Genomic DNA, 56665 nt, shown 5'->3' with positions numbered 1-56665 from the left:
TGTTCGGCGCTGAAGCCCGAAAGGATCGAGGCGGGCAGGCCCGACATGGCGATCGAGCTGATGGCGCTCATGTCGGCAGTCGAGAAGGTGCGCAGTTGGTCGGCGGTGAAGGCCGAAAGCTGGCGGGCGGTGAGCGCGCCGACCTGCGCGCTGGTCAGCGCCTCGACCTGATCGTTGCTGAGGGCTGCGATCTGGTCGCTGGCAAGGCCGGAAATGCCGGATGGGCTCATTGCCGCGATCTGGCTCTCGGTCAGAGCATGGAGTGCAGCGGTCGAGAGGCCGGCGACGGCGCGCGAGCTGATCGCGGCCATGTCGTCGTTGGAAAACAGCACAAGGTCATCCGTGCTGAGCGCGCCGATCTGCGTGGAGCTGAGTACGGCGACCTGCGTGCTGGTCAGCGCCTCGGCCTGGTCGGGCGCGAGGGCCGCCACCTGGCTGGTCGAAAGGGCCGCAACACCGGCGGTGCCGAGCGCGGCGATCTGTGCTGGCGAAAGCAGCGCGATATCGTCCGTGCCGAGACCGCCGACCTGGGTGGAGCCGAACGCGGCAAGCTGGGTCGTCGTCAAGGCTTCGAGCTGTATCGAGCTCAAGGCGTTGACCTGCGTGCTCGTCAAGCCGGAACCGTTGATCTGGGCAATCTGCGCCGTCGTCAGGACGGCGATCATCGCCGTCGAGAGGCCGGCCACCGCACTGGAGCTGATCGCGCCGATTTCGCGGGCGGTGAAGGTCTCGATCGTGTCTGTGTGGAAGGCGGCGATCTGCGTCGATTTGAACGCTGCGATCTGCGTGCTGCTCAGCGCCTCCGCCTGTTCGGTGGAGAGCACGGCGATGTGTGCGGTCGTCAGGCCGGCAATGCCGCCCGTGCTGAGCGCTGCGATCTGCGCCGCCGAGAGGGCTGCGATGTCCTCCGTGGCGAGACCCGCGACCTGCTTGGAACCGAAGCCAGCGATCTGCGCCGTGGTCAGTGCCGCAACCTGCGCACTGCTGAGGGCCGCGATCTGCTCGCTCGTCATGCCGGAAAGCCCGGCCGGGCCAAGTGCGGCAATCTGGCTCGTCGTCAGCGAGGCGAGCATGCCGGTCGACAGGCCGGACATCGCGCTGGAGCTGATGGCGGCCATGTCGGCAGTCGAGAAGGTGTCGAGATCGTCCATGCCGAGGGCGGCGATCTGACGCGACGTCAGCGCACTGACCTGCGTGCTGGTCAGGGCTTCGGCCTGCGCCGTCGTCATGGCTGCGATCTGCGCCGTCGACAGGCCGGCGACTGCGGCCGTCGAAAGCGCTGCGATCTGCGCCGTCGAAAGGGCCGCGATATATTCGGTGCCGAGCGAAGCGATCTGGCGGGCACCGAGGGCACGCACCTGCGCGGGCGTCATGGCATCGAGCTGATCGCTGGTGAGCGCTGCGATCTGCCGCGGCAGCAGGCTGCCGATGGCCATGGAGTTGAGCGCGGCGATCTGGCCGGTGGAGAGGCCGGCGATAGCGCTCGTGGAAAGGCCTGTGACGGAATCCGAGCCGATGACAGACATTTCGCGCGTCGAGAAGGTGGCGATCGCATCCGAGGAGAGTGCGGCCAGCTGGGTGGAGGAGAGGGCGGCAATCTGCGTGCTGCTCAGGGCTTCCGCCTGCGCGGTACCAAGGGCGGCCATCTGGCGGGCCGTTAGCCCGCTGATGCTTGCGGTGCCAAGGAAGCCGATCTGCGTGGTCGAAAGGGCTGCGAGCGTTGCCGTCGACATGCCGGCAATGGCATCCGACGTGATGGATGCCAGGTCCTTCGATGAGAAGGTGGCGATGTCATCGGCACCGAAGGCTGCCAGCTGTGTGGAGCCGAGTGCTGCGACCTGCGTGCTCGTCAGGGCTTCAGCCTGCGCGGTCGAAAGAGCCGCGATCTGTGCGGTCGTCATGGCGGCGATGGCCGCCGTGCTGAAGGCTGCAATCTGGGCGGTCGACAGTGAGGCGATCTTCGCCGCCGACAGGCCGCCGATGGCGCCTGCCGTGATCGCGGCGATGTCCTTGGTCGAGAAGGTGGCGATGTCGTCGGAGCCGAGTTCGCTGATCTGCTCGGAGGTGATGACGTGGATCTGCGCTTCGGTTAGTGCCTCTGCCTGGCTGGTGCTGAGCGTGGCGAGCTGCTGCGAGGTCAAGCCCGGAATGCTTGCCGCATTGAGGCCTGCGATCTGGCCGGTGGTGAGGATGGCCACGTTCTGCGTCGTCATCGCGCCGAGCTGGGCGGAAGTCAACGCGCTCATCTGGCGGCTGGAGAGCGCGCCGACCTGGTCGGTGCTGAGAGCTTCGATCTGGTCGCTGGTGAGGCCCGGAATGCCGGTGACGCCAAGAGCAGCGATCTGGGCGGTGCTGAAGGCGGTAACTTCGGCAGGGCTGAAGGCTGCGATCTGGAGGGCGGTTAGCGCGCTGATCTGCGCGGTCGAGAGGGCTGCGATCTGATCTGCGGTCAGGCCATCGACCTGACTGGTGGTCAGACCGGGAATGGCCGTCGAGTTGAGGCTTGCAATCTGCGCGGTGGAGAGCGCGGCCAGGTTTTCGCCGAGTGCTCCGATCTGGGCGGCGGTCATTGCTTTGAGCTGGGTCGTGGAGAGCTGCCCGACCTGGGTCGAGCTCAAGGCATCGATCTGCGCGGTGGTCAGGCCGGAAATCGCGATGCTGCTGATGGCCGCGATCTGAGCGGAGCTGAGGCCGGCAATGGTCCCTGGCGTGAAGCCGGCAAGCGCACGGTTGGCGATCGCTGCGATCTGGGTGGTAGAGAGGGCCTGAATATCCTGTGACTCAAGCGCTGCCACCTGCGTGGAGGTGAGCGCGCCGATCTGCGATGTGGTGAAGGCGGCGATCTGGGCGGTGGTCAAAGCCTCGATCTGTGCGGCCGTCATGGAGGCGAGCGCGTTGCGGCTGAGAGCCGCGGCCTGCGCGGTCGACAGGCCGGTTATCGCCTCCTCGCTCAGCCCGACGGCACCCTTGGTGATGGCGGCGATATCGGCGGTGGAGAAGGTCGCGATCTCCTGCGACGTGAACTCGGCGAGTTGGTCCGAGGTGAGGACGCGCACCTGCGCGGAGGTCAGCGCCTCGGCTTGCGCGGTGTCGAGCTCGGCGATCTGCGCCGTGGTGAGGCTGGCGATGACGGCGGTGCTGAGCGCCGCGATCTGGGCCGTGGTCAGCGATCCCAGGAATTCCGGGGCCACTGCTGCCAATTGCGCGGTTGTAAGGCCGACGATCTGGGCAGTCGTTAGGACGGCAATCTGAGCGGTCGAAAGTGCGGCGAGGGCGCCGGTCGGAAGACCGGGTACGGCCTTGCTGTGGATCGCTGCGAGGTCTTCGGTCGAGAAGGTTGCGATATTGTCGTTGCCGAGCGCGTAAAGCTGGCTCGATGAAAGGGCACGCACCTGCGCCGAGGTGAGGGCTTCGGCCTGAGCCGTGGTCATCACGCCGAGCTGCTTGGCGGTAAGGCTTGCGATGGTGCCGGTGCTGAGGGCCGCGATCTGGTCCGTGGAAAGGTTGGCGATGGCATCGGTGCCGAGCGCGGATATGGCCTTGCTGTTGATCGCAGCAATATGGGCTGACGTGAGGGACTCGAAGCCTTCCGGATCCAGCGCACGAAGCTGCGTCACACCGAGGGCGGCGACCTGCAGCGTCGAAAGTGCGCCGATCTGCTCGGTGCTGAGTGCGCCGACCTGTGCACCCGTCAGGCTGGAGAAGGCGGCGGCGCTGAGAGCGGCGATCTGGTCGGTCGACAGCGCGGCGATCGCGTCGGTGGTGAGCCCGGCAACAGACTTGTTGGCAAGGGCTGCGATGTCGGCTGTCGAGAAGGTCTCGAGTGCTTCCGCGCTGAAACCTGCCAATTGTGTCGCGCTTAGCTGGCGAAGTTGCGCCGGCGTCAGCGCCTCGGCTTGATCGGCATCGAGCGCGCCGAGCTGCCAGGGTTTGAGTGCGGCGATCTGGCTGGGTGCCATCGCGGCGATCTGTGCCGTGCTGAGGGAGGCGAGTGCATCGGTGCCTAGGCCGAGCAGGGCTGCCGGCTGCAGTGCGGCGATCTTCGTGCTGGTGAAGGCCTCGAACGTGTAGGAGTCGATCGCGCCGAGCTGGGTGGCCGTCAGCGCGCGGATCTGCACGACGGTCAGGGCTTCGGCCTGTTCGGCAGAGAGCGTGTTGATCTGGGCCGTCGTCAGGCTCGAAATGGTCTTGGCACTCAGCGCCGCGACCTGGTCGGAGGACAATCCCGATATGGCGGCCGTGTTGAGGCCGACGATCGCCGCAGCCGAAAAGGCGGCGATGTCCATGGCCGAGAAGGCTTCGATCGTATCAGCATCGAGCGCGGAGAGCTGCGTGGACGTGAATGCCTTTGTCTGGACCGGCGTGAAGGCTTCCAGCTGATCCATATCGAGGGCGGTGATCTGTGCCGAGGTCAGGCCGGCGATCCCCGTCGCGCTGATGGCCGTGATCTGGGCCGTGCTGAATTCAGCGATGCCGGCCGTCCCGAGTGCTGCGATCTGCCAGGCGGCCAGCGCGTTGATCTGCGCGGTCGTCAGCGATGCGATCTGATCGTCGGACAGCGCTGAAATGGCGACAGTACCAAGACCCTTCAATGCCTTGGCAGTGATGGCGGAAATGCTCTCTTCCGAAAGTGCCGCAATGTCCTCGGCAGACAGGCCGGCGAGCTGCGCGGAGCTCAGGGCGCGTATCTGCGCCGATGTCAGATTGCCGACCTGGTCGGCGGTCAGAGCGCTGACTTGCGCGACGGTCAGACCGGTGATGATGCTTGCGGTGAGGCCCGCCATCTGTTCGCTGGAAAGGGCGGCGATCGCACCGGTGCTGATGCCGGACAGCGCGCCGACGGAAATTGCTGCAATGTCGGCCGAGGAAAAGGTAAGGATGCCATCGGAGCCTATGGCGGCCAGCTGTGCGGCGGTCAGCATCTTGGTCTGGCGGGGAGTCAATGCCTCGAGCAGGTCGGCGTCGAGTGCGCGAATCTGCGCTGTGCTAAGGCCGGTGATGGCGGTGCTTGTAAGGGCTGGAATCTGCGTCGAGGTGAAGGCGGCGACGGCTGCGGTCGAAAGTGCCGCGATCTGCGCCGGCTTGAGCTGGGCGACCTGCGCGGTGGAGAGGGCGGCGACCTGCTCGGGCGTAAGCGCACTCATCTGGGCGTTCGAGAAACCGGCAAGCGCTTGTGCGTTCAAATTGCCGATCTGTTCGTCCGAAAGCAGCGCAATGGCCGCCGTGCTGAGACCCTGCACGGCCTTATAGTTGATCGCGGCCATGTCCTCGGCGGAGAAGGTGGCGATTTCCTCCGGCGTAAAGACTGAGAGCTGGGCGGCGCTCAGCATCCGCACCTGTGCCGAGGTCAGGGCCTCGGCCTGATCTTCCGTCAAGGCCTTCACCTGCGTGGTGCTCAAGGCGGCGATCTGGTTTGGGGTAAGGCTGCTGATCGCCCGGTCGAGGGCACCGAGCTGTTCCAGCGTCAGGCCGATGATGGCGGTCTGCGAGATGGCGCTCAGTTGGCGCGAGCCGAGAACTTCGATGTCTTCCGCTTCAAGGGCCGCAATCTGTTTGGAGGAGAATGCGTTGAGCTGTGAGGTCGTCAACGAGGCGACGTCCTCGGTCGACCAGCTCTGGATGGCGGCTGTCGAAAGCGCCTTGATCTGGGTGATGCTCAAGGAGGAAACGATCGACGTCATAGGCAAAATCCTGAGAAAATGAGACGAAAGAACAGACGAAATTCACTATCGGTCAGTCTATGCGTTACAGGGGTGAGCTTGCCTGAGCCTGTAGTTGCAGACGCCATCGCCCGACACGCGAGAAGCGGCCGGATTTCCAAGGGTTTCAGCGGATTTTTTCGGGGGTGGAAAAGGGAAGGCGAAGCCGCCTTCCGGGCCGTTTACCGGCCTTCGCGATACCAGGTGGCGGAGAAGGCGAGGAGCAGTAGGCCGACACCGGCAAAACCGGCGAAGAGCGGCAGCGTGTTGATGCCCTTCAGCACGGTTTCGTCCGTCATGCGCAGTGACAGCCTGTTCTCATCCACCGTACGGATCTGGCCGGAAACAGGCAGGAGCGGCGGCAGCGAGACGGCATTGCCGTTTTCGTCGACCAGCCGGCGCACGGTGCCCTTCGTGGCATCGGCGAGCGGCTTCAGGGTCTCGGTCGTCGAAATCGTCGCCTTGAATTCCGGCGCATCGACGGCACCGACATGCACCAGCGCATTGAGATTGTCGTTGGTGATCTCGTAGAGGCCAGTCTCGGTCGTGGGGATTTCCGCGCGGTAGAGACCGGGTTCGGCTTCCGTGAGCTTCACCTGCTCCGTCTTGCCGGAGGGCATCTTCAGCGTGGCCTCGCCCGGCGCATCGCCGATCGTCTGGCGGTTGATCTGCAGGGTGCGGCCGAAGGTGCGGGCCGTCAGCGATTCTTCTTCCAGCGCTGGTTCCTGCATCAGCCAATGGGCCGTGCGCCGGTAGAGCGAGACATGCGGTCCGCCGCCTTCGAAACCGCGCGCCCAGAGCCAGCCCTGGTCGGAAAGCAGCATGGCGACGCGGCCCTTGCCGGCGCGGTTCAGCACCAAGAGCGGCTTGCCGTCATTGGCTTCCATCACGACATTGCCCTGCGGACGCTGCACATCGACGGTGCGGAACCAGCGGCCCCAATGCGGCGGCTCCGAATCGGCCCCTTCGAGGCCGCGCGTGACGGGGTGTTTCTTGCCCTGCTCGGAAAGTCGCGGATAGAAGGGCGCGACATTCATCTCGCCGGTCGGGTTTGCGGGAAGCACGACGGAGAGCGGCGTGCCGGCAATCGAATCATTGCCCGCATGTTCCGGCCCCGCCGCGATCAGCAGCGCGCCGCCGTTTTCGACATATTGCGCGATGTTGTCGTAGTAGAGGATCGGCAGCACGCCGCGGTGCTGGTAGCGGTCGAAGATTATCAGGTCGAATTCGTTGATCTTGTCGACGAAGAGCTCGCGTGTCGGAAACGCGATCAGCGAGAGCTCGTTGATCGGCGTGCCGTCCTGCTTTTCCGGCGGGCGCAGAATGGTGAAATGCACGAGGTCGATGGCGGTGTCCGACTTCAGCAGATTGCGCCAGGCACGTTCGCCGGCATGCGGTTCGCCGGAGACGAGCAGCACGCGCAGGTTCTCGCGGATACCCTCGATGACATGGACGGCGCGGTTGTTGGCCGCCGTGATCTCGCCCTGAACGGGCTCCACCTCGAATTCCAGAATATTATTGCCGCCACGCGGAACGGTGAAGCCGAGCGGCTGTTCGGTGCCGGGTTCGGCGATCTCCGAGGCGATCTCGTTGCCGTTGAGGCGCACGGTCACGCGGGCAGTGCCGCCGGGGCCGGCACCATCGTCCACCACGCGGAATTTCAGCTCCTGCGGCTCGCCGACAATGCCGAAGCGCGGTGCGCTGACCACCTCGATGCGCCTGTCGAATTCATCCGGCCGGCCGGTGACGAGTGCATGGATGGGGGCATCGAAGCCGGAGAAGGCACCGGGCTCGGGAACGTCATGCACCTGACCGTCGGTGATGAAGATCGCGCCGCCGACGCGTGAGCGCGGCACGTCGGCGACGGCTGAATTCAAGGCGTCGAAGAGGCGGGTGGAAGGTGTGTCCGACGTGCCGTCATCGCCGGCCTCCACGATGCGCGGCTCGATGCGCGGATAGCGGGCGAACCGCTCCTTGAGACCGGCGAGGGCCGCGTCCGTCTCGGCGGTGCGCTCGGCGCTGTCCTGGCTCTGGCTGCGGTCGACGATGACCGGCACCACGGTCGACAGCGCCTCGCGATCCTCCTGCATGAGTACGGGATTGGCGACGGCCAGCACGATCAGGGCAAGGGCGAAGGCGCGCACCAGCGCGCCGCGCAGGCCGCGCCAGAGGCCGAGGGCGGAAAGCAGCACGCCGAGAAGGGCGATCAGGGCGATGGCGATCCAGGGCAGGAAAGGGGAGAACTGCATGGTCATGTCACTGTCCCAGCCGCTCGAGGAGGGCGGGCACGTGCACCTGGTCCGCCTTGTAGTTGCCGGTCAGCATGTACATCATGATGTTGACGCCGGAGCGGAAGGCGTGTTCGCGCTGCACCTCGTCCGGCGGCACGGTCGGCAGGAGCGCCATGCCATTGGCGTCGACCGCCCAGGCGCCGGCAAAATCGTTGCCGGTGATCATGATCGGCGAGACGCCGTCGCCGGCGCGGGCCGGGCGTGACGGGTCTTCCTTGCGGTCAAGTTCGGCCTCCACCCAGAGCGGGCTTCCGGCATAGCGGCCGGGGAAATTGGCAAGCAGATAGAACGCCTTGGTCAGGACGTGATCGGCCGGGACGGGCTCCAGCGGCGGAATGTCGAGATTGGCGAGGATCGCCTGCAGGCGCTCGGTGTTCGGGCTCGTCGAATTGCCGTCGAGCGAGACGAACTGGTCGCGCGTGTCGAACAGCACAGTACCGCCGTTGCGCATATAGGCGTCAATGCGGCTGATGGCGGCATTCGACGGCATTTCGGCAGAGGCGCTCACCGGCCAATAAATGATCGGGTAGAGCGACAGCTCGTCCTTGGAAATATCGACGCCGACGGGCTCGCCGGGCTCCAGCGTCGTGCGGTAGGTGAGGAATTCGGTGAGGCCGGCCAGGCCGCGCTCGGAGATGCGGTCGACCTCGCCTTCGCCGGTCACGACATAGGCGAGATGGGTCGTATCGAGCCGCGAGAGGATCGCGTCGTCGCCGGGTTTGGCATCGTCCGCGCGGCTTTCGCCGGGCATTGCGATCAATGCACCCGCCATAATTGCCAAGAGCACGGCGGCGGTAGCGCTGCGGTTCGGCACACGACGGGTGGCTGCGGCGAAGGCGCCGCCCATGAAGAGCACGATGGCGCAGTCGGCGAGCAGGAGCAGGGCGGCGAGTGTGAAGAGATGCGGTTTCAGCGACCAGGTCTCCTTGCCCGCGAGCGGCTCGCGGAGCACGCCGGCACCTTCGGCGACGGCCAGCGGGCGGATTTCGTAGCCGGCGGGGAAGAGGTTGTGCGCGACATAGCCGTCCTCCGTGCCGTAGAGGCCGGGCGGGTTGTCGAAGGTGGCGATGGCCTTGGCGCTCTCGCTGGCGGCGAGCGGCTTGGCCTCGCCGGTGGCGGCGGCCAGCGTGCCGTTGGCGGTCATCAGGCGGTAGGGCGGCAGGCGTTGAGCCTCGCCCCCCTTGGAGGAGACGCCGCCGCCGCGCGACAATTGCACGGTGCGGCGAAGCATCTCGACGAAATCGCCCGACAACGGCAGGTTCGACCAGCCGGTTTCCGCGCTGATGTGGAAGAGCACGATGCGACCAGAACCGAGCGGACCCGTCGTCACCAATGGCGTGCCATCGGCAAGGCTTGCCCAGGTGCGTTCGGCCAGATCCGGCGTCGGTTCGGCCAGAACCTGGCGCTTGATGAGGATGTTATCGGGCGCACGCATGCCGAAGAACGGGCTGTTGGCCGGATAGGCCGACAGCGGCTGCGGCTCGGACCACGACAGCGCGCCGCCAAGCGCCCGCTCGCCCTTGCGCAGCAGCACCGGCACGAGCGGATCGTCGGCGGGGGCGGCGGCGAGGCGCGGGCCGGCAAAGCGGATCAGCATGCCGCCGGCTTCCACCCAGCGTTTAACTTCGGCCTGCACATCCTCCGGCAGTCGGCCGATATCGGCCATGATCATTACGGAAGGGTTCTGTTCAATGAGTTCGGGCACGGCGACCGAGAGATCGGCGACGCTCGGCTCGAGCAGGTCGGCATAGGGGGCCAGTGCCCGGTTGATATAGTGCAGCGGCGAGAGCAGCGGCTGGCTGGCATCCACCACCTCGCCGGAGAGGAAGGCGACGCGGCGGCGGCGGAAACCGTCGTCGAGCAGATAGGTGCCGCCAGCATTGGCGAGGCCGTCGACGGTCAGGCGGGCGAAATCATTGCGCAGCTCGAAGGGTGCGGTGATCGTGCCGGTCGTGGTGGTCGCACCGACGGCGAATTCGGCAACGCCGGTCGCGATCGGCCGGCCACGGGAATCATGCGCGGTCAGCGGCAGGCTGCGCGGCGCGCGGCCATCGAGGCGGGTGAGGGTGACGGAGAGGGCATCGGCGCCGTTGTTTGCGGCGGTGATCGCGACGGCGGACGCGCCGTCGCTCTCGATCAGGCGGAATTCGGCGGGCGACAGCGCCTTGAGGGCTGCGACCGTCTCGTCCGTTTCGCCGCTCGCCATGCCGTCGCTGATGAAGGCCACGGTGCCCGGCGCAGTGCCGTCGAGGGCCGTCCGCAGCGATGCGATCGCGGCGGTGCGATCGGCCGGCAGCGGGCGCGGCTCGGCGGCGGCCAGCCGATTGCGGGCGGTGATGGCATCGACGGGCACGGCGTCGTGCTGGCGGTCGGCGGTGAGCACCAGCGATATCGGCACGTCGCGGCTTTCGGCATCATCGATCAGCGCGGTGGCGGTCTCGACGCGGCGCGGCCAGTCGGTGGCGGACGCCCAGCTGTTATCGACGACAAGGACGAGCGGACCACTGGAGGCCAGCGTGTTGCTGCGCGGGTTGAAGACCGGGTCTGCGATGGCGAAGATCACGGCTGCGGCCATCAGCATGCGCAGCAGCGTCAGCCACCAGGGGCTCTGCGCCGGCGTCTCCTCACGCTTCAGGATGGAGGCGAGGATGGCGAAGGGCGGGAAGACTTCCGTGAGCGGCTTCGGCGGCGTCAGGCGCAGCAGCCACCAGATGACGGGCAGCAGCACCAGCGTCGTCAGCACGGCGGGAAAGGCGAAGGCAAAGGCGCTCATCGGCCGCGGCCCTCCGACTTCATCGCCGGCATGCCGGAGAGATACATGTGCACGGCGACCAGCGCCTCGGAGGCGAGCCGGTCGGTGCGGTGCGGCACGAAGCTCCAGCCGAGATGGCGAAGGTTGTCCGCCAGCGTCTCGCGGCGGGCGATATAGGCGCGGGCATAGTCGTCCTTCAGCGTCTCGGCGCGACCGGCTGTCAGCTTTCGGCCGCTTTCGGGATCGGTGAATTCGGTGCGGCCGGCATAAGGAAAGGTCTCTTCCGCCGGATCGGCGATCTCCACCACATGGCCGCGCAGGCCGCGGCGGGCGAGCGGGCCGAGACGGTTCATGACATCCTCGACGGGATCGAGGAAATCACCGATCAGCACGATATCGCTGTTGCCGCGGATCATGCCGGTTTCCGGCAGGCCGCCGGTCGTGCCGTTGTGCATGAGGGCGGTGGCGAGCCGTTCGGCGGCGTTGCGCGCCGCGATCGGCTCCATGATGCCGGGGCAGCCGATGCGCTCGCCGGAACGGGCAAGGATTTCGGCAAGCGCCAGCATCAGCACCAGCGCGCGGCTTTCCTTCGAGACGCTGCCGAGCGTGGATTTGTACATCATGGACGGCGAGAGGTCGGCCCAGATCCAGACGGTGTGGGCGGCTTCCCATTCACGGTCGCGCACATAGGTATGATCGTCGCGGGCCGAGCGGCGCCAGTCGATGCGCGACAGGCTCTCGCCGTCGACATAGGGGCGGAACTGCCAGAAATTCTCGCCGATGCCGCGCTTGCGGCGGCCGTGCCAGCCGGCAATCACGGTGTTGGCGAGGCGCTGGGCTTCGACCATGCAATCGGGAATGAGGGCCGCACGCGCCTGCGCCCGCGAAAGCACCTCGCGGGTCGGGGTTGGCGCGACGATCTGGCCGACGGATGCCATGCGCTTTCCTTAATCAGCCGCCCGCCTGCCGGACGAGGCCTGCAATGACGTCGCGCACCGACATGCCCTCGGCGCGGGCACCGAAGGTCAATGCCATGCGGTGCTGGAGGATCGGTTCGGCAAGCGCGAGCACGTCGTCGACAGAGGGCGCGAGGCGGCCTTCATAGAGCGCGCGGGCGCGGGCGCAGAGCATCATGGCCTGGCCGGCGCGCGGGCCGGGGCCCCAGGCGACGTGCTTGTCGGTGGAGGCGACTCCATTGCCGGGACGGGCGGAACGCACGAGTGACAGGATCGCGTCGAGCACCTTTTCGCTGACCGGCATCTGGCGGATGAGGGTCTGGATCTCGATGAGGCGCGCCGCGGTGATGGCTGCTTCCGCATGGGCTTCGTGCACGCCGGTGGTTTCGAGCAGGATCTGCCGTTCGGCGGCGAGTTCCGGATAGTGCACGTCGACCTGCAGCAGGAAGCGGTCGAGCTGGGCTTCCGGCAGCGGATAGGTGCCTTCCTGCTCCAGCGGGTTCTGCGTCGCGAGCACGTGGAAGGGTTTGGGAAGGTCATTCGGCCGGCCGGCGACGGTGACGTGATACTCCTGCATGGCCTGGAGCAGGGCGGACTGGGTGCGCGGCGAGGCGCGGTTGATCTCGTCGGCCATCAAAAGCTGCGTAAAGATCGGTCCGGGCACGAAGCGGAAGGAGCGCTTGCCGTTGTCGTCCTGATCCATGACCTCGGAGCCAAGAATATCCGACGGCATCAGGTCCGGCGTGAACTGGATGCGGCTCCCGGCAAGACCGAGTACGGTGCCGAGCGTGGCGACGAGCTTGGTCTTGGCAAGGCCCGGCACGCCGACGAGCAGCGCATGGCCGCCCGAGAGCACAGCGAGCATGGTCTGCTCGACCACGCTTTCCTGGCCGAAGATGACCTTGGCGACTTCCTTGCGGATGACGGCGATGTCGGAGAGCGCCCGTTCGGCCGCGGCGATGACGGCTTTTTCGTCCAGGCCGGACTCGGAGGAATTCTGAACGCCCATCTTTATCTCCAGTACCGGTTCCAAACGCGCAGCGAATCGTGGCCTTGCCGCGTTCGCGTCCTACATAGAAAGCTTATTAGCTCACCTGTGGCTGACAAGCGGCCACGAAATGACTATCTCGTGAAAAAGGATGTATCCACCTTTTCCTCTCGCGGAGATAGGGTTGAACCGGGACGGAACAATGGCAACGGGCGAAATTCAAGGCAGCAGCGACGCGGCGGGACTGGCCGCGCTGATCGCGCGGGCATCCGCGGAAACCGGCGGGCGCGGCTTGCCGCCGGTCGAGCGCTGGAACCCGCCGTTCTGCGGCGATATCGACATGGAAATCCGCGCCGACGGCACCTGGTTCTATCTGGGCACACCGATCGGCCGCGCGCCGCTGGTGCGGCTTTTTTCCACGGTGCTGCGCAAGGACGAGGACGGCAGGACCTATCTGGTGACGCCGGTCGAGAAGGTCGGCATCCGCATCGTCGATGCGCCGTTTCTGGCCGTCGAGATGAATGTGAGCGGGGAGGGGGCGGATCGCAGGCTCACCTTTCGCACGAATGTCGGCGATGTCGTCGAAGCGGGGGCGGAGCATCCGCTGCGCTTCGTGATCTCAGGTGAAAACAACGAGTTGAAGCCCTATCTTCTCGTGCGCGGCCGGCTGGAGGCGCTGGTCTCGCGTGCGGTCATGTACGATCTCGTCGACCTCGGCGAAGTGGTTGAAATCGATGGCGTCGAGATGTTTGCGGTGCGCTCTGGTGGCGTGGTCTTCCCGGTCATGCCGGCGGCCGAACTGGATGCGCTGTCGCGATGAGCTTTGCCCCCTACAGTGCCGCCGAATTCCGCCGTCGCGCGGCGGAGCAGATGCTCACACTCGGCGACGAGAGCTGGCGCGAGCACGGCGACAGCCTGCTCAATCCCGGTGTCATCGAGCATATCGAGGGCATGAAGCTGCGCGATGCCGCGGTGCTGATCCCGGTTGTGGATGACGGCGACGATGCGCGCGTCATCTTCACCCAGCGGACGGCGACGCTCAGAAAACATTCCGGCCAGATCGCCTTTCCGGGCGGCGGCGTCGACGAGGACGACGCGGATGTCGAGACGGCGGCGATGCGCGAGGCGGAGGAGGAGATCAGCCTCGACCGTCGCTTCGTCGAGCCGGTCGGCCGCCTGCCGCAGTACAAGGCGCTGTCGGGGTTTTCGATCACGCCGGTTCTCGCCGTGGTCCAGCCCGGCTTCGAACTGATCCCGAACCCGGCGGAGGTCGAGACGGTCTTCGACGTGCCGCTCTCCTTCCTGATGGATCCGCGCAACCACGAACGGGGCAGCGGCGTCTGGCTGGGCTCCGAGCGGCATTATTATCGCATGCCCTATGAGGGGCATAACATCTGGGGCATCACCGCCGGCATCGTGCGGGTGATCTATGAAAGGCTTTATGCATGACGTCTGTTTCGGGTGAGGCGTGGTTTGCCGATCCGGCGCTCTCTCGCGTTCTGGCGCTGCTCAACAGCGACGGCGGCGAGGGGCGGGTTGCGGGCGGCGCCGTGCGCAACAGCCTGATGGGCCTGCCGGTCGCCGATGTGGATATCGCGACGACGCTCCGGCCCGACGTGGTGGTCGAGCGCGCGAAAGCGGCCGGTATCAAGGCGGTGCCGACCGGTATCGAGCACGGTACGGTGACGCTGGTCATCGAGGGGAAACCCTTCGAGGTGACGACCCTGCGCCGCGACGTCGCCACCGATGGGCGCCATGCGGACGTCGCCTTCGGCACGGACTGGCAGACGGATGCCGAGCGGCGCGACCTCACCATCAACGCGCTCTATGCGACCGCCGACGGTGCGGTCATCGACCTCGTGAACGGCCTGCCGGATATCGAAAGCCGCACGGTGCGTTTCATCGGCGATGCGGCGACGCGCATTGCGGAAGATCACTTGCGCATCCTGCGCTTCTTCCGCTTCTTCGCGCTCTATGGCAGCGGCCGACCGGATGCGGATGGGTTGCGGGCCTGCGCGCGGGCCAAGGGCAGCCTTGGCAAGCTCTCGGCCGAGCGGGTCTGGTCGGAGACGAAGAAGCTGCTTGCCGCGCCCGATCCGGGCCGTGCACTGCTCTGGATGCGCCAGGCCGGCGTGCTCACCGAAATCCTGCCCGAGACGGAAAAGTGGGGCATCGATGCCATTCCCGGCCTGATCGAGGCGGAAAAGGCTTTCGGCTGGGCGCCGGATGCGCTGCTGAGGCTTGCCGCCATGGTTCCGGCGGACCGGGAGCGGTTGAAGGCGATGGCCGAACGGCTGCGGCTTTCCAAGGCGGAGGCCGCGACGATGGATTATTGGGCGTCTGCCCCCGAGATCGCGCCCAAACTTGCCGAAACGGCATTCGACCGGCTGCTCTATCGCCACGGCCAGCAGGGCCTCACCATGCGGGTGAGGCTCGCGCTCGCCTCTGCCCGCGCGCGCGGGCTCGGCGATCCCGAGGCGCTTGCCTTTGCCGGTCTTTGCCAGCGGCTGCTCGCGCGGGCGCAAAAATGGCAGAAGCCGTCCTTCCCGCTCAATGGCGCGGATGTGCTGGCAACAGGCATTCCGGCCGGACCGAAGGTCGGCTTGCTCCTAGGCACGATCGAGGATGAGTGGGTGGCGGGCAATTTCCATGACGGCCGGGCAAAGCTGCTTGCCCGGCTGGAAACCCTTATGAAAGAGGGCTGATTTCGATCAGCGTCAGGCGGCGTCTGCCGCCTTCTCGTCGACAACGCGTTCCTTGATATGGTCGACCATGCTTTCACGGATCATGGTTTCGCCATGGGCGGAGCGCATGTGCTCCACCGCGCGGCGCACGACTTCGGCATCGTCATTGGCCCGCGTATGCCATTCGCATCCGGGGACGAGTGAACCGCATTCAAAAAGTCTCATGACCTATCTCCTGTCGTTTCAACGGGATCAGTTTAGCAGATAAGGCGTGATCGGCCAAACCGCGACATAGCGACAACGAAAATCGGGCCTGTGAGTTCCCTCAAGGCCCGTCGATCGTTTCGCATCGGAACACTACGTCAGGCCGCATCCTCGTCCTTCGCCCAAGCATCGAAGCAGGCGGACGACTGGAACTGTTCCTGCCTGGTGTGGTGATCAGCGAGATGATAAACCGTGCCGCCGGCGAGCTGCCGCCTGGCCTCTTCGACGAAATAGGCATGCGAAAGATCCATGCCGCCCTCGGCGCGCATGGTTTCGGCAAAACGGTCGAGAAAATCGGCGGATTGCGGATTGAGGTCCGCGACCGCCGCATCCAGGGATGTGGGTATCATGACTGCCTCCTCCATGAACTGATATGAGGCGCATTCTACCACCAAGCGCGTAAAGCCGCTATCACAAGAGCGGGATCGCGGGTCCTCGACCGTCAGGGCCAGCGCACCACAGGCGGCAGCGATGACAGTATGGAATCGACATTGCCGCCCGTCTTCAGGCCGAAGATCGTGCCGCGGTCGTAGAGCAGGTTGAACTCGACATAGCGGCCGCGGCGCACGAGCTGTTCGTCGCGGTCCTCTTCCGTCCAGCCATTGTTGAAGTTGTTGCGCACGATGCGCGGATAGACCATGGCGAAGGCGCGGCCGACATCCTGCGTGAAGGCGAAATCCGCCTCCCAGCCGCCGAGCTCCTCCGAGGAATGCAGCCAGTCATAGAAGATGCCGCCTGTTCCGCGCGGTTCGTTGCGGTGCTTGAGGAAGAAGTAGTCGTCGCACCATTCCTTGAATTTACGGTGATCGGCGACCGGATGGCGGTTGCAGGTGATTTCCATCGCCTTGTGGAAGAGCTGCGTATCGGGATCGTCCATCGTGCGGCGGCGGTCGAGCACCGGCGTCAGGTCGGCCCCGCCGCCGAACCAGCGACTGGTGGTGACGACCATGCGGGTGTTCATGTGCACTGCCGGCACATTGGGGTTCACCGGATGGGCGATCAGCGAGATGCCGGAGGCCCAGAAGCGCGGATCTTCGGAGGCACCTGGAATCTGGCCGCGGAACTCCGGCGAGAACTCTCCATGAACGGTGGAGGTGTGCACGCCGACCTTCTCGAAGACGCGGCCTTCCATCATCGACATGCGGCCGCCGCCGCCTTCGCCACCATCGCGCTGCCAGTCCTTGGCGACGAAACGCCCGGCGGGCAGATCGGAAAGCGGACCGGCCAGCTCGTCCTCGAGCGCCTCGAAGCTGGAGCAGATCGCGTCGCGCAGGTGCTCGAACCAGGCGCGGGCGGCGTCCTTCTTGTCCTCGATGTCGTCGGGAAGGCCTTTCGGCAGGTCTGGTCGTTCCATGATATGTCTCGCTGGGGTGTTTCCCACTGGCGGCAGGGCCGCCGAATCGTATTTTGGTCACACTCGTTAACTTTGGGCCATTTGGCAACAAAAACGGATTTTTGGCTGGGGACGGCTAGACTCGCAAAATGCGCGGCGGCAGCCTATGTTTGCCGTGTTGAATGTGCTGCCAGGAGAAAACGATATGGCGCGTGTTCCCGGACCGCCGCCCCTCGATGGGCTCCGCCGCCAGATCGAGCGCCACCGGCGCGAGAAGCCGGCGCGGGAGAGCAACTTCGTGCGCGAGACCTTCTGCATGGAACGGCAGGCGGCGCGCGACAAGGCGCGCGAGTGGTTCGACCATTGGCCGAAAGCTGCCTACTGGACCGAAGTGGAAAGCTGGAGGATGCTGGATGGCGACCGCATCGAGTTCACCATGCGCCGGCTGCCAAGCGCGGATTGATACTTCAAAAGGCTTCCGTACACCCGTCTGACGCGAGTGTAATCTGCAACGTCGATTGACGGCGGGCCGTCGCGCCCTTATCTTGCGGCCATCGTCATCAATAGAAAGGCGCCGTTGCGGTTCTGAAGCACGGCTCACAGTCCTTGTTCGAACTCGCGATTGCCGTCTTCCTGATCCTCCTCAACGGGGTCTTTGCTCTTTCCGAACTTTCCATCGTTTCCGCAAGAAAGCCTCGCCTCAAGACAATGGCGGCCCAAGGGTCTCTCGGTGCCGCATCTGCGCTGAAACTGGCGGAAAATCCCGGTAAATTCCTCTCCACTGTCCAGATCGGCATCACGCTCATCGGCATTCTCGCCGGTGCGTTTTCCGGTGCCGCACTGGGTGGCCGCCTGCGCGACATCCTTTTTGCCGAGGGTGTGCCGGACTGGCTGGCCGATCCGCTCGGCTACGGTATCGTCATTTTCGTCATCACCTTCCTCTCCGTCGTCGTCGGCGAGCTAGTGCCCAAGCAGATCGCGCTGAAGAACCCGGAGCGGTTCGCCACGCTCGTGGCACCGGCCATGTCGTTGCTGTCGAAGATCGGCGCACCGGCGGTCTGGATCCTCGATGCCTCGACGCGATTGATCTTCCGCCTGCTCGGCCAGCATGAGGTTTCCGAAAGCATCGTGACGGATGAAGAGATTAAGACCATTGTAGCCGAGGCGGAAGCCGCCGGCGTCATCGAGGGTGGCGAGAAGCTGATGATCGCCGGCGTGATGCGCTTTTCCGACCGCGAGGCGCGCGGTCTGATGACCCCGCGCAACGATGTCGACTGGATCGATCTTGGCGATACCGTCGAGGAAATCCACCAGCAGCTGATCGAAAGCCAGCATTCCCGCCTGCCGGTTGCCGATGGCGGGCCGGAAACGATCGTCGGCATCGTGCAGAAGCGCGAGCTGCTGTCGGCCATGTTGACGGGCCAGCCGCTCGATATCCGCGCCTTCATCCGCCCCGCGCCGATCGTGCCCGATACGATGGATGCGATGCGCGTGCTGGAATCGCTGCGCAGTTCCGAAGTGCCGATCCTGCTTATCCATGACGAGTACGGCCATTTCGAAGGCGTCATCACGCCCGCCGACGTGCTGGAAGCGATTGCCGGCGTGTTCCGCGCCGATATCGAAGAGGGCGACGACGAGCATGCGGTGCAGCGCGAGGACGGTTCCTGGCTGATTTCCGGCTCGATGCCGATCGACGAGATGGCCGACCGCCTCGGCTTGCAACTGCCCGGCCGCCGCAGCTACCAGACCGCTGCCGGCCTCGTCATAGAATCGCTGCAGAAGCTCCCGAAAACCGGTGAGATCACCGAAACCCAGGGCTGGCGTTTCGAGGTCGTCGACATGGACGGCCGCCGCGTCGATAAGCTTCTGGCGACGCGTCTGGATCCTTAAACTGTTTCCGATGGATCGGGCTCGAGCAATCTCGGGCCCGGGCCTTCCGCGCCAAGCGTATCGAGCGGATTGCGCAACGGGCATTCCTGCATGGAAAGACAGCCGCAGCCGATGCAGCCGTCGATCTGGTTGCGCAGTTTGGTAAGCCGCGCGATGCGGTCGTCCAGTTGGCGGCGCCAGGTTTTTGAGAGCGTCCGCCAATCCTCCGCCGTCACCGGCCGGTCATGCGGCAGCACGGACAACGCGTCCGCGATCTCCGACAATGGAATGCCCGTGCGCTGCGCGACCTTGATGACTGCGACACGGCGCAGAATGCTGCGCGGATAGCGCCGCTGATTGCCGCGGTTGCGATGGCTGCGGATCAACCCCTTCGTCTCATAGAAATGCAGGGTGGATACCGCCACGCCGCTGCGCTCTGCCACCTCGCCGACGCCGAGTTCCCGCGGCATTTTGCTGTTCGGACAATTTTCCGTCATGGCTGTTGACCTCAACTTCGCTTGAGGTTTTATACCATGGGCTCCCTGATTTCAAATGGAGCCCAGACGCATGACAGACAGACTGACCATCGCCCTCATTTATGGCAGCGGCCGCGAGGGACGTTTTGCCGATACGATCGCGGGATGGCTGGAGCCGGAGCTCGCGGGTTTCCATCAATACGATATCATCCGCATCGATCCAGCCGAACTGACCTTCACGCCCGGCGGTCTCGATGCGCCCTCGACGGAGAGAGTCGAGAGCCGGATTTCGCAGGCCGATGCCTTTCTCATCGTCACGCCGGAATATAACCACGCCTATCCGGCCGCTTTGAAAGCCATCATCGACAGCTGCTTCCGCCCCTGGCATGCCAAGCCCATCGCCTTCATCGCCTATGGCGGCGTGTCGGGTGGTCTGCGCGCCGTAGAGCAGCTGCGGCTGGTCTTCGCCGAGCTGCATGCTGTCGCCATCCGCGAGACCGTGAGCCTTGCCCATGCCTGGACGCAGTTCGATCCTGCCGGAAATCCTTTCCGCCCCGGCCATCTCAACGGTCAGCTCGCCGTGCTGATGAAGCGCCTGACCTGGTGGGCGAATGCGCTGAAGGCGGCGCGCATCGCGACACGTTACGACGAGGCGGCAGCATGAAGCCGGAGCACTATGCCATGGCGGAGATCGCCCGCTCGCCGCAGGAGCGCTGGCGCAATGCGACGCTGCTCTTCGTCAGCACGCTGACCATCATGTCTGGGGCGACGATTTCCGCCTCCCTGCCGGGCATAGCCGACCGGTTTGCCGACGTGGAGAATGTCGCGCTGCTCAGCCGGTTGGTCTTGACGCTGCCGGCCGTGTTCATCGCGCTGTTTTCACCTGTCGCGGGGCTTCTCGTCGATCGCTTCGGACGCAAGCCCCTGCTGATCGCCTCGCTCGCCCTCTTCGCCGTTGCGGGTGCATCCGGTCTGGTTCTGGATACGCTGAACGGCCTGCTCGTCGGCCGCGCCGTGCTCGGTCTTGCCGTCGGCGGCATCATGACGGCGACGACGGCGCTGGTCGGTGATTTCTTCCAAGGGCCTGCGCGTGATCGGTACATGGGTTTGCAGCAGGCCTTTGTCGGTATCGGCGGCACACTCTTCCTGACGGGCGGCGGCTTCCTTGCCGAAATCCATTGGCGCGGACCGTTCTTTATCTACGCCGTGGCGATCCTGCTTCTGCCGGCCGCCATCGCCTTCCTGCCAGAGCCACAAAGGGCTCGCCCCGCCGCTGCGGCAACAGGCGAGGGCGGGCTCGACGGGCGCAGGACGGTGCTGCTCGGTGTGCTGTTCATCGCGGCCGCGGTCAACATGATCGCTTTCTACATGATCCCGACACAGTTGCCATTCTATCTTGAGCATCTTGGCTTTGCTGCACCCAGCCTTGCGGGGGCCGCGATTGGAGCAGGGCAGCTCGTCGGTGTCGTCAGCTCGCTGGTCTTCGCACCGGTCCGGCGGCGGATCGGCCTGATGGGTGTGTTCGCCCTCGGCTTTGTCTCTTCGGGGCTATCCTTTCTGCTGCTGTCGGGCGCGGAAAGCTATGGTGGCGTCCTGGCCGCCATGGCCGTCTCGGGCATCTGCATGGGAACGATCATGCCGAATTTCGCGGCCAGCGCCATGCTGCTCGCGCCGCCCGCTTCGCGCGGCCGGATTTCAGGGCTTCTGGTCTCCAGCATCTTCGCCGGTCAGTTTCTGTCCCCGATCGTCTCGCAGCCGCTGATCGGCGCATCCGACTATGGCACGGCCTATGCCATGGTCGGTGCGGTCGTGCTGGTGCTCGGCCTCGTGGCCGTGGCCGTCCGTCTCTTCCGGTGGGGCGATGGCTAGATCAGGCAAACCCGGTCTGGCGCAGCGCCTCGCCGCAGATCATCGCGGCGGAGAGCGCAACGTTGATCGAGCGCTGCCCCTCGACCATGGGGATGAGCACGCGGCCGTCGGCGATATCGTGCACCCGGTCCGGCACGCCGGCGCTTTCGCGGCCGAAGAGCAGGATGTCATCCGGCCGGTAGGCGAAATCGGTATAGAGGCCGGCGGCCTTGGTGGAGGCGAGCACCAGGCGGCGGCCGGTCGTCTGCCGCCAGTCCTCGAACCGGTCCCAGCTGACATGTCGCGTCAGCGTCACGGCCGCGAGATAGTCCATGCCGGCGCGCTTCAGGTTGCGGTCGGACAGGTCGAAGCCGGCCGGCTCGATGATATCGACGGCGAGCCCCAGGCAGGCGGCGAAACGCAGGATCGTGCCGGTATTGCCGGCAATGTCGGGCTGGTAGAGGGCGATGCGGAGTTCGGACATGGCTCGGGGGTAGCCGGGATGTGGCTGGAAGGCAACAGAATTGGCCGCAGATGCGAATTTGCGACGAAGGCGCTGGCAAATTGCGTCGTTTCGGGTTACCCAAGCTGCATCTTCAACGCGAGAAAAGGGAGGACCATGATGGTTATCACACGTCGACTGCGCCTCCCGGCTGGAATCACGCCACTTCTCGCGTAGGCACTTCGCCGCCAAAACTCCCTTCGCCTACCCATTTCAATTCGCTGTGTGACGCCTTCTGTCGTCATCGGCACATCTCTCGGAATCTCGGTCCCGGCTGCGCCCGTTTTGCGCCGTCTGCCTGGTTCCGTCATTTGATATTACGGAGATAGCCATGTTCGGCTGGTTCGAAAGACGTTTGAATCCCTATCCTTCCGAGGCCCCTTCGCTTCCGCCGAAGGGCCTGTTCGCCTTCCTGTGGCATTATACCAAGCCGGCGGCCCCCTGGCTCTTCGTGCTTGGTTTCTGCTCGATGGCGCTCGGCATTGCGGAAGTGCTGCTGTTCCAGTTCCTCGGCAATATCGTCGACTGGCTTTCGGCCGGCGATCCCCACACGTTCCTCGCCCGCGAGGGCGGAACGCTGGTGTGGATGGCCGTGCTGCTGCTCGTCCTCATTCCGGGGTTCGGCGCGCTGCACACCATGACCATGCACCAGGCGCTTGCGGGCAATTTCCCGATGATCGCCCGCTGGCAGATGCACCGCTACCTCATCCGCCAGAGCATGACCTTCTTCTCCAACGAGTTCGCCGGCCGCGTCTCGACGAAGGTGATGCAGACGGCGCTCGCCGTGCGCGAAACCGTGATGAAGATCATCGACGTCTTCATCTATGTGGTGAGCTACTTCATCTCGATGATCGCGATCATCGCCGCGGCGGACCTGCGTCTCGTCGTGCCGCTGCTCGTGTGGTTCGTCGTGTATGTATCGATCCTGCGCTATTTCGTGCCCAAGCTCATGCGGATTTCGCGCGAGCAGGCGGATGCGCGCTCGATGATGACGGGCCGGATCGTCGACAGCTATACCAACATCGCGACCGTCAAGCTGTTCTCACATGCCGGCCGGGAGGAAACCTATGCCCGTGCCGGCATGGACGAGTTCCTTCAGACCGTGCATGCGCAGATGCGCAAGATCACGCTGTTCAACATCGCAATCGATATCAACAACGTATTGACGATGTTCTTCACGGCCGCGATCGGCATCTATTTCTGGATGAACGGAGATGTCTCGGTCGGTGCGGTGGCGGTGGCCATGGGTCTCGTCATGCGCATCAACGGCATGTCGCAGTGGGTGATGTGGGAAGTGACCGCGCTGTTCGAAAATATCGGCACGGTCTATGACGGCATGGGCATGATGACCAAGCCGCACGACATCCAGGACAACCCCGAAGCACCGGCTTTGCCGGACGCCAAGGGCGCGATCGCCTTCGACCACGTCCGCTTCCACTACGGCAAGAACAAGGGCGTGATCGAGGACCTGTCGCTCACCATTGGCGCGGGCGAGAAAGTCGGCCTTGTTGGCCGCTCCGGCGCGGGCAAGACGACGTTGATGAACGTGCTTTTGCGCTTCTACGATCTGGAGTCCGGCAAGATCACCATCGACGGCAAGGATATCGCGACGGTGACGCAGGACAGCCTGCGCTCGCAGATCGGCGTTGTGACGCAGGACACGTCGCTCTTGCACCGCTCGATCCGCGACAACATCGCTTATGGCAAGCCGGAAGCGACGGATGCGGAGATCATCGAGGCGGCCAAGCGCGCCAACGCCTGGGACTTCATCGAAAGCCTCACCGACCAGCAGGGCCGCACGGGCCTCGATGCCCAGGTCGGCGAGCGTGGCGTGAAGCTCTCGGGCGGCCAGCGTCAGCGCATCGCGATTGCCCGCGTCTTCCTGAAGGACGCGCCGATCTTGGTGCTGGACGAGGCGACCTCGGCACTCGATTCGGAAGTCGAGGCGGCGATCCAGGACAACCTCTTCGCCCTCATGCAGGGCAAGACGGTGATCGCGATCGCCCACCGCCTGTCGACGCTGACGGAGATGGACCGCATCGTCGTGCTCGACAAGGGCCGCCTCGCCGAGACCGGCACCCACGCCGAGCTCGTAGCGACCGGCGGCATCTACGCCGACCTCTGGACCCGCCAGTCGGGCGGGTTCATCGCCGATGACGCGACCGAGGCGGAAGTGGCGGCGGAATAGCAAAAACAAAGGCCGGTCCCGATGCGGGATCGGCCTTTTTCTTTCCGATCTTTAATTTGCCCGCCACCCAAAACGGCCTATATCCAAGGCATGATCTTCCGCCCGCTTTTCTCTTTTTTCGAGACATGGATCCAACCCTTCGCACGGCGCGATGATCTGCGGCCGCCTCAGGGATTGATGGCGTTCGTCTGGTTCTATGTACGTCAGGCGAAGGCGCCATTTCTGGCGTTGCTGGTGCTCGGCGGCATCACGGCGGGTATCGAGGCGGCGACGTTCTGGTTCGTCGGGCGGCTGGTCGACATGCTGGCGACGGTGACGCCGGGCGAGGGGTGGAGCGGGCTCCTCTCGGCGCATGGGCCGGAGCTGCTTGTCATGCTCGGGCTGATCGGCGTCGTGCGCTTCATCGTTGCCTTCCTGACGGCGTTGATCGACCAGCAGGTCATCACGCCGGGCTTCTACAATCTGGTGCGCTGGCAATCTTATGTGCATGTCGCGCGCCAGTCGCTGTCCTTCTTCCAGAACGATTTCTCCGGGCGGATCGTCACAAAGGTCTGGTCGGCGGGGCAGGCGACGGGTGACGTCATCACCTCCTTCATGGAGAGTATCTGGTTTGTCTCGATCTATACGGTCTCGACGCTGGTTCTGCTCGGCCAGCTCGATTGGCGGCTGGCGGTGGTGCTGCTCGTCTGGCTGTCGATCTTTGCGGTGCTCGCGCGCTATTTCGTACCGCGCATCCGCGAGCATGCGCGCCAATCGGCGGAAGCCGGGTCGATGATCAGTGGCCGAATGGTCGATGCCTATTCGAATATCCAGACGCTGAAGCTGTTCGGCCGCGACGATGCGAACGATCGTTACATGCGCGACGGTTTCGACATCTTCCAGACGACGATCCTGAATTTCACGCGCCTGCTGACGTCGCTGCGCGCCTCGCTTGCCTTTCTTTCCGGCCTGATGATCGCGGTCATGGCGGTGCTGTGCATACATCTCTGGCTGACCGGCATCATCAGCTCGGGCGCCGTGGCGTTCACCTTGGCGCTGGTGCTGCGTCTAAACTTCCTTCTGAACCGGCTGATGACGCAGCTCAACGGCATCATGCGCAATATCGGCACGATCCAGAATTCCGCAGACCTGATCTCCCAGCCGATCGGCCTCACCGACCGGGCGGACGCCAAGGTCATGACGGTGGCGCATCCCGAAATCCGGTTTGAGCACGTGCGCTTCCACTACGGCCGCGCCTCGGGCGTCATCGATGACCTGACGCTTGTCGTGCGCCCCGGCGAAAAGGTTGGCATCGTCGGGCGCTCGGGTGCCGGCAAGTCGACGCTCGTCAACCTGCTTCTGCGCTTCTACGACCTGGAAGGCGGCCGCATTCTGGTTGGCGGCGAGGATATCGCTGCGGTCACGCAGGAAAGCCTGCGCGCCAATATCGGCATGGTCAGCCAGGATACGGCGCTGCTGCATCGCTCGATCCGCGACAACATCCTCTTCGGCAATCCCGATGCCAGCGAAGCGCAGATGATCGAGGCGGCGAAAAAGGCCGAGGCGCATGATTTCATCCTCTCGCTTGAGGACCAGCGCGGCCGTACCGGATACGACGCTCATGTCGGCGAGCGCGGGGTGAAGCTCTCCGGCGGCCAGCGCCAGCGTATCGCGATTGCCCGCGTCATGCTGAAGGATGCGCCGATCCTCGTGCTCGACGAGGCGACCTCGGCGCTCGACAGCGAAGTCGAGGCGGCGATCCAGTCGAACCTCGAACGTCTCATGCGTGGCAAGACCGTGCTTGCCATCGCCCATCGGCTCTCCACCATTGCCGCGCTTGACCGTCTGATCGTCATGGATCGCGGCGAGATCGTGGAGGAGGGGAGCCACGCCGCACTCGTCGCCAAGGGCGGGCTTTATGCCGATCTCTGGTCGCGCCAGTCGGGCGGGTTCCTCGGCCGCGAGGAAGCGGCGCAATAGGGCTGTAAAGCGTCGTTTCGCGACTGTCTTTTCAGCCGGGAAGCGCTTGAGGTTCAAGGCGATGGCTGTGCCTTGTCAAGATGCTCCGTTTTTCCCGCGACAATGTGCCCACCACCCCTTGCCAAGGCTGGACATAATTTGCGATCAAGCATAGAACGCGCCGGATTGACGGGGAATCTATGGCCGTATTGTGTCCGGAATTGCCGGTTTCCAAAGGGGCGTTGCGGTTTTCCGCAGACTTTGCGTGAGAGGATGGTTTAGCCGTGAGCGAACACGAGACAACAAGCGAATCCCTGGGCGAGCCCACTCGCCGTGATTTTCTTTACCTGACCACGGGTATGGCGGGCGTCGTGGGCGGCGTTGCGGTTGCATGGCCGTTCATCGACCAGATGCGTCCGGATGCGTCCACGCTGGCGCTCGCCTCCATCGAGGTCGATGTCTCCAGCCTGACGCCCGGCATGTCGCTGACGGCCAAATGGCGCGGCAAGCCGGTGTTCATCCGCAACCGTACCGACAAGGAAGTGGAAGAAGCCAAGGCCGTCGCCCTTTCGGATCTGAAGGATCCGGTCGCGCGCAATGCCAACATCGCTGCCGACGCCGAAGCGACGGACCTCGACCGCTCCGCCGGCGAGGGCAAGGAAAACTGGATCATCATGATCGGCTCCTGTACCCATCTGGGCTGCGTTCCGCTCGGCCAGGCCGGCGATTTCGGCGGATGGTTCTGTCCCTGCCACGGTTCGCACTACGACACTGCTGGACGTATCCGTAAGGGTCCGGCCCCGCAGAACCTTGCTGTGCCGACCTTCTCGTTCGTATCCGACACAGTCATCAAGATCGGTTGAGGGGACACCTGATAATGAGTGCTGAACATTCCACCTACCAGCCGACGACTGGCATCGAGAAGTGGGTCGACTCGCGCCTGCCTCTGCCGCGCATGATCCATGACAGCTTCGTCTCCTACCCGGTCCCGCGCAACCTGAACTATGCCTACACCTTCGGCGCCATGCTGTCGGTGATGCTGATCGTGCAGATCCTGACCGGCGTCGTTCTGGCTATGCACTATGCGGCCGAAACGACCGTCGCGTTCAACTCGGTCGAAAAGATCATGCGTGACGTGAACCACGGATGGCTGCTGCGTTACATGCACGCCAACGGCGCGTCCTTCTTCTTCATCGCGGTCTACCTCCACATTGCCCGCGGCCTCTACTACGGCTCCTACAAGGCGCCGCGCGAAATCCTCTGGATCCTTGGCGTGGTCATCTTCCTTCTGATGATGGCGACCGGCTTCATGGGCTACGTTCTGCCCTGGGGTCAGATGTCCTTCTGGGGTGCGACCGTTATCACAGGCTTCTTCTCGGCCTTCCCGTGGGTCGGCGAGTGGATCCAGCAGTTCCTGCTCGGCGGCTTCGCTGTCGACAATCCGACGCTGAACCGCTTCTTCTCGATGCATTACCTGCTGCCCTTCATGATCGCCGGCGTCGTCGTCCTGCACATCTGGGCGCTGCACGTGACCGGCCAGACCAACCCGACCGGCGTCGAAGTGAAGTCCAAGACCGACACGGTTCCCTTCACGCCCTATGCGACGCTGAAGGATGCGCTCGGCGTATCGGTCTTCCTGATCGTCTTCGCCTGGTTCGTCTTCTACATGCCGAACTATCTCGGCCACCCGGACAACTACATCCCGGCTGACCCGCTGAAGACCCCGGCCCACATCGTTCCGGAATGGTACTACCTGCCGTTCTACGCGATGCTGCGCGCCATCACCTTCAACGTCGGCCCGATCGACTCCAAGCTTGGCGGCGTCCTCGTGATGTTCGGCGCGATCATCGTGCTGTTCTTCCTGCCCTGGCTCGACACGTCGAAGGTTCGCTCGGCCGTCTATCGCCCTTGGTACAAGCTGTTCTTCTGGCTGTTCGTGGCCAATGCCATCATGCTCGGCTGGCTCGGCGCCATGCCCGCAGAAGGCATCTACGTCGTCCTTTCGCAGCTCGGCACGCTCTATTATTTCGGCTTCTTCCTCGCCATCATGCCGGTCCTCGGCCTGATCGAGACCCCGAAGCGCATTCCGAATTCGATCACGGAAGCGGTTCTGGAAAAGAAGAACGCCAAGCTGGCCAAGGCCTGAGAGCGAGCGAAAGGAACCATGACAATGAAAAAGCTTGTTGCAGGCATTCTGTCGCTCGCACTCGTCGCCGGTCTCGGCGTCTCCTTCGCCACGGCGGAAGAAGCGGCGCCTGCCGCGGGTGCGGAGGCCGAACACGCCACCCCGCATTACCCGATCCATCATCCGAAGCAGGAGAAGTGGACCTTCGCCGGTCCCTTCGGCAAGTATGACAAGGGCCAGCTTCAGCGCGGCCTGAAGGTCTACACCGAAGTCTGTTCGGCCTGCCATTCGATGAACCTCGTTTCCTTCCGCACGCTGGAAGATCTTGGTTACTCGGAAGGCCAGGTTAAGGCTTTCGCGGCGAACTATGAGGTGCAGGACGGCCCGAACAGCGATGGTGAGATGTTCACCCGCAAGGCCGTTCCGTCCGACCACTTCCCGTCGCCCTTCGCCAACCATGAAGCGGCTGCTGCCGCCAACAATGGAGCGGCTCCGCCGGACTTCTCGCTGATCGCCAAGGCACGCGGCATTACCCGCGGCTTCCCGCAGTTCGTTTTCGACATCTTCACCCAGTATCAGGAAGGTGGGCCGGACTATATCTATTCCCTGCTTACCGGTTACGATGAAGAGAAGCCGGCGCATCTCGAAGTCGCCGAAGGCACGCACTACAATCCGTACTTCGCAAACGCTGCGGCGCTCGCCATGGCCAAGCCGATCTCCGACGGTCAGGTCACCTATGACGACGGCGCGCCGCAGACGGTCGACCAGTACGCTCGCGACGTCGCGTCCTTCCTGATGTGGGCCGCCGAGCCGCATCTCGAAGAGCGCAAGCGCACCGGCTTCATGGTCATGGTTTTCCTGGTGATTTTCACCGGCCTGATCTACCTGACGAAGAAGTCGGTCTACGCGAACAAGGAACACTGAGCGAATTTATCGCCCGGTTCAAAAGGCGGCCTTCGGGCCGCCTTTTTTGTTGTGGGGCGGTGACGCACCTGCGATAACCGAAAAATCCTTCCGCAGTCGGGAAATTCCATGCCTACCGTTGAACAAGAGCTCGTCGCCGCGATCCGCAGCATCCCGGACTATCCCAAGCCCGGCATCATCTTCCGCGACATCACCACCATGCTTGGCAATCCGCGCGCCTTCCGTCGCGCGGTGGATGAACTGGTGCATCCCTATGCGGGCGTCGGCATCGCAAAGGTCGCCGGCATCGAGGCGCGCGGCTTCATTCTCGGCGGCGCCATGGCGCACCAGCTATCGACCGGCTTCGTGCCGATCCGCAAGAAGGGCAAGCTGCCGCACGAGACCGTGCGCATCGCCTACAGCCTGGAATACGGCGTGGACGAGATGGAAATGCACAAGGACGCCATCAAGCCGGGCGAGAAGGTGATCCTCGTCGACGACCTCATCGCCACCGGCGGTACGGCGGAAGCGGCTGTCAAGCTGCTGCGCCAGATCGGCGCCGATATCGTCGCCGCCTGCTTCGTCATCGACCTGCCGGAAATCGGCGGCCGCAAGAAGCTGGAAGCGCTTGGCGTAGAGGTGCGCACCCTGGTGGCCTTCGACGGGCATTGAGCCCGTCGTCGCCTTCTCAGACGAATTCCAGAACCGTGCTCTCGAACCGGATGACCGGTTCGCCGTTCTGGTTGCGGCCGGCACAGAGGATTGAATTGATCAGTCGGTCCTTGCGCGTTGCCAGCTCGCGCGAGGCGATGAGCGTCACCGAATAGGTGATGGTATCGCCGGCAAAGACCGGCTTCAGCCAGGCGAGCTTGGTGAAGCCCGGCGAGGGGCCGAGATTCGGCGCCACGATGCCCTCGGCGGCAAGGCGCTTGCATTCCCTGAGCCAGAACGGCACGAAGCACTTCATCCAGCCGGCGCTGGTATGCCAGCCCGAGGCGCAGAGGCCGCCGAACAGGGCATGTTTGGCCAGCTCCTCATCGAGATGGAAGGGTTGCGGGTCGAAACTTCCGGCGAAGCGGATGATGTCTTCGGCGGTAAACGTGTTGGATCCGATTTCGACGGCCTCGCCGAAGGGATAAAGCTCAGCCATTCGCATGGTCGGCATCCTTTTCGGCAACGCGCATCATGTTGATATATTCGGAGACCGCAACCAGCTCGCCACGCTGGTTGGTCACTTCGGCGCGCATGCGCACGATGCCGATCTCCGGCCGCGAGCGCGAGACTCGGGCATCCAGCACCTCGCAATGGCCGCCGAGCGTATCGCCCGCCAGCACCGGGCGCTTCCATTCCATGAGGTCGACACCGGGTGAGCCCTCCGAGGTGGAGCCGTCGATATAGGCCTCGAACAGCATGCGCATCATCACAGCGCTCGTGTGCCAGCCGGAGGCCGCAAGCCCGCCGAGAATGCTGGCGCGGCCGGCGGCCTCGTCCATATGCATCGGCTGCGGATCGAATTCCCGCGCGAAGGCGATGATCTCGTCCGCCGTCATCGTACGCTTCGAAAAGTCGAAGCGCCGGCCCGGCGTAAAGTCTTCAAATGTGTAGTTGGGCACGGTCTCGTCCATCCTGTTTCGGGCCGACAATGGCGAGCGGGGCGGCGTTTTGCAAGCTCTTGCCAGCGGGCTTCGGACAGGTAAGGTGCCTCGACGCCGCACGAGGAGACGACGACAGATGCAGACGCTGAAATCCGTGCTCGACGGTGCGGCAGGCGAGGGGATCCTCTCCGCCGAACAGGCAAGCACGCTGCTGCCTTATATGGAAGCGCGCGGCGTCGTCCTTGCCGCACCTCCCGAAGCACGCGTGCTGGATATCGCCGGCCCTGCCGAAGACCGCGCCATCGCACCCGTCGAGGACACGGAAGCGCCACGCTTCATCCGCGGCTTCCATGATGTGCTGATCACTATCGGCGTCGCGATCGTCATGGCGGGCGTCTGGGGTATCGGCGCCTTCCTCGCCGCGCTGCCGGCCATCATCGTCCTCGCGGAAATCCTCGTGAAACGGCAGCGCCTCGCTCTGCCCGCCGTGCTGCTGACGCTTCTCTATGCCCACTGGATCGGCATCACGACGATGCTGCTGCTGGACGATGTCCTGGGCGCTGAGAAAAGCCCCTATCTCGACTTCCTGCTGACCATGCTGCCCTTCGCACTGCTTTTGCCGCCCTTCTACTGGCGCTATCGCATTCCGCTGTCGCTCAGCCTGTGGTTCTTGTCGCTGGCGGCCATGGCGCTCGGCCTCGTCTTCCTGGCGCTGGCGCGGCTGACGGGCAGCGCCGATATGATCACCGATCACCCGATGCTCTCCGCCGGCATCTTCCTTGCTGCCGCTCTGGTGCTGTTCGGCGTGGCGATGGCTTATGATCTCGAGGACCGGTTTCGCGTCTCACGCCGCTCCGATATTGCCTTCTGGCTGCATCTGGTCACGGCGCCGGCGCTGCTCTATTCGACGCTCTGTTTCATCTTCCTCGGCGATTTCGCCAATGACACGCTGTTCAGCAGCGACAAGGGCCTGCCGGAGGCGCTTGTTATCGTCGCGATCGTCGTGGTGCTGATGGGGATCGGCCTTGCTATCGACCGACGCGCCTTCGTGACGTCAGGCCTGCTTTCGCTCGGCCTTGCCACGGCAAGCCTGCTCCAGCGCACGGCGGCCGCACCCGAAAGCTATATCTTCCTGACGCTTTTGATCGTCGGCGTCGTCGTTCTGACTATCGGTATCGGCTGGCCGCATTTCCGGCGCTGGACGGTGACGCCGCTGCCTCTGGCGCTCAAAGAAAAACTGCCGCCCCTCCGGTGAGGGACGGCAGCTTGAAGATGCCAAGATGTTTGCCGCTTACGTGTTGAAGCGGAAGTGGATGACGTCGCCGTCGTTGACCACGTATTCCTTGCCTTCGTCGCGACCCTTACCGGCTTCCTTGGCACCGACTTCGCCCTTGTAGGCGATGTAGTCGTCATAGGAGATGGTAAAGGCGCGGATGAAACCGCGTTCGAAATCGGTATGGATGACGCCGGCCGCCTGCGGGGCCTTGGTGCCGCGCACGATGGTCCAGGCGCGCGTTTCCTTAGGGCCGACGGTGAAATAGGTGATGAGGTCGAGCAGGTGGTAGCCGGCGCGGATGAGGCGGTCGAGGCCAGCTTCCGTGAGGCCGAGCGCCGAGAGGAATTCTTCGGCTTCTTCTTCCGGCAGCTGCGCGACTTCGGATTCGATCGCAGCCGAGATGATGACGCATTCCGCGCCCTGTTCCCTAGCCATGGCGGCGACTGCTTCGGTGTGCGCGTTGCCGGTCGAGGCATCGGCTTCCGCGACGTTGCAGACGTAAAGAACCGGATGTGAGGTGAGCAGGTTCAGGCCCTTCAGGACCTCGATCTCTTCCGGCGCCAACGTCTTCAGGAGAAGACGGGCCGGCTTGCCCTCGTTCAGGAGCTTCACCACGGCTTCCATGATCGGCAGCTGGGCGAGCGAATCCTTGTCCTTGCTGGCGGCGCGCTTGCGGGTCTGCTCGACGCGGCGCTCCAGGCTTTCGAGGTCGGCGAGCATCAGCTCGGTCTCGATCGTGTCGGCGTCGCCCACCGGATTGATGCGGCCTTCGACATGAGTGATGTCGTCGTCCTCGAAGCAGCGCAGCACGTGCACCACGGCGTCGACTTCGCGGATATTGGCGAGGAACTTGTTGCCGAGGCCTTCACCCTTCGACGCGCCACGCACGAGGCCGGCGATGTCGACGAAGGAGATGCGCGTCGGGATGATTTCGTTGGAGCCGGCAATGGCGGCGAGCGCCTTCATGCGCGGATCGGGAACCGCCACTTCGCCGGTGTTCGGCTCGATGGTGCAGAAGGGATAGTTCGCCGCCTGGGCGGCCGCCGTCTTGGTCAGCGCATTGAAGAGGGTCGACTTGCCGACATTCGGCAGGCCGACGATACCGCATTTGAAGCCCATGGAGATGGTCCATTCGTCTTAAGAAAATCGTTGCCCTCGCTATGGGGGATGGGAGAGGCAGGGTCAAGAGCTTGGCGGCACCGGGGCCTTGAACTCACGCCTCCTGCGGTGCACAATGGCTCAACATCGCTCGAAGCCAACGTCATGAGGAGCTTCCCATGAGCAATGGTGACACGACCCTCACCCCGAAGACATCAACCAAGCCGAAGCTCGAACGGCCGAAGCTCTACAAGGTTCTGCTCGTCAACGACGACTATACGCCGCGCGAATTCGTCGTGCTGGTGCTGAAGGCCGTGTTCCGCATGGCCGAGGAAACGAGCTACCGGGTGATGATGACGGCCCACAAGATGGGCACCTGCGTCGTCGTCATCTGCGCCCGCGATATCGCCGAGACCAAGGCGAAGGAGGCGACGGACCTCGCCAAGGAGGCGGGCTATCCATTGCTGTTTCAGACGGAGCCGGAAGAGTAGCCGCTACTTCTTATTCGCCCTTGTTGCCGAGCAGCTTCTTCAGCATTTCCGCCATCGGGCCTGTCGTCGGCAGGATTTTCGGCTGGTTGTGGTTTCGCGCCTGGCGGATGTGGGACTGGCCGCCGGGCTTCTTTTCGGGCGCGGCCTTCTCCTCCGGCTTGCTGCCGGTGGCGAGTACCAGCTTGTTCATCAGCTGCGAATCCTCACCCCGCACCAGCATGTCGGTGTTGAGAGCCAGCTCGTCGAGCAGCGGGTCGAGCCAGATATGGTCGGCCTTGGCGAAATCGCCGAGCACGTGGTTGGTCACCAGCTCCTTGGCACCGGGATGGCCGATGCCGAGGCGCATGCGCCGGTACTCCTTGCCGCAATGGGCGTCGATCGACTTGATGCCGTTGTGCCCGCCATGGCCGCCGCCGACCTTGATGCGCACCTTGCCGGGTGCGAGATCGAGTTCGTCATAGATCGCAACAATGTCCTTCGGGGCGAGTTTGAAGAACCGCATCGCCTCGCCGACCGATTCCCCCGATAGGTTCATGAAAGTCTGCGGCTTAACGAGCAGCACCTTCTCGCCAGCGATCTCGCCTTCGGCGATTTCGGCCTTGAATTTCTTCGACCAGGGCGAGAACGGGTTCTTGCGGTGGATCGCATCCAGCGCCATGAAACCGATATTGTGGCGGTTGCCCGCATATTTTGCGCCCGGATTGCCGAGACCCACGATGATCTGCATGGAAGTGGTCCGCAAGAAAAGTTATTCGTGTCTTCACCACCGCGAAAGCGGCTGGAAGTCAACCGCCTTGGGTCAATTCTTCATGCCGTTGTCGGCCGTACGCGTGTCCGGGGGCAGGCCGTAGGCGGTGAAGATCCGGTCCTGATCGCCGTTAAGGATCAGCTTGTCCAGCTCGGCCTGAAGACCCGCGATCAGTTGCTGTGGGGTCTGTCTGTTGCAGGCGAGTCCATAAATCTGGCCATCCATCAACATGGCTTTCTCGACCGGAATCCCGTCTTTGATCAGCTTCTTGTAGGTTTTGACGGAGGTCGGCATCAAGTCGATGCGGCCGGAAAGAAGCTTGCGCAGCGTGATGTCGATATCGGCGGCGAGGTCGATATTCTTGAAGCCAAGGAGTTCAAGCGCCTCCACGGCAAAATCGCCGCGTTGCGAGCCGACCTTAAGTTCGAGCGCTTTGGCAAGCGTCAGGCCGTTATGCGCGTCGCCCTGACGTTTGATGAGAACCATCTGGTCCTTGAGCAGTGGATTGACCCAGATGAAACGCTTGGTGCGCTCGCGGTTGTAGCCCGTCGTGAAAACGCAGGTGTTCGGCTGGTTCTCGGCCATCGCGAAGGCGCGCGCCCAGGGCATGATCTCCAGCGTGTAGTCGATACCGGCAGCCTTGGCGATCGTCTCCACCTGATCGACCGCGATGCCGGTAATCTTGCCGTCCTTGGTGTAGTTGAAGGGGGCATATTCTTCCGTCACGAAATGCAGCGTTTCGGCAAGGGCTAAAGAAAGCGGGGCAAGCGACAAGCAAAGCGTCAAAAGCAGTGTCTTCATCGTCTTGTCCCTCAAACTTTCAGGAGGCCATGGCGCGACGCCCGGGCACGTCGGGCTTTGCAAATTCGTCGAGTTTTTCGAGCAGCGCCTCCAGCGGCAAGGGCTTACTCAGCAGGTAACCCTGCCCGAACTCGATATCCATGCTCTGCAGGATATCCCATTGTTCCGTCGTCTCAATGCCTTCGGCCACCACCGTACAACCCATCTGGTGCGAGATGGTGCGGATGCCCTCGACGAGCATGCGGCTCTTGCGGCGCACATCCGGTTGATCAGAGGAGAGCGAGCGGGTGAAGGACTGGTCGACCTTGACGATATCGACCGGGAAACGGTTGAGATAGCTGAGCGAGGAATAACCCGTGCCGAAATCGTCAAGCGCGATGCGGCAGCCGAGATCGGAAAGCGCGTCGAGCACCTCGCGCACGACGGGATTGTCCAGCATCAGCACGGCCTCGGTGATCTCGACGACGATGCGCGACGGTGCGATGCCTCTTTCCAGAAGCAGGGCCGCGATGCGGGCGGGCAGGACCTGCTCGAATTGCAGGGGCGAGAAATTGACCGCGAGATAGGTGTCGCCAAGGCCATCAAGCTTGGAGATGACTGCCAGATTGGCGATGGCCTTCGAGAGGATGCAATCGCCGATCCGGGCGATCGTGCCGTTCTCCTCCGCAATGCCAATGATCTTGGCCGGCGGCAGGATGCCGCGCTCGGGGTGATGCAGGCGCATCAGGGCCTCGAACCCGGCGACGCGGCCGTCCGCGAGGCTGACAATCGGCTGGAGATGGGCGGCGAACCAGTCGTCGCGCAGCCCCTGGTCGATGAATTGCTCGATCTCGAGTCGCCTGCGGGCGATGTCGACCATGTTGTTGTCGAAGAGCTGCACGCCGTTCTTGCCGCTGCGCTTGCGCGCATACATGGCCATGTCGGATTTCTGTAAGAGGCAGGCGGCGGTGGCGGCATGGTCGGGATAAACAGCGATGCCAATGCTGGCGCTGACATTGAGCTCCGCACCGTTGACAATGAGCGGTGCGCGCAGGCTGGCGACCAGCCGGTTGCTGATGTCCATGGCGAGCTGGCGGGCATCTGGGGCGGACAGCAGGATGGCGAATTCGTCGCCGCCGAGCCGGGCGATCACGTCATTGGCGCGCAGCTGGCGGCGCAGCCGCATGGCAACCTGACAGAGCACGTCATCGCCGCTGGCATGGCCGAGATTGTCGTTGATCCACTTGAAGCGGTCGAGATCGACGAAAAGGCAGGCGAGCTGCTGACCATGCGCGTCCACTTCGCCGATCAGCTCGTCCAGCACGGTCTCGAAGCCTTGACGGTTGAGCAGGCCGGTCAGGTGGTCGGTAATGGCCTGGCGATGGTTACGGGTCTCGGCTTCCTTGAGATCGGTGACATCGGTCATGACCGAGAGCGATAGCGCCTGACGCCTGCTGCTTGCCTCTGCGCCGGTTTCCAGGATCAGCACGTCGATCACGTTGCCGTCGGCGCACAGGAAGCGCAGGGTCACCTCGCAGATGCCGCCGTCCTCCAGGTTCGTCGTATGTCGCTTGCGATAGGTCTCGCGGCACTCCTCGACAACGAAGTCGGTGAATTCATGGCCGATCACCGCCTCACGGCGATAGCCGGTCGCGGTCAGCCAATAGTCGCTGACGGCCGTGATGCGGTTTTGCGCATCGATGGAGAACAGCATGGCCGGTGTCAGGTTGTAGATATCGGTGGCGCGGGCATGAGCGAGTTTCAGCTCGTTTTCCTCGCGTGCCAGCTTGCTCTGCATCTCGTTGAAGTTATGCGCGAGCGCGCCCATCTCGTCGTTCGAGGTCCAGTCGACATGATGGCGCGAGCCGAGCCGGCGCGTCGCTTCGATGGCCGCGGTCAGTCGCATCAGCGGACGGATGATGGTGATACGGTTGCCGATGATGGCGGCGGTGAAGAGCGTTGCGACGGCAAAGAAGAAGATGGCGAAGATGCTCAGCTCATCCGTCGAGAAGCGCGAGAATAGACCTTCTTTGCGAATCCAGATTTCCGCCGTCCCGACCTTCTTGATGCCGTCGGTCGCCTTATAGAGGATATCGGTCTTGACGATGGAGCGCGCGTCGTCCGGGTTGGGCGAGACGGTGGGCTTGCGGATGTCGATGACGTCCGAGGTGTCGCGCACCTGAACATAGCTGATGTCGGCATCAGCCTGAAGTGCGGTGACAATCTGGTCGATGCTTTCCTTGTCGAAATCCCACAGCGGCTTGCCGAGCGCCTGGACATTGGCCTGAAGCAGCACTTCGGTGTTTTGCAGGCGCTCGCGTGCGACGCGGTCCGACGAAAGGATCAGGAACAGCAGGAAGAGCGGAGCGACGAAGACGAGCAGGGCGCCGATGACGATGGCGATGAAGCGGCCTTCGACCGAATGCATTTTCATGCCGGTCGTCCCTCCGCTGCGTTACAAAGCCAGTTCATATGCCCCTCTTGGCTTTTGCCATTTTCCCCAAGGGCCAGATTTTCATCAAAGTCTTAAATGTTGCTGAAATGGCGACCCGCAAAAGTGCTGATAATTCAAACTTCCCGCGGCGGTAACTTGGTCCGTTTCGGCAAAGAAAAACCCCGCGCCCTGGGTCAGGCGCGGGGTTTCGAGAATGGTCCCGGAGATGGGATTATTCTGCGGAGCCTTCGGCTTCTTCTTCCTTCACGCCGGCTGCCGGAACAGCGATCGTGGCGATCGTGAAGTCACGGTCGGAGATGACCGGGCTCGTGCCCTTCGGCAGCTTGATGTGCGAGATGTGGATGCCGTCGCCGACCTTGAGGCCGGAGAGATCGGCGGTCAGGAATTCCGGGATGTCGCCAGCCAGAGCGTGCAGCTCGACTGCATGGCGCACGATATTCAGGACACCGCCGGCCTTGATGCCCGGGGACTTCTCTTCATTGATGAAGTGAACCGGCACTTCGACGACAACGTGGGTGTTACCCGAAACGCGCAGGAAGTCGACATGCATGGTGAAGTCGCGGACGGGATCCAGCTGGAAGTCCTTAGGCAGAACCTTGATCTTCTCGCCGTTGACGTCGATCGTGGCGACCGTCGTCTTGAAGCCGCCAGCGTGGATGCGCTGGGTGACGTCCTTGGTCGAGAGGGCGATCGACAGGGGGGCCTGCTTGTCGCCGTAGATTACTGCAGGAATAAGGCCGTTGCGGCGAAGTTCACGGGAGGACCCCTTACCAACCCGTTCGCGCGTCTCGGCCTTGAGCTCGTAAGTTTCGTGGCTCATGGCTTTACCTTTCGTGTGTTACTGGAGAGCCTTTCGCGCATCGGGCTGCGCCCGGCGATGCAAAAGGCTTGAGGATTTCGTGAAAGCCTCATCCACGTTGCCTCCAAGGGTGTCTACGCGGACGGGGGCTCCATAAACAAGAATGCCCGGAAATGCAAGGGCCGGGGCCGGCTTGATCCCGGATTGACATGCTGCCGCTGCGATTGGATGTTCGGTGGCGAAAGCTTCGCTGAAGGAGAATGGAATGAGACGACAGATCCTGATGGCCTCGGCCGCCCTTGCGCTTGTTTCGGCAAGCCCCGCCGCCGCCCAGGAGATTTCGCCTGCCGGTGCGGAAAGCCTCCAGCAGCGCCTGACGCACTATCTGCCGAAGGACATCGTCGATGCCGGCCTCATCACGGTGAAGGCTGCTTCTTCCTTCTATGAATTGCGCCTCAACCCCTCGGTTCTGCTGGACAAGGCCAAAGAGGGCTCGGTGAAGGTCGAGGGCCTGAAGCCGATGACGGCCTATCTGCGCCCGCAGCCGGAGGGCACCTATCGATTCGAATCGAGCGACAGCCTTGACATCAAGGGCACATTGCCCGGCGAGGGCTCCTTCACCTATCTCGTCGATACGATGAAGATGGACGGGATCTACGATCCTGAAGTTCTCTATTTCACCTCTGCGAACTGGTCGGCGAAGCGCATAGGCTTCTCCAGCACGACGCCGAAGGAAAGCGTGACGGCCAGCTTCGGCGAAGTGTCCGGACAGGTCACGTCGGAAAAGAAGGCACCGGGGATCATCGACATTTCGAGCACCGGGGTCATGAAGGCGTTCAGTGAAACGATCACCGGCGACCCCTCCGGCCGGGTCGATATCGGCGCGGATACGCTTGATATCGATGTCAGCATGGACGGTGCGCGCTACAAGGTCCTCCAGGATCTCGTGTTCTTCGTGCTCGACAACATAAAGAAGGACAAGCTCGATCCGGCGGATGCTACGAAGCTCAAGGATTTGCTGCGCGCCTCGCTGCCGGTGTTCGACAACCTGACCGAGACGATCAAGGCGTCCAACGTGACCGTCGGTACGGACAAGGGCACGTTTGGCGCCGATGCGGTGACCTACAATATCGACATGAACGGCATCGGCCATTCGACGCGTGTCGGCTTCGGTTTCGGCGTGGAACATCCGAAGCCGCCGGCCGGCGTGCTGCCGGCGGAATTTGCCGAGGCACTGCCGGAGCGGGCGAATTTCAAGGTGGCGGTCGCGAATCTCGATCTTGCCGGCGCCGTGCATTACCTTATCGATCACGCCGACTTCACCAAGCCGGAACCGCTGACGGAAGAGCAGAACAAGGAGATCGGCCGCATCGTCCTGCCGAACGGTGCGATGACCGTCGACTTCGAGGATATCTCGGCGGCATCGCCGATCTATGATCTGCAGGTCTCCGGCAAGATGACGGTCTATCCCGACCAGCAGGATCGCCGCAGCGCCGATATCACGATCACCATGCGCGATTTCGACAAGACGATTACCTATCTTCAGCGCAATGCCGGAAAGGTGCCGCAGTTCGGCCAAGCCTCCTTCGGCCTGCTGATGATGAAGGGCCTTGCCCGCAAGGGCAGCGGCGATGCGCAGATTTGGGACCTGACGGTCGGCGAGGATGGCAAGGTGCTGATCAACGGCCAGCCGCTGCCCTTCCAGCCGTAGGCTTATGCTTTGCGCTTCGCGGTGAAACGCGAAAGCGCCAGCATCAGGCCGCCGGCGAGCAGGCCCCAGAAAGCACCGGAAATGCCGGCGAAGGAGACGCCCGAGGCGGTGACGAGGAAGGTCACAGCAGCGGCTTCCCGTCCGTCGATTTCCTTGAAGGCATTGAGCGCCGAATTGGCGAAGGCGCTGATCAGCGCAAGGCCGGCGACGGCCTGGATGAGGATGGGCGGCGCCAAGCTGACGAAGGCGGTCACCGCGCCTGCGGCAAGGCCGAAGATCACGTAGAAGACGCCGGCATTGATCGCCGCCCAGTAGCGCTTGGCCGGGTCGGGATGCGCGTCGCTGCCGGCGCACATGGCGGCGGTGATGGCGGCAAGGTTCACCGCATGACCGCCGAACGGGGCCGAGAGCAGCGAGAACAGGCCGGTGGTGGCAAAGAGCGGGCCGGGATTGGGCTCGTAGTGATTGACCTTCAGCACCGCGATGCCTGGAATGTTCTGCGAGGCCATGGTGACAATGAAGAGCGGCAGCGCAATGCTGACGAGGCCGGCAAAGGTGAAGGCGGGGGGGATGATCTCCGGCTTCGGCAGCAGGGCCTCGGCCAACCCGGCAAAGGCGCCCGCGGGAATATCGACACCGAAGGCGAGCACGGCGACGAAGGCTGCGAGCGCCGCCGGCACGGCATAGAGCCGGTTGAGGCTGCCGACGACGACCCAGGCGAGCACGATCGGCAGGCCGAGCCAGGGATTGAAGGCAATGGCCTTCACCGGCGCGAAACATAGGCCGATCAGCACGCCGGCCAGCATGGCATTGGCGAGCGCGGCGGGAATGGCGGCGACCATGCGGCCAAGCGGCTTCCAGAGGCCTGCAATGACGATCAGCACCGCGCAGACGATGAACCCGCCCACCGCCGTGGCAAAGCCGCCCTCGACCGCGCCGGAACTGGCAAGCAGCGCGGCCCCTGGCGTCGACCAGGCGATGGAGACGGGCAGGCGCGTCGCGACGCTGAGCACGATGGCGCAGACGCCCATCGACACGGAAAGCGCCATCAGCCCGGAGGCGGCCTGCGCCTCCGTGGCGCCGACGCCGGTCAGGCCGTGCAGCACGACGGCGAAGGAACTGGCAAAACCGACGAAGGCGGTGAGCAGGCCCATGAACAGGGCTTGAGCGGAAAAATCACGAAGCATGGCAGGATCGATGAAGGAAAGGGATGCGCAGTCGTAACAGGCGGCGCGGGGCTTGGAAACAGGCTTTTGGCCGGCAGATGCGCCGCTTGCTTGAATGCCCAGCCTTGGACCTTGGTCGCGCTGGACCTTCCATCGCAAGCACGGTTATAGTGCGCGACGTTATATTCAGATGCGACGATCGGTCGGAAGCTTTCGGGAGGAGAGCGGATGCCCCTGCGTTTCGATCACGCGGATCATGTGCACAGCGTGGCGGGTCATGCATCCGCCGCGGCCAGTTCGCCTGTTGCCGCCTCCTGGAGGCGTTGCCTCACATTGCATGGCCTGTCTCCGGAAGAGGCTCGCGCGCCTTGGCGGCTGAGCGAGGCGGAATTCCGCCATGCCCGCACGCGCTCCAGCGTTCTCGTCGAGGAGGCCTCGGGCGAACTCGACCGTCTCTTCGCGACGGTCGGCAAGGCCGGCTGTTGCCTGCTGCTGACGGATGAAAACGGCATCGCGCTCGAGCGGCGTGGTGCGGCGGGCGATGACCGGGCGTTTCGCGGCGTGGGCCTGTGGTCCGGCACGGTCTGGAGCGAGGCGAGCGTCGGCACCAACGGCATCGGCACGGCGCTGGCCGACGAGCGGCCGGTTCTCATCCTGCGCGACCAGCATTTCCTGTCGCAGAACACCGGCCTGTCCTGCACCACGGCACCGATCCGCGACCATACCGGCCGCATCGCCGCGGCCATCGACATCTCCACCTGCCGCGACGACGCCAACGAGATGACGATGGCGATCCTCTCGCAGGCGATCCGCGATGCCGCCGCGCGCATCGAGGCGGGGCTCTTCCGCCGCGCCTTTTCGGCGGCCCGCATCCTGCTCGTGCCCGTCGATGGCCGTGCAGCACCGGCGCTGCTCGCCGTCGACCGCGACGATCTCGTGCTTGGCGCCACCCGCGCGGCGCGTCAGGTGCTCGGTCTCGACGACCGGCGGATCGCCACCGGTATTGCCGCGTCCGACCTGCTGCAGGAGAACCGGGCGGAGGAGGGGCGGGACCTCGACGACGCCGAGCGCGCCGCGCTTCGCCGTGTTCTCACGCGCGCCGGCGGCAATATCAGCCAGGCGGCGGACCTGCTCGGCATCAGCCGCGCAACGCTCTATCGCAAGATGAAGAAGCTTTCGATCAACTGATGCTGCGGCGCAGCACAGCCGGCGCCGCCGACCTGTCTCAAATCTGAAACAGTCGCCGCAACCATCGCCTTGCAGGCTCTACCGCAATCCGCCGAAGCGCAGCACCATTCTCCCCACGGCCCATCCGGGTCTCTTTTGGGAGGAATGACATGCTGCATCAGAAGATCGTCGAAAACCCGTACAAGGCAAAGTACGGCAACTTCATCGGTGGCGAATGGAAGGAGCCCGTCGCGGGCCGCTACTTCGATAATGTCACGCCGATCACCGGCGGCAAGCTCTGCGAAGTCGCCCGCTCCGACGCCGCCGATATCGAGCTGGCGCTTGATGCCGCCCACGCCGTCAAGGACAAGTGGGGCCGCACCTCGAGCACCGAGCGCGCCAATATCCTCATGAAGATCGCCCAGCGCATGGAGGACAATCTCGACCTGCTCGCCCGCGCAGAGACCTGGGACAACGGCAAGCCGCTACGCGAAACGATGGCGGCCGACATTCCGCTCGCCATCGACCACTTCCGCTACTTCGCCTCCTGCGTCCGCGCCCAGGAAGGCACGATCGGCGAGGTCGACCACAACACCATCGCCTATCACTTCCACGAGCCGCTCGGCGTCGTCGGCCAGATCATTCCGTGGAACTTCCCGATCCTGATGGCCACCTGGAAGCTGGCGCCGGCTCTTGCCGCCGGCAACTGCGTCGTGCTGAAGCCTGCCGAACAGACGCCGTCCTCGATCCTCGTCTGGGCCGAGCTCATCGGCGATCTGCTGCCTGCCGGCGTGCTCAACATCGTCAATGGCTTTGGTCTGGAAGCCGGCAAGCCGCTCGCCTCCAATCCGCGTATCGCCAAGATCGCCTTTACCGGTGAGACGACGACCGGCCGCCTGATCATGCAATATGCCAGCCAGAACCTCATTCCGGTGACGCTGGAGCTGGGCGGCAAGTCGCCGAACATCTTCTTCGCCGATGTGATGAACGAGGACGACGACTATCTCGACAAGGCGCTCGAAGGCTTTGCGATGTTCGCGCTGAACCAGGGCGAGGTCTGCACCTGCCCGAGCCGCGCGCTGGTGCATGAGAAGATCTACGACCGCTTCATGGAAAAGGCCGTCAAGCGCGTGGAAAAGATCGTGCAGGGCAACCCGCTCGACACGGCGACGATGATCGGCGCACAGGCGTCCTCCGAACAGCTGGAAAAGATCCTCTCCTATATCGACATCGGCCGGCAGGAAGGTGCGGAAGTGCTGACCGGCGGTGGGCGTAATGATCTCGGCGGCGATCTTGCGGGCGGCTATTACGTCAAGCCGACCGTCTTCCGGGGTCACAACAAGATGCGCATCTTCCAGGAGGAGATTTTCGGACCGGTCGTTTCGGTCACGACCTTCAAGGACGACGCGGAGGCGCTCGCCATCGCCAACGACACGCTCTACGGCCTCGGTGCCGGCGTATGGAGCCGCGATGCGAACCGTTGCTACCACTTCGGCCGCGACATCCAGGCGGGCCGTGTGTGGACCAACTGCTACCACGCCTATCCGGCCCATGCGGCCTTCGGTGGCTACAAGCAGTCCGGTATCGGCCGCGAGACGCACAAGATGATGCTCGATCACTACCAGCAGACCAAGAACATGCTGGTCAGCTACTCTCCCAAGGCGCTCGGTTTCTTCTGAGCGACCGCCGCTTTCTCCCGTCCCCCGCGGAGAAGGCGAACGAAGGGCAGGCCTCCCCATCATCGGTTCCTGCCCGCTCCCTCTCCCCACCTGCCCGGGGAGAGGGAAACTGCGTTCTAGAGCATTTCCGATGAACTCTGGTTCGCCGGAAATGCCCTAGGTTTTTTGCCGCATTATCCGACGCCGAAGCGATCTCGCTTCGGCTGGAAATGCTCTGGGAGATCCGCAATGTCCGATATTCAGACCGAGCCGCGCGTGGTGGCGACCGAGGCGGCGCTGGATTTTATCCGGGAGATCCAGACGGATCATCCGGAAATCCTGTTCCATCAGTCGGGTGGCTGCTGCGACGGGTCCTCGCCGATGTGTTACCCTGCGGACGATTACATCGTCGGCGACCGTGACGTGAAGTTGGGCGAGATTGGCGGTGTACCTGTCTATATCAGCGAGAGTCAGTTCGGCGTGTGGCAGCACACGCAGCTGATCATCGACGTCGTCCCTGGCCGTGGCGGCATGTTCTCGCTCGACAATGGACGGGAGAAGCGTTTCCTCACACGCTCGCGGATTTTCGGCGGTGGCGAGGCTTGTCCGCTGCCGTAGCGTTGAGGGGCACCAGGCATGAAAAAGCCCGCCATGCGAATGGCGGGCTTTTCTATTTCGGGAACTGAGGTCTCAGTTTACCGCGCAGGCCGGGTCGCGTTTTGCTCGGCGCTTGTCCGCGCAGCGCGGATCCTCGCGCTCTTCGCGGCCGGAGCGATCCGCCCGCGTGCCGCTGTCATCGAGGCCAAGCTGGATGTCTGCATCCCGGCGTCTGTTGTCACTGCGCTCGCGATCCCGGTCCCTTTTGCGTTCACGGCTCGGACGAACGTCCTGATCCTGGCTCTGGTCTTGCCAGCCGATCGAGACCCGATCGCGCCGCGGGCGCTCACGCTGCTCTTCCCAGCCGGTGTCCGGACGGCGGAACTGGCATTCGCCGCGGCCGATCACGTCGTAACCGCTGGAACGCGCCTCGCAGGCATTGGCAAAGGTCTGGCGGTCACGGCCGCGCGAGCCGCAGACCGGCGCATATTCCCGCGTGCAGGCGCGGCCTTGGTCCGGAAAAGGATCGGGCCGGACGCCGAAGCGGCATTCACCGCGGCCGATGATGCGATAACCGTTGGAACGCGCTTCGCAGGCATTGGGGAAGGTCTGGGTTTCGCCGCCGCGCGAGCCGCAGACGGGCATGTATTCCATGGTGCAGGCCTGCGGGCGGGGGCGATAGTCCGGCCGTCCCTCATCGACCTCGACCTGGCAGGCGGCGAGCGTGCCGGCAGCAAGAAGGATGGCAGCACGTGCCGCCAGGCGGCTGAACAAAGACATTGATATCATAGGATTCCTCCTCGCGAATCTGAGCAGACCCTAACGCAAATTTGATCGGTCCGATATCGGCCGTGAACAAAAAAACAGGGGGTGGTTGCGGCATGAAAAAGCCCGCACAACCGAAGCGGGCGCGCAGGCTTTTAAGCTTGGAAAATATGGTTTCGTCAGTCGAAGAGGCTGGAGACGGACTCTTCCGCGCTCGTGCGGTTGATTGCTTCGCCGAGCAGGTTGGCGGTCGTGATGACGCGAATGTTGTGCGCCGACTGGACGGCCGTGGTGGGTTGGATCGAGTCGGTGATCACAAGCTCCTTGAGCTTCGACGAGGTGACGCGGGCCACGGCACCACCGGAAAGCACGCCATGCGTGATATAGGCGGTGACGCTGGTCGCGCCCTTGTTCAGAAGCGCCTCGGCGGCGTTGCAGAGCGTGCCACCGGAATCGACGATATCGTCGATCAGCAGACAGTCCTTGCCGGTCACGTCGCCGATGACGTTCATGACTTCCGATTCACCGGCGCGCTCGCGGCGCTTGTCGACGATCGCCAACTGGCAATCGAGGCGCTTGGCGAGTGCACGGGCACGCACCACGCCGCCGACGTCGGGCGAGACGACCATGACGTTCTGGAGATTGTAGTTTTCCTTCACGTCGCGCGCCAGGATCGGCACGGCGTAGAGGTTATCGGTCGGGATATCGAAGAAGCCCTGGATCTGGCCGGCATGCAGGTCGAGCGTCATCACGCGATTGGCGCCGGCCTCGGTGATGAGATTGGCGACGAGCTTTGCCGAGATCGGTGTGCGCGGGGCGGACCTGCGGTCCTGCCGGGCATAGCCGAAATAGGGGATCACGGCGGTGATGCGGCGCGCCGAGGAGCGGCGCATGGCATCGATCATGATCAGCATTTCCATCAGGTGGTCGTTCGTCGGGAAGGAGGTCGACTGGACGATGAAGACGTCCTCGCCGCGTACGTTCTCCTGGATTTCAACGAAGATTTCCTGGTCTGCAAAGCGCCGGACCGTGGCACGGCCGAGCGGAACATTCAGATAGTTGCAGATCGCTTCGGCCAGAAGCCGGTTCGAATTGCCCGCGAAAACCTTCATCTATGGTCCGCCTGTTATTCTGCTGATTGGGGGGCGTTTAAGGGGCCAGCCCCTCGAATGCAAGGGGCTTGCCCGCCTCACTAAGCGAATCTTCGCATTTCGCTGTGATTTACCGTTTCGAGCCTGTTAACCGGGCACGGAACCGCGCCAGTCGAGATATTCCCGGATGGTCTTCTGTGCGATCCCTTCCATCGTGCGGGCGGGAACCGCCGACCATGGATCGGACGCCGTGCCGGACACCGTTTCCTGGCCCTGGATGCGATGCAGCCGGGCGCCGCTACCGTCCAGCACGTCCCAGACATAGACGACGGTCGTGCCGCCATTGTCCTTCATGGCGGAGAAATAGCCCTTCAGGATGTATTTGCTGGAATTGTCGGAGGCGCTGCGGATGGTCAGGCCGTTGGAGCGGGCTTCCGCGCCGAGGCGCTTGGAGAGCGGCGTCACGGCCTCTACCGGCGCCCCGATGATCGGCAGGAAGCGGATCGTCTCGCCGGATTTCTGAGGCGTCGCGACGGCGATTTCTTCCGCACCGCCGGACGTCTCGGCCGCCAAGGAGCGCTGGGCCGTCTCGCGAGCCAGCGCCGTGTCGGATGCGGCCCGGCTGCCGGTGTTGTTGCGTTCGAGCGCATCGGCCTGGCCCTGCAGCGTGCCCGCCGTGTCGCGGCCGCTCGTCGTGCCGGTTTCGGCCGGCGTGGTGAAGGCGGTTTGCTGCGTCGTGGTGGTAACAGGCGTGGTCTGGGCGCTCATCTGGTCGAGGTCGCGCTGGGTGACGGGCGACGAATTCAGGCCGCCGCCGACATCGACCTGCGGCGTCAAGGCATCCGTGCTGTTGCAGCCGGAAAGGATCGCGATGAGGCCGATCACTGCCAGCCGCTTCATCAGCTCGTGCGTCATTATCGTCCCATGTCCTTCGCAGCGCCTGTGCCGCGCCCGTTCCCCGCAACGATTTATGGGTGGCCCTCAAAGCCCTGTCAATTGCGGGATCTGGTGAGCGATCAAACCTCGATGAAATCGAGGCCGTAGCGGGAGAGCGGCTTCGGCGTGTCCGTGGTGGTGAGGTAGGTCTGGCCGAGCGTCATGGCAGTGCCGCTGTCGGAATCGAGCAGGATCGTGTGCACGAAAACCGACATGTTCGGTTCGATCTCCTGCGGATTGCCGGCAAGGAACATCTGGTGCTCCATCCAGGAGGGCGCAAAACGCGCGCCGACGGAGTAGCCGCAGGAGTTCAGCCGGTGGCGGGCCAGACCCCGCTCGTCGAGGATGCGGGCATGGGTCTCGAAGACCGTGCCGAACGTATTGCCGGGGCGCAGCACCATTTCCATCGCCTGGATGGTCTCGCGGCAGGCGCTGTAGAGTTCGCGGTGGCGGGCGGTCGGCGTGCCGATCACGGCGGTGCGCATCATCGGCGCGTGATAGCGCGCGCTGACCCCGGTCCATTGCAGGCTGAGCTGATCCTGCGCTTCCAGACGGCGGCGGCCGGATTTCGAACGCACCAGCAGCGCGTCGTCGCCCGAGCCGATGACGAATTCGTTGGCGGCATAGTCTCCACCGCCGGAAAGCACGGCATTCTGCAGGGCGGCGAGAATGGCCGCCTCATCGCCGCCGGCCTTGATGAGCGGCAGGGCTGCATCCAGCGCCTCGTCCGAGAGGGCCGCGGCGCGCTCGACATAGGCGATCTCGGCCGGGCTCTTGATCAGGCGCAGGCGGCTGACGATCGCGGACGCGTCGATGAGCTGGCCGAAGCTCTGGAGCTGGTTGTCGAGGAGGCGCGCATTGCGGCCGGTCAGGCCATGCGTGTCGTATTCCACGCCGATGCGGCAGCCGAGCAGATCGAGATCGGACAGCAGGTTCTTCAGGTCCATCGTCGGGTCGGCGTTGACGCGGTCGATCCAGACCTCGATCTTCTCGATGGTCGAGGTGCGGCGCGCCTGGCGCAGGTCCGCTGAGCGGGTGAGCAACACCATCTCGCCGCTCGCCTTCACGACAAGCGTCTGGAAGAAGCAATAGCCGAAGGTGTCGTAGCCCGTCAGCCAGTACATGCTCTCCTGGGCGAAGAGCAGCATGGCATCAAGCTTTTCCTCCCGCATCCGGGAGGTGAGGCGCTGGAGCCGGTTGGCGTATTCCTCGCTGTCGAAGTGAAGTGCCATGGGTGTCTCCCTCGTCCGTTTGTATGTGTAAGCGTCAGGCCCTGACCATGATCGCCGAAATCTGGCGACCGTAGTCCGGTTCCTGCCGGTGCGTGGTGCGCCGGTAGGAGAAAAAGCGATCCTCGTCGGGATAGGTGCAGATGTCGAGGTTCTCTGCCGTCACGCCGGCATCGGACAGGCGCTGCGTCGTCAGGCCCGGCAGGTCGAACATCGCGTGCCCGTCTTTGCCCGAGGGTGTGAAATAGCGCTGATAGGCCGTGTCGACGGCCAGGAAGCGCTCGACGAATTCCGGGCCGACCTCGTAATTGCGCCGGCTGATCGACGGGCCGAGACTGGCGACGATGTTCTCGCGTTTCGCGCCGAGTTTTTCCATGGCGGCAATGGTGTTTTCGAGCACGCCGTAGAGCGCGCCCTTCCAGCCGGCATGGGCGGCGCCCACGATGCGCGCCTCCGGATCGCAGAACAGGATCGGGCCGCAATCGGCGGCCAGCACGCCGAGCACAACGCCAGGCGTGGCGCTGACCAGCGCGTCGGCTTGCGGCCGCGCACCGTCATAGGTTTCGTCCACCACGACGACGTCGGGCGAATGGATCTGGTGCACGGTCGCGAGCTTTTCCGGCTCGGCGGAAAACCAGCGAGCGACGCGGGCGCGATTCTCCTGCACGTTTTCACGCTCGTCCTGCGAGCCGAGGCCGACATTCAGGCCGCGATAGATGCCTTCCGATACGCCGCCGGCGCGGGTGAAGAAGCCGTGCTGCGCGGCTTTTCCGGCGCGTTCGGCGAGAAGTGGGCTTTGGATCGGGGAGGGAGGCGTCTGGTCCTTCATGGTCTCTCGGCTAGGCTTTGGAGGGGCCGCCAGGCAGGAACGCGACCGGGCATGCGGGGTGCAAATCGGGCCGGATGTTGTCCGGCCTTTCCCGGCATGTCAATCCGGCTGGCGGAAGGGGAAGAGCGAGAGCGGCGCGCTGCCGACGGCCAGAACCTTGAAAAGATCGCCCATTTTTCCAGCACCCGAGCCGGCGAGCCGGTCGACATCGTCCAGGATGGATTGCTGCGTCTCGGCGTCGCGATGACGGCCGAGCGCGGAGGCCCGTTCACCGATGCCCAGCCCGACGAGGAAATCGCCCTGGTGCAGCATACCGTGCACATGCAGGCCGGCGCCGGCGGCGGCGCCCGCCAGCCGCTCGAAATCGACATGGCTCGTCAGATCCGCCTCGCCGGGATGGGCGAGCGGCGGGTCGAAATCGTGCTTCAGGACCGCCTGTAGCGTATCGCCGAAGCCGGTGACGAAATGGCCATAGTCGATGATGACGGCCGAGCCGCCGAAGCGCGCAATGCGCTCGGCGATCGTCGCCATGACAGCCTCGCGTGCCGGCGCGATCTCAAAAATCGTGCCGTTCGGGACGCTCTTGTGATGCTCCGGAAGCACCGCGGGGTCGAGCGTTGCCACACCGGCGGCGAAGGTCAGCTCGTCCTCGGCATCCAGCCCGATGAGCCTTTCTCGGAAGCCGGCCGACGTCTTGATGAACTGGCGGATCGGGATGGCGTCGAACAGCTCATTGGCAGCCAGCAGCACGAAGCCGTCGGGCAACTCCTCGAAACTGTCGTGCCAGGTGACGCGGGCCGCCTGGGTGCCGAGCGTTTCGTGCTGGACGGCGCGCAGCTTCGGGCTGGTCTCGATCAGGTGAAAGGTCGCATTCTCATAGAGCTGCGGGGCGAGCTTGTGCACGACACGCAGCATGTCGGCCATCATCGTGCCGCGGCCGGGACCGATCTCGGCGATGCGCACGGTCTCCGGGCCGCCGTGTTTCTGCCAGGCGTGAACGAGGAATATGCCGAGCATTTCGCCGAACAGCTGGCTTACCTCCGGTGCCGTGACGAAATCGCCGGCACGGCCGAAAGGGTCGCGGGTGCGGTAATATCCATATTCGGGATCGGCGAGGCACAGCGCGAAATAGTCGGTGACGCTGATCGGTCCGTTGGTGCGGATCAGCGCCTTGATCTTTTGGGCGAGGGGTGTCGTCATGGCGGCGTTCGCTCAGGCGCTGGCCGGGTGGGCCGCACGGGCGCGAAAAATCGCCCAGAGACCGACGAGCAGCATCGGCAGCGAGAGCAGCATGCCCATGGTCAGCCAGCCGCCGAAGAGATAGCCGAGCTGCGGATCCGGCTCGCGGAAGAATTCCACCGTGATGCGCGACAGCGCGTAGCCGGCGACGAACAGGCCGGTGACGAGGCCGGGGCGCTTCAGCGCACCGAAACGGTAGATGGCGACGGCGAGCACGGCGAGCAGCACGATGCCCTCCAGGCCTGCTTCATAGAGCTGGCTCGGATGGCGGGCGAAGGGGCCGGCTTCCGGGAAGATCACCGCCCAGGGTGCATCCGACAGGCGGCCCCAGAGTTCACCATTCACGAAATTGGCGATGCGGCCGAAGAACAGGCCGATCGGCACGACGGCGGCGACGATGTCGAACAGGCTCCAGATCGGAATGCTGTTGCGGCGGGCAAACAGGATCATGGCGAGCGTTGTGCCGGCAAATCCGCCGTGGAACGACATGCCGCCGTTCCAGACCTGGATGGCGCGCAGCGGATCGGCCGCGACATTCGGGAAATCGTAGAACAGGATATAGCCGATGCGGCCGCCGAGAATGATGCCGACGGCGGCCCAGACGAGGAAGTCGTCGAGCTGCACGCGCGTCGCCGGCGCTTGCCCGGCCCAAAGCCGCGGCGTCTCGATCAGCCGGCGGGCATAAAACCAGCCGAGCAGGATGCCGACGACATAGGCGATGCCGTACCAGTGCACAGCGACCGGGCCGATCGAGAAGGCGATCGGATCGATCTCCGGGTAGGGCATGATGGCGAAGAGATTTGCGATGGTCGTCAAGGTCACTGTCTTCCGGTTTTCGCGGGGGAAGATGGCGACCGGACATGGCAGGGTCAAGGCGATAAATCGTGATACACGGCCCGCGAAGGGCCGGAACGGGCGGCGATCCACCGGAATCCGCTTGCAAGGCGCCCCATCAGACCCTACCTCAGGGACAGAGCGCGAGCGCAGATAGCCCGCAGGACCATCGATCCCCGAAGAGAGGGCTGACCATGACAACAGGTGCAAACCGTATTCTCGACGATTTCGCCAAGCTGATGACCGACGCCGCTGGTGCCGCTCAGGGCGTGCGCAAGGAGGCCGAGACGGTGTTCCGCGCGCAAGCTGAACGCTTCATCAACGGCATGGATCTCGTCAAGCGCGAGGAATTCGAAGCGGTGCGCGAAATGGCGATCAAGGCACGCGACGAAAACGACGCGCTTTTGAAGCGCATCGAAGCGCTGGAAGCCCGCCTCAACACGGGCAATTGACTCGTTTCAGGACAGCTTTGAACCATCAAGACTCGGTTGGCGTGATTCACCTCGCGCCAACCGTTTTTTTTAATAAAAATTTTACCCCTGTGGACACTCCCGAAAAGCTCTTTCGGCAGAGTCTCTTAAGCCTTGGTCCTGAATCTTTTTGGCAGGCTCTGTCCACAACCGGGCGGAGAAAATGGCAGCTGAGGGGCTGGCGTCGTGACTCTGCCGTTATACACTGATTTTAAATGATGATTCGAGACGGGCAGCGCAAGCTTCGGGCAGGGTAAGTCGTCCAGACTGCGCAAAGTGCCGAGCCAATCATTCAGTGTTGTATCCGGAGTATGGTTTGCCCGCGTCGTGTGTGAACGCGATGGCGCATGCCTGCCGGCCTTGAAGGTGATGCATGAGCCTTATGGAATTGGATATCGGGCGTCAGTCCAACCCGGTCGATATGATCGAGTTCGTCGCGGCCAACAATGACTGGTCGTTCGAACGTTCGGGCGAAGACGAAATCGCCATGACCGTCGAGGGCAAGTGGACGGACTACCACGTCTCCTTCTCCTGGATGGAAGAATTCGAGGCGCTGCATCTGGCCTGCGCCTTCGACATCAAGGTTCCCGAAAGCCGCGTCACAGAAGTGCATTGCCTGCTCTCGCATGTGAACGGCCAGGTGCTCATGGGGCATTTCGACCTGTGGCGCCGCGAGGATGTCGTGATTTTCCGCCAGTCGCTGCTTTTGGCCGGCGGCGCCGAGCCCACCAACCGTCAGGTCGAGGTGCTGCTGTCCAGCGCGCTTGAATCCTGCGAGGCCTATTTTCAGGCCTTTCAGTTCGTCGTCTGGTCCGGCATGGACGCCCAGTCCGCCGTCGATGCGGTGCTCTTCGAAACGGTTGGAGAAGCCTGAAAATGTCGGTTGCGGTTTCGGGTCCCATCGTTCTCATCGGCGCCGGCAATATGGGCGGCGCCATGCTGGCGGGCTGGCTGAAGAGCGGTATCGCCGGCTCTTCCGTTCTGGTCATCGATCCCGGCCCGTCGCCGACCATGGCCAAGCTGATCGCGGATAACGGTGCGCGCCACGAGACTTCTGCGCCCGATGGCGTGAAGGCCGGGGTGATCTTCGTTGCGGTCAAGCCGCAGGTCATCGACCAGGTGCTGCCGCCGCTGAAGGGTCTCGTCGGGCCGGAGACAGTCGTCGTCTCGGTTGCCGCGGGCAAGACCATTGCCAATCTCGAAAGCCATCTCGGCGAGGCCGCCACCGTGCGCGCCATGCCCAATACGCCGGCCATGATCGGCCGCGGCGTTACCGGCGCCTTCGCCAATGCGCGCGTTAGCGCAGCGCAGCGCGATCTCGTGCATTCCTTGCTCAAGGTCAGCGGCCCCGTCGAATGGGTCGCGACCGAGGGCGATATTGACGCCGTTACGGCAGTCTCGGGCAGCGGCCCGGCTTATGTCTTCTATCTCGTAGAGTGCATGGCGGAGGCGGGCCGCAAAGCGGGCCTGCCGGCGGACCTCGCCATGCGTCTCGCACGGGAAACCGTCGCGGGGGCTGGTGAACTGCTTCACCAGTCCCCCGACGACGCCAGCCGCCTGCGCCAGAACGTGACCTCGCCCGGCGGTACCACCGCCGCCGCTCTCTCTGTCCTGATGGCCGAGGACGGCATGCAACCGCTGTTCGACAAGGCGATCGCCGCTGCCCGCACGCGGGCCGAGGAACTGGCGGGCTAATCGGCTTTCTAGGAAATTCCCATGACCGAGACCATCACCTATCCGGATTTCGAGCGGGTCGATATTCGTGTCGGTACCATCATCGAAGCGCTACCTTTCCCGGAAGCGCGCAAGCCCGCCTACAAGCTGACGATCGATTTCGGCCCCGAGATCGGCACCAAGAAATCGTCGGCGCAGATCACCGTGCATTATACGCTGGAAGAGCTGGTCGGCCGTCAGGTGCTGGCCGTCGTCAACTTCCCGCCACGCCAGATCGGCCCGGTGCGCTCGGAAGTTCTGACCCTCGGCTTCGAGGATGAAACCGGCGCCATCGTGCTCGCTGGCGTCGGTCAGCCGGTGCCGAACGGCAAGAAGATGTGCTGAGTTAGTGGATTTCCCGTGATAACGGTGGTCCCAGGCGGAGGTCGGTAAACTCCGCCTGAAAGCCTTCGCGCTGCGGCGAGCAGGCCGTCACACCGACCGACAGATCCGAAAAGTCCGGCGGGAAATAGGCGAGGCGGGCCATGCGCCAGTCCGTCATCGCGTCCGTCCGATACTGGATGAACAGCGCGTCGCCGTTGCGCGTCACGCGCACCGATATCAGATCGAAATCATGCTCGATCCGGAAAGCCGACCAGTCGGAATGGCCGCGTGTGACGACGACGCTGAAATGCTTGGCGCCGTCGGTGAATTCGATGCCGCATTTCATCCAGCAGGTCTCATCCTTGCGTATCATCAGGCCGGCCTGATCGTAGAGCATTTGATAGGCGCCGCGAAACGTCGCCTCCAGCGTGAAATCGCCCGTCCAGCTCCGATGTAGGAAGTGGCCATTATCCGGCTGGAAGCCGTAATAGGTGCGCTGCCAGAAGTCGCTCTTGAGCGCGGTTTTCACGTGCAGGTGGCCATTCCGCAGCTCGCTGGCGAGCGGTGGGTTGAGCCAGGTGAGGTCGTCGAGGTTGAAGGCGCTCATGGAAAATCCGTCAGGCGGGAATGCGGATCGTGGCGCGCAGGCCACCCATCGGGCTATCCGACAGGGTGACGTTGCCGCCATGGCTGCGGGCGATATCGCGAGCGATGGCAAGGCCAAGGCCTGTGCCGGAGGCATCGAGATTGCGCGCCTCATCGAGCCGGAAGAACGGCTTGAAGACGTCGTCGCGCGAACGTTCCGGGATGCCCGGTCCGTCGTCGTCGACGGTGATCGTCAGCCATTTGGCGCGATGGCGTGCCTCGACATGCACCGTTTTGGCATATCTCAGTGCATTCGACACGAGGTTGCCGACGAGCCGGCCAAAGGCGTTGGGCCGCACCATGATCTCTTCGTCGCCGTCGATATCGCTGGAAAAAGCGCGCTCGTGCAGCTCCGCCTCCATCGCCAGCTTGTCGAAGAAATCCGAAAGGCGCATCTCGCGGACATCCTCTTCCACGTCGCCGCGAGCGAAGGCAAGGTAGCCCTCCAGCATGGTCTGCATGTCCTCGACATCCTTGTTGAGGCCCTGCAGGTCGGGATTGTCGCCGGCGAGCGCCAGCTGCAACTTGAAGCGGGTGAGGATGGTGCGCAGGTCATGGCTGACGCCAGTCAGCATTGCCGTTCGCTGCTCCATCTGCCGCTCGATGCGCTCGCGCATGAGGATAAAGGCGAGCCCGGCACGCCGGACTTCGTCGGCGCCGCGCGGGGCGAAATCGTCAGGCATTTTCTGTCCCTTGCCGAAGCTTTCGGCCGCCTTGGCAAGCGTCAGGATCGGCCGGATCTGGCCGCGCAGGAAAAGGATGGAGATGGTGATCAGCACCAGCGACGTGCCGACCATCCAGAGCAGGAAGATGTGGGTGTTGGACGCATAGGCCTGACTGCGCCGCGCATAGACTCGCAGGATCTTGTTGTCGAGCTGTATTCGGACCTCGACGAGATTGCTCTCGCCTACCGTGTCGATCCAGAAGGGGCGGCGAATCTGCTTGACGATTTCTTCGCTGAGGATCTCGTCGAGGATGTTGAAGAACGGCTTCGAACGCGGCGGGGGCAGTTCTGTACCGGGTTCGACGGAGATGATCAGATCCAGCCGCTCCCGTGCGATGCGGGTGATCTCGGAATAGTCGACGTCCTGCGGATAGGTTTCGATGAGATCGATGACGCCAGCAATGTCACGCGTGACGGCGGCCGAGAGACGCTGTGTTACGAGCTGCCAGTGGCGCTCCATGAACACGAAGGCGACGACCGACTGGAGCAGGACCATCGGGATGATGATGATGAGCAGCGAGCGCGCATAGAGCCCTGTCGGCAGCTGCCGGCGCAGCCAGCGCACCGCGCGCTTCCAGCCAGCTGCCGGCGCGCGTTCGATATCGCGCTTGAACGTCTCGAACGTGGTCATCGGACGACGGTTTCCAAAATCGTGCGCATGGACGGTCGTGAACGGAAAACCGCTTCACACTGTTCCTGGAAATGCGTGGAATTGCACACGGTCAGCCCTGCTCTACGCTCAGTCGGTAGCCGATGCCGCGCACCGTCTGCAGCCACACCGGATTGGATGGATCGTCCTCGATCTTACGCCTCAGGCGGTTGATCTGCACGTCTATAGTACGTTCACCCACTTCTGTTTCTTCGCCGATCAGTTCATGGCGCGGAATGGTTTCGCCGGCGCGCAGCGAAAACAGCAGCATGATCTCCTGCTCGCGGTCGGTGAGCCGGATGGCGTCGCCGCCGCGCTTCAGTTCCTTGCGCACGATGGAGAAGGTGTAGGGTCCGAACATTACCTGTTCGATCTTCGGCGTCGTCGGCGGCGCGTTGCGCTTCAGGATATTGTTGATGCGCAGAACCAGCTCGCGCGGCTCGAAAGGCTTTGAAAGGTAGTCATCGGCGCCGGCTTCCAGTCCTTCGATGCGGGCCTGGGATTCGGCCAGCGCCGTCAGCATGAGGATCGGCACGGGGCGTATATCGCGCAGGCTTTTGGTCAGCGAAAGGCCGCTTTCGCCCGGCATCATCACGTCCATGATGATGAGGTCGAAATCCAGCCCGCGCAGCTTGCGCCGCGCTTCGTCTGCGTCGCCCGCGACCGTCACGCGGAAACCCTGCTCCTTGAGATAGCGGTTCAGCAGTTCGCGGATGCGGGTATCGTCGTCGACGACGAGCAGATGGGGTGCATCGTCGGAGGGCGCGCCGGCAGCGGTCATCGTCTTCTCCTCCTTCGTTCTATTCGCTCTTGGCGTTCTGCATGCCGGCGAGGAATTTCACCACCGCCCGGCGGTCGCC

The 56665-nt window shown here is 63.8% G+C and carries 52 protein-coding genes (2 of these 52 running past the window's edge); 23 read left to right on the top strand and 29 right to left on the bottom strand.

Annotation, left to right across the window (positions count from 1 at the left end):
* From D0Y60_RS03705 to D0Y60_RS03685, 5 genes are all read right to left on the bottom strand, one after another.
* On the bottom strand, window positions 1-5681 hold the 5' portion of the coding sequence (locus D0Y60_RS03705; RefSeq protein WP_117366821.1) for a hypothetical protein. The gene continues 1081 nt to the left of window position 1, outside the view; only the first 5681 of its 6762 coding nucleotides appear in the window; its start codon is at window positions 5679-5681; its stop codon lies off the left edge, out of view.
* Between the two features lie 200 nt (window positions 5682-5881).
* Entirely contained in the window at window positions 5882-7954 is a 2073-nt protein-coding gene (locus D0Y60_RS03700; RefSeq protein ID WP_117366819.1) for a hypothetical protein, read from the bottom strand.
* Window position 7955: 1 nt separating this feature from the next.
* Window positions 7956-10763, bottom strand: coding sequence for a DUF4159 domain-containing protein (locus D0Y60_RS03695; RefSeq protein WP_117366817.1), 2808 nt, complete (start codon window positions 10761-10763; stop codon window positions 7956-7958).
* Window positions 10760-11680, bottom strand: a complete 921-nt coding sequence (locus D0Y60_RS03690) for a DUF58 domain-containing protein (protein ID WP_117366815.1) — start codon at window positions 11678-11680, stop codon at window positions 10760-10762. The genes D0Y60_RS03695 and D0Y60_RS03690 overlap by 4 nt, the downstream gene beginning before the upstream one ends.
* A gap of 13 nt (window positions 11681-11693) precedes the next feature.
* On the bottom strand, window positions 11694-12707 hold the full coding sequence (locus tag D0Y60_RS03685) for a MoxR family ATPase (protein WP_117366813.1): 1014 nt from the start codon (window positions 12705-12707) through the stop codon (window positions 11694-11696).
* 181 nt (window positions 12708-12888) lie between these two features.
* Here D0Y60_RS03685 and D0Y60_RS03680 point away from each other — a divergent pair, with 181 nt between their 5' ends.
* From D0Y60_RS03680 to D0Y60_RS03670, 3 genes are read left to right on the top strand one after another with little or no spacing between them, the layout of a single operon-like run.
* The gene (locus D0Y60_RS03680) at window positions 12889-13506 is read left to right on the top strand and encodes a DUF1285 domain-containing protein (RefSeq protein ID WP_117366811.1); all 618 of its coding nucleotides are present in this window, start codon (window positions 12889-12891) and stop codon (window positions 13504-13506) included.
* Window positions 13503-14135, top strand: a complete 633-nt coding sequence (locus tag D0Y60_RS03675) for a CoA pyrophosphatase (RefSeq protein WP_117366809.1) — start codon at window positions 13503-13505, stop codon at window positions 14133-14135. Before D0Y60_RS03680 ends, D0Y60_RS03675 begins: the two co-directional genes overlap by 4 nt.
* Complete coding sequence (locus tag D0Y60_RS03670) at window positions 14132-15391, top strand: CCA tRNA nucleotidyltransferase (protein ID WP_117366807.1); 1260 nt, start codon at window positions 14132-14134, stop codon at window positions 15389-15391. Before D0Y60_RS03675 ends, D0Y60_RS03670 begins: the two co-directional genes overlap by 4 nt.
* A gap of 12 nt (window positions 15392-15403) precedes the next feature.
* Here D0Y60_RS03670 and D0Y60_RS03665 read toward each other — a convergent pair whose 3' ends face one another.
* The 3 genes from D0Y60_RS03665 to hemF form a co-directional block, all read right to left on the bottom strand.
* Window positions 15404-15595 carry a DUF1059 domain-containing protein gene (locus D0Y60_RS03665; protein ID WP_117366805.1) on the bottom strand — a complete coding sequence of 64 codons (192 nt, stop codon included), beginning with the start codon at window positions 15593-15595 and terminating at the stop codon, window positions 15404-15406.
* Between the two features lie 137 nt (window positions 15596-15732).
* Window positions 15733-15984 carry a hypothetical protein gene (locus tag D0Y60_RS03660; RefSeq protein WP_117366803.1) on the bottom strand — a complete coding sequence of 84 codons (252 nt, stop codon included), beginning with the start codon at window positions 15982-15984 and terminating at the stop codon, window positions 15733-15735.
* Window positions 15985-16076: 92 nt separating this feature from the next.
* The gene (gene hemF / locus D0Y60_RS03655) at window positions 16077-16988 is read right to left on the bottom strand and encodes an oxygen-dependent coproporphyrinogen oxidase (RefSeq protein WP_117366801.1); all 912 of its coding nucleotides are present in this window, start codon (window positions 16986-16988) and stop codon (window positions 16077-16079) included.
* Between the two features lie 184 nt (window positions 16989-17172).
* Here hemF and D0Y60_RS03650 point away from each other — a divergent pair, with 184 nt between their 5' ends.
* On the top strand, window positions 17173-17430 hold the full coding sequence (locus D0Y60_RS03650; protein ID WP_117366799.1) for a hypothetical protein: 258 nt from the start codon (window positions 17173-17175) through the stop codon (window positions 17428-17430).
* Between the two features lie 143 nt (window positions 17431-17573).
* Window positions 17574-18857: a hemolysin family protein gene (locus D0Y60_RS03645; protein WP_117366797.1), complete on the top strand. Its 1284-nt coding sequence runs from the start codon at window positions 17574-17576 to the stop codon at window positions 18855-18857.
* Here D0Y60_RS03645 and soxR read toward each other — a convergent pair.
* Window positions 18854-19306 (bottom strand): redox-sensitive transcriptional activator SoxR, encoded by a 453-nt coding sequence (gene soxR / locus D0Y60_RS03640; protein WP_348627851.1) that lies wholly within the window; start codon window positions 19304-19306, stop codon window positions 18854-18856. The genes D0Y60_RS03645 and soxR overlap by 4 nt on opposite strands.
* Before the next feature lie 97 nt (window positions 19307-19403).
* Between soxR and D0Y60_RS03635 the strand changes: the two genes are divergently transcribed.
* A complete protein-coding gene (locus D0Y60_RS03635) occupies window positions 19404-19976 on the top strand; it encodes an NAD(P)H-dependent oxidoreductase (RefSeq protein WP_117366793.1) in 573 nt (190 codons plus the stop codon).
* Window positions 19973-21181: an MFS transporter gene (locus tag D0Y60_RS03630; protein ID WP_117366791.1), complete on the top strand. Its 1209-nt coding sequence runs from the start codon at window positions 19973-19975 to the stop codon at window positions 21179-21181. Before D0Y60_RS03635 ends, D0Y60_RS03630 begins: the two co-directional genes overlap by 4 nt.
* Window position 21182: 1 nt before the next feature.
* Here the strand turns inward: D0Y60_RS03630 and D0Y60_RS03625 are convergent, their stop codons facing one another.
* A complete protein-coding gene (locus tag D0Y60_RS03625; protein ID WP_117366789.1) occupies window positions 21183-21644 on the bottom strand; it encodes a tRNA (cytidine(34)-2'-O)-methyltransferase in 462 nt (153 codons plus the stop codon).
* A 349-nt stretch (window positions 21645-21993) separates the two neighbouring features.
* Here D0Y60_RS03625 and D0Y60_RS03620 point away from each other — a divergent pair, with 349 nt between their 5' ends.
* From D0Y60_RS03620 to D0Y60_RS03595, 6 genes are all read left to right on the top strand, one after another.
* A complete protein-coding gene (locus D0Y60_RS03620) occupies window positions 21994-23850 on the top strand; it encodes an ABC transporter ATP-binding protein (RefSeq protein ID WP_117366787.1) in 1857 nt (618 codons plus the stop codon).
* Window positions 23851-23940: 90 nt separating this feature from the next.
* Window positions 23941-25809 (top strand): ABC transporter ATP-binding protein, encoded by a 1869-nt coding sequence (locus D0Y60_RS03615; RefSeq protein ID WP_117366785.1) that lies wholly within the window; start codon window positions 23941-23943, stop codon window positions 25807-25809.
* A gap of 263 nt (window positions 25810-26072) precedes the next feature.
* Window positions 26073-26651, top strand: coding sequence for a ubiquinol-cytochrome c reductase iron-sulfur subunit (gene petA, locus D0Y60_RS03610; RefSeq protein WP_117366783.1), 579 nt, complete (start codon window positions 26073-26075; stop codon window positions 26649-26651).
* 14 nt (window positions 26652-26665) lie between these two features.
* A complete protein-coding gene (locus tag D0Y60_RS03605) occupies window positions 26666-27934 on the top strand; it encodes a cytochrome b N-terminal domain-containing protein (RefSeq protein ID WP_117366781.1) in 1269 nt (422 codons plus the stop codon).
* 24 nt (window positions 27935-27958) lie between these two features.
* Window positions 27959-28837, top strand: coding sequence for a cytochrome c1 (locus D0Y60_RS03600; RefSeq protein ID WP_117366779.1), 879 nt, complete (start codon window positions 27959-27961; stop codon window positions 28835-28837).
* Window positions 28838-28945: 108 nt separating this feature from the next.
* Window positions 28946-29488 carry an adenine phosphoribosyltransferase gene (locus tag D0Y60_RS03595; RefSeq protein ID WP_117366777.1) on the top strand — a complete coding sequence of 181 codons (543 nt, stop codon included), beginning with the start codon at window positions 28946-28948 and terminating at the stop codon, window positions 29486-29488.
* Window positions 29489-29504: 16 nt separating this feature from the next.
* On the opposite strand, the gene D0Y60_RS03590 is transcribed toward D0Y60_RS03595, so the two are convergent.
* Together D0Y60_RS03590 and D0Y60_RS03585 are read right to left on the bottom strand one after the other, a co-directional pair.
* Window positions 29505-29972, bottom strand: a complete 468-nt coding sequence (locus D0Y60_RS03590; protein WP_117367086.1) for a MaoC family dehydratase — start codon at window positions 29970-29972, stop codon at window positions 29505-29507.
* Entirely contained in the window at window positions 29959-30441 is a 483-nt protein-coding gene (locus D0Y60_RS03585; protein ID WP_117366775.1) for a MaoC family dehydratase, read from the bottom strand. Before D0Y60_RS03585 ends, D0Y60_RS03590 begins: the two co-directional genes overlap by 14 nt.
* A gap of 106 nt (window positions 30442-30547) precedes the next feature.
* Here D0Y60_RS03585 and D0Y60_RS03580 point away from each other — a divergent pair, with 106 nt between their 5' ends.
* A complete protein-coding gene (locus tag D0Y60_RS03580; RefSeq protein ID WP_117366773.1) occupies window positions 30548-31666 on the top strand; it encodes a hypothetical protein in 1119 nt (372 codons plus the stop codon).
* A 36-nt stretch (window positions 31667-31702) separates the two neighbouring features.
* Here the strand turns inward: D0Y60_RS03580 and ychF are convergent, their stop codons facing one another.
* On the bottom strand, window positions 31703-32806 hold the full coding sequence (gene ychF / locus D0Y60_RS03575) for a redox-regulated ATPase YchF (protein ID WP_117366771.1): 1104 nt from the start codon (window positions 32804-32806) through the stop codon (window positions 31703-31705).
* A gap of 158 nt (window positions 32807-32964) precedes the next feature.
* Here ychF and clpS point away from each other — a divergent pair, with 158 nt between their 5' ends.
* Window positions 32965-33276 (top strand): ATP-dependent Clp protease adapter ClpS, encoded by a 312-nt coding sequence (gene clpS / locus D0Y60_RS03570; protein WP_117366769.1) that lies wholly within the window; start codon window positions 32965-32967, stop codon window positions 33274-33276.
* Window positions 33277-33286: 10 nt separating this feature from the next.
* On the opposite strand, the gene pth is transcribed toward clpS, so the two are convergent.
* From pth to D0Y60_RS03550, 4 genes are all read right to left on the bottom strand, one after another.
* Complete coding sequence (gene pth / locus D0Y60_RS03565) at window positions 33287-34003, bottom strand: aminoacyl-tRNA hydrolase (protein ID WP_117366767.1); 717 nt, start codon at window positions 34001-34003, stop codon at window positions 33287-33289.
* A gap of 72 nt (window positions 34004-34075) precedes the next feature.
* The gene (locus D0Y60_RS03560; protein ID WP_117366765.1) at window positions 34076-34825 is read right to left on the bottom strand and encodes a transporter substrate-binding domain-containing protein; all 750 of its coding nucleotides are present in this window, start codon (window positions 34823-34825) and stop codon (window positions 34076-34078) included.
* 19 nt (window positions 34826-34844) lie between these two features.
* On the bottom strand, window positions 34845-37232 hold the full coding sequence (locus D0Y60_RS03555) for an EAL domain-containing protein (protein ID WP_117367084.1): 2388 nt from the start codon (window positions 37230-37232) through the stop codon (window positions 34845-34847).
* A gap of 238 nt (window positions 37233-37470) precedes the next feature.
* On the bottom strand, window positions 37471-38079 hold the full coding sequence (locus D0Y60_RS03550; protein WP_117366763.1) for a 50S ribosomal protein L25/general stress protein Ctc: 609 nt from the start codon (window positions 38077-38079) through the stop codon (window positions 37471-37473).
* Between the two features lie 244 nt (window positions 38080-38323).
* Between D0Y60_RS03550 and D0Y60_RS03545 the strand changes: the two genes are divergently transcribed.
* Window positions 38324-39769: a hypothetical protein gene (locus D0Y60_RS03545; RefSeq protein WP_147324489.1), complete on the top strand. Its 1446-nt coding sequence runs from the start codon at window positions 38324-38326 to the stop codon at window positions 39767-39769.
* A gap of 2 nt (window positions 39770-39771) precedes the next feature.
* Here D0Y60_RS03545 and D0Y60_RS03540 read toward each other — a convergent pair whose 3' ends face one another.
* Complete coding sequence (locus tag D0Y60_RS03540) at window positions 39772-40956, bottom strand: benzoate/H(+) symporter BenE family transporter (RefSeq protein ID WP_117366759.1); 1185 nt, start codon at window positions 40954-40956, stop codon at window positions 39772-39774.
* Window positions 40957-41163: 207 nt separating this feature from the next.
* Between D0Y60_RS03540 and D0Y60_RS03535 the strand changes: the two genes are divergently transcribed.
* The 3 genes from D0Y60_RS03535 (at window position 41164) to D0Y60_RS03525 (ending at window position 44378) form a co-directional block, all read left to right on the top strand.
* Window positions 41164-42123: a helix-turn-helix domain-containing protein gene (locus D0Y60_RS03535; RefSeq protein ID WP_117366757.1), complete on the top strand. Its 960-nt coding sequence runs from the start codon at window positions 41164-41166 to the stop codon at window positions 42121-42123.
* A 149-nt stretch (window positions 42124-42272) separates the two neighbouring features.
* A complete protein-coding gene (gene adh / locus D0Y60_RS03530) occupies window positions 42273-43781 on the top strand; it encodes an aldehyde dehydrogenase (RefSeq protein WP_117366755.1) in 1509 nt (502 codons plus the stop codon).
* A gap of 228 nt (window positions 43782-44009) precedes the next feature.
* Entirely contained in the window at window positions 44010-44378 is a 369-nt protein-coding gene (locus D0Y60_RS03525; RefSeq protein ID WP_117366753.1) for a DUF779 domain-containing protein, read from the top strand.
* A 72-nt stretch (window positions 44379-44450) separates the two neighbouring features.
* On the opposite strand, the gene D0Y60_RS03520 is transcribed toward D0Y60_RS03525, so the two are convergent.
* The 7 genes from D0Y60_RS03520 to lgt all read right to left on the bottom strand — a co-directional run bounded on the left by D0Y60_RS03520 (window position 44451) and on the right by lgt (window position 51262).
* The gene (locus tag D0Y60_RS03520; protein WP_199564101.1) at window positions 44451-45137 is read right to left on the bottom strand and encodes a Kazal-type serine protease inhibitor domain-containing protein; all 687 of its coding nucleotides are present in this window, start codon (window positions 45135-45137) and stop codon (window positions 44451-44453) included.
* Window positions 45138-45301: 164 nt separating this feature from the next.
* Complete coding sequence (locus D0Y60_RS03515) at window positions 45302-46234, bottom strand: ribose-phosphate pyrophosphokinase (RefSeq protein WP_117366751.1); 933 nt, start codon at window positions 46232-46234, stop codon at window positions 45302-45304.
* 126 nt (window positions 46235-46360) lie between these two features.
* Window positions 46361-47128 carry a hypothetical protein gene (locus D0Y60_RS03510; RefSeq protein WP_117366749.1) on the bottom strand — a complete coding sequence of 256 codons (768 nt, stop codon included), beginning with the start codon at window positions 47126-47128 and terminating at the stop codon, window positions 46361-46363.
* Window positions 47129-47229: 101 nt separating this feature from the next.
* Window positions 47230-48381, bottom strand: coding sequence for a Xaa-Pro peptidase family protein (locus D0Y60_RS03505; RefSeq protein WP_117366747.1), 1152 nt, complete (start codon window positions 48379-48381; stop codon window positions 47230-47232).
* A 34-nt stretch (window positions 48382-48415) separates the two neighbouring features.
* The gene (gene pgeF, locus D0Y60_RS03500) at window positions 48416-49207 is read right to left on the bottom strand and encodes a peptidoglycan editing factor PgeF (protein ID WP_117366745.1); all 792 of its coding nucleotides are present in this window, start codon (window positions 49205-49207) and stop codon (window positions 48416-48418) included.
* 99 nt (window positions 49208-49306) lie between these two features.
* Window positions 49307-50407 (bottom strand): class I SAM-dependent methyltransferase, encoded by a 1101-nt coding sequence (locus tag D0Y60_RS03495; RefSeq protein ID WP_117366743.1) that lies wholly within the window; start codon window positions 50405-50407, stop codon window positions 49307-49309.
* 12 nt (window positions 50408-50419) lie between these two features.
* Window positions 50420-51262: a prolipoprotein diacylglyceryl transferase gene (gene lgt, locus D0Y60_RS03490; RefSeq protein WP_117366741.1), complete on the bottom strand. Its 843-nt coding sequence runs from the start codon at window positions 51260-51262 to the stop codon at window positions 50420-50422.
* 212 nt (window positions 51263-51474) lie between these two features.
* On the opposite strand from lgt, the gene D0Y60_RS03485 reads away from it, so the two are divergent.
* The 4 genes from D0Y60_RS03485 to D0Y60_RS03470 all read left to right on the top strand — a co-directional run bounded on the left by D0Y60_RS03485 (window position 51475) and on the right by D0Y60_RS03470 (window position 53808).
* Window positions 51475-51732, top strand: coding sequence for an accessory factor UbiK family protein (locus D0Y60_RS03485; RefSeq protein ID WP_117366739.1), 258 nt, complete (start codon window positions 51475-51477; stop codon window positions 51730-51732).
* Between the two features lie 391 nt (window positions 51733-52123).
* Window positions 52124-52624 (top strand): YbjN domain-containing protein, encoded by a 501-nt coding sequence (locus tag D0Y60_RS03480; protein WP_117366737.1) that lies wholly within the window; start codon window positions 52124-52126, stop codon window positions 52622-52624.
* Window positions 52625-52626: 2 nt separating this feature from the next.
* Window positions 52627-53445, top strand: coding sequence for a pyrroline-5-carboxylate reductase (gene proC / locus D0Y60_RS03475; RefSeq protein ID WP_117366735.1), 819 nt, complete (start codon window positions 52627-52629; stop codon window positions 53443-53445).
* 21 nt (window positions 53446-53466) lie between these two features.
* Entirely contained in the window at window positions 53467-53808 is a 342-nt protein-coding gene (locus D0Y60_RS03470; RefSeq protein WP_117366733.1) for a tRNA-binding protein, read from the top strand.
* 1 nt (window position 53809) lies between these two features.
* Here D0Y60_RS03470 and D0Y60_RS03465 read toward each other — a convergent pair whose 3' ends face one another.
* From D0Y60_RS03465 to D0Y60_RS03450, 4 genes are all read right to left on the bottom strand, one after another.
* A complete protein-coding gene (locus D0Y60_RS03465; protein WP_117366731.1) occupies window positions 53810-54394 on the bottom strand; it encodes a DUF1349 domain-containing protein in 585 nt (194 codons plus the stop codon).
* 10 nt (window positions 54395-54404) lie between these two features.
* Window positions 54405-55787, bottom strand: coding sequence for an ATP-binding protein (locus D0Y60_RS03460; RefSeq protein ID WP_117366729.1), 1383 nt, complete (start codon window positions 55785-55787; stop codon window positions 54405-54407).
* 91 nt (window positions 55788-55878) lie between these two features.
* Window positions 55879-56586: a response regulator transcription factor gene (locus tag D0Y60_RS03455; protein WP_117366727.1), complete on the bottom strand. Its 708-nt coding sequence runs from the start codon at window positions 56584-56586 to the stop codon at window positions 55879-55881.
* Between the two features lie 19 nt (window positions 56587-56605).
* Window positions 56606-56665, bottom strand: partial view of a MarR family transcriptional regulator gene (locus tag D0Y60_RS03450; RefSeq protein ID WP_245409086.1) — the 3' portion only. The gene runs 417 nt beyond the window's last position; 60 of the gene's 477 nt are visible here — the last part of the coding sequence; the start codon falls outside the window, past its right edge — the gene reads right to left on this strand; the stop codon is at window positions 56606-56608.

The sequence above is a fragment of the Shinella sp. WSJ-2 genome (assembly GCF_003432075.1).
GTDB lineage: Bacteria > Pseudomonadota > Alphaproteobacteria > Rhizobiales > Rhizobiaceae > Shinella.
This window is presented reverse-complemented; position numbering and strand designations above follow the sequence as displayed.

Coding starts and splice junctions, on each gene's coding strand:
- D0Y60_RS03515 (WP_117366751.1), bottom strand. CDS start 46,234: ATGAAGGTTTTCGCGGGCAATTCGAACCGGCTTCTGGCCGAAGCGATC.
- pth (WP_117366767.1), bottom strand. CDS start 34,003: ATGCAGATCATCGTGGGTCTCGGCAATCCGGGCGCAAAATATGCGGGC.
- D0Y60_RS03465 (WP_117366731.1), bottom strand. CDS start 54,394: ATGAGCGCCTTCAACCTCGACGACCTCACCTGGCTCAACCCACCGCTC.
- clpS (WP_117366769.1), top strand. CDS start 32,965: ATGAGCAATGGTGACACGACCCTCACCCCGAAGACATCAACCAAGCCG.
- D0Y60_RS03620 (WP_117366787.1), top strand. CDS start 21,994: ATGTTCGGCTGGTTCGAAAGACGTTTGAATCCCTATCCTTCCGAGGCC.
- D0Y60_RS03615 (WP_117366785.1), top strand. CDS start 23,941: ATGATCTTCCGCCCGCTTTTCTCTTTTTTCGAGACATGGATCCAACCC.
- D0Y60_RS03585 (WP_117366775.1), bottom strand. CDS start 30,441: ATGGACGAGACCGTGCCCAACTACACATTTGAAGACTTTACGCCGGGC.
- adh (WP_117366755.1), top strand. CDS start 42,273: ATGCTGCATCAGAAGATCGTCGAAAACCCGTACAAGGCAAAGTACGGC.
- D0Y60_RS03480 (WP_117366737.1), top strand. CDS start 52,124: ATGAGCCTTATGGAATTGGATATCGGGCGTCAGTCCAACCCGGTCGAT.
- D0Y60_RS03625 (WP_117366789.1), bottom strand. CDS start 21,644: ATGTCCGAACTCCGCATCGCCCTCTACCAGCCCGACATTGCCGGCAAT.
- D0Y60_RS03485 (WP_117366739.1), top strand. CDS start 51,475: ATGACAACAGGTGCAAACCGTATTCTCGACGATTTCGCCAAGCTGATG.
- D0Y60_RS03545 (WP_147324489.1), top strand. CDS start 38,324: ATGAGACGACAGATCCTGATGGCCTCGGCCGCCCTTGCGCTTGTTTCG.
- D0Y60_RS03680 (WP_117366811.1), top strand. CDS start 12,889: ATGGCAACGGGCGAAATTCAAGGCAGCAGCGACGCGGCGGGACTGGCC.
- D0Y60_RS03660 (WP_117366803.1), bottom strand. CDS start 15,984: ATGATACCCACATCCCTGGATGCGGCGGTCGCGGACCTCAATCCGCAA.
- D0Y60_RS03525 (WP_117366753.1), top strand. CDS start 44,010: ATGTCCGATATTCAGACCGAGCCGCGCGTGGTGGCGACCGAGGCGGCG.
- D0Y60_RS03595 (WP_117366777.1), top strand. CDS start 28,946: ATGCCTACCGTTGAACAAGAGCTCGTCGCCGCGATCCGCAGCATCCCG.
- proC (WP_117366735.1), top strand. CDS start 52,627: ATGTCGGTTGCGGTTTCGGGTCCCATCGTTCTCATCGGCGCCGGCAAT.
- D0Y60_RS03460 (WP_117366729.1), bottom strand. CDS start 55,787: ATGACCACGTTCGAGACGTTCAAGCGCGATATCGAACGCGCGCCGGCA.
- D0Y60_RS03695 (WP_117366817.1), bottom strand. CDS start 10,763: ATGAGCGCCTTTGCCTTCGCCTTTCCCGCCGTGCTGACGACGCTGGTG.
- D0Y60_RS03470 (WP_117366733.1), top strand. CDS start 53,467: ATGACCGAGACCATCACCTATCCGGATTTCGAGCGGGTCGATATTCGT.
- hemF (WP_117366801.1), bottom strand. CDS start 16,988: ATGGAACGACCAGACCTGCCGAAAGGCCTTCCCGACGACATCGAGGAC.
- D0Y60_RS03685 (WP_117366813.1), bottom strand. CDS start 12,707: ATGGGCGTTCAGAATTCCTCCGAGTCCGGCCTGGACGAAAAAGCCGTC.
- D0Y60_RS03630 (WP_117366791.1), top strand. CDS start 19,973: ATGAAGCCGGAGCACTATGCCATGGCGGAGATCGCCCGCTCGCCGCAG.
- D0Y60_RS03700 (WP_117366819.1), bottom strand. CDS start 7,954: ATGACCATGCAGTTCTCCCCTTTCCTGCCCTGGATCGCCATCGCCCTG.
- D0Y60_RS03555 (WP_117367084.1), bottom strand. CDS start 37,232: ATGCATTCGGTCGAAGGCCGCTTCATCGCCATCGTCATCGGCGCCCTG.
- pgeF (WP_117366745.1), bottom strand. CDS start 49,207: ATGAAGGACCAGACGCCTCCCTCCCCGATCCAAAGCCCACTTCTCGCC.
- D0Y60_RS03580 (WP_117366773.1), top strand. CDS start 30,548: ATGCAGACGCTGAAATCCGTGCTCGACGGTGCGGCAGGCGAGGGGATC.
- D0Y60_RS03550 (WP_117366763.1), bottom strand. CDS start 38,079: ATGAGCCACGAAACTTACGAGCTCAAGGCCGAGACGCGCGAACGGGTT.
- D0Y60_RS03510 (WP_117366749.1), bottom strand. CDS start 47,128: ATGACGCACGAGCTGATGAAGCGGCTGGCAGTGATCGGCCTCATCGCG.
- D0Y60_RS03495 (WP_117366743.1), bottom strand. CDS start 50,407: ATGACGACACCCCTCGCCCAAAAGATCAAGGCGCTGATCCGCACCAAC.
- D0Y60_RS03690 (WP_117366815.1), bottom strand. CDS start 11,680: ATGGCATCCGTCGGCCAGATCGTCGCGCCAACCCCGACCCGCGAGGTG.
- D0Y60_RS03560 (WP_117366765.1), bottom strand. CDS start 34,825: ATGAAGACACTGCTTTTGACGCTTTGCTTGTCGCTTGCCCCGCTTTCT.
- D0Y60_RS03505 (WP_117366747.1), bottom strand. CDS start 48,381: ATGGCACTTCACTTCGACAGCGAGGAATACGCCAACCGGCTCCAGCGC.
- D0Y60_RS03600 (WP_117366779.1), top strand. CDS start 27,959: ATGAAAAAGCTTGTTGCAGGCATTCTGTCGCTCGCACTCGTCGCCGGT.
- D0Y60_RS03665 (WP_117366805.1), bottom strand. CDS start 15,595: ATGAGACTTTTTGAATGCGGTTCACTCGTCCCCGGATGCGAATGGCAT.
- D0Y60_RS03590 (WP_117367086.1), bottom strand. CDS start 29,972: ATGCGAATGGCTGAGCTTTATCCCTTCGGCGAGGCCGTCGAAATCGGA.
- D0Y60_RS03535 (WP_117366757.1), top strand. CDS start 41,164: ATGCCCCTGCGTTTCGATCACGCGGATCATGTGCACAGCGTGGCGGGT.
- D0Y60_RS03520 (WP_199564101.1), bottom strand. CDS start 45,137: ATGTCTTTGTTCAGCCGCCTGGCGGCACGTGCTGCCATCCTTCTTGCT.
- D0Y60_RS03670 (WP_117366807.1), top strand. CDS start 14,132: ATGACGTCTGTTTCGGGTGAGGCGTGGTTTGCCGATCCGGCGCTCTCT.
- D0Y60_RS03675 (WP_117366809.1), top strand. CDS start 13,503: ATGAGCTTTGCCCCCTACAGTGCCGCCGAATTCCGCCGTCGCGCGGCG.
- ychF (WP_117366771.1), bottom strand. CDS start 32,806: ATGGGCTTCAAATGCGGTATCGTCGGCCTGCCGAATGTCGGCAAGTCG.
- D0Y60_RS03650 (WP_117366799.1), top strand. CDS start 17,173: ATGGCGCGTGTTCCCGGACCGCCGCCCCTCGATGGGCTCCGCCGCCAG.
- D0Y60_RS03605 (WP_117366781.1), top strand. CDS start 26,666: ATGAGTGCTGAACATTCCACCTACCAGCCGACGACTGGCATCGAGAAG.
- D0Y60_RS03455 (WP_117366727.1), bottom strand. CDS start 56,586: ATGACCGCTGCCGGCGCGCCCTCCGACGATGCACCCCATCTGCTCGTC.
- soxR (WP_348627851.1), bottom strand. CDS start 19,306: ATGCCGCGGGAACTCGGCGTCGGCGAGGTGGCAGAGCGCAGCGGCGTG.
- D0Y60_RS03540 (WP_117366759.1), bottom strand. CDS start 40,956: ATGCTTCGTGATTTTTCCGCTCAAGCCCTGTTCATGGGCCTGCTCACC.
- D0Y60_RS03635 (WP_117366793.1), top strand. CDS start 19,404: ATGACAGACAGACTGACCATCGCCCTCATTTATGGCAGCGGCCGCGAG.